47 protein-coding genes and 1 pseudogene (1 of these 48 running past the window's edge) are annotated in these 57,671 nt (G+C 40.5%); 18 read left to right on the forward strand and 30 right to left on the reverse strand.

From position 1 onward, the window contains the following. The 4 genes from MOMA_RS09940 to MOMA_RS00015 form a co-directional block, all read right to left on the reverse strand. Nucleotides 1-349: hypothetical protein (locus tag MOMA_RS09940; RefSeq protein WP_009501124.1), on the reverse strand; the 349-nt coding region annotated here is incomplete at its 3' end. After that, nucleotides 349-1,446: a KilA-N domain-containing protein gene (locus MOMA_RS09480; protein WP_227498072.1), complete on the reverse strand. Its 1,098-nt coding sequence runs from the start codon at nt 1,444-1,446 to the stop codon at nt 349-351. The genes MOMA_RS09940 and MOMA_RS09480, both read right to left, overlap by 1 nt. Then, nucleotides 1,446-2,573, reverse strand: coding sequence for a BRO-N domain-containing protein (locus MOMA_RS10085; protein ID WP_406564463.1), 1,128 nt, complete (start codon nt 2,571-2,573; stop codon nt 1,446-1,448). Before MOMA_RS10085 ends, MOMA_RS09480 begins: the two co-directional genes overlap by 1 nt. A 66-nt stretch (nt 2,574-2,639) precedes the next feature. After that, the gene (locus tag MOMA_RS00015; RefSeq protein WP_009501127.1) at nt 2,640-2,855 is read right to left on the reverse strand and encodes a transcriptional regulator; all 216 of its coding nucleotides are present in this window, start codon (nt 2,853-2,855) and stop codon (nt 2,640-2,642) included. A 175-nt stretch (nt 2,856-3,030) separates the two neighbouring features. On the opposite strand from MOMA_RS00015, the gene MOMA_RS09490 reads away from it, so the two are divergent. The 3 genes from MOMA_RS09490 (at nt 3,031) to MOMA_RS00030 (ending at nt 4,546) form a co-directional block, all read left to right on the forward strand. Further along, nucleotides 3,031-3,699, forward strand: coding sequence for an XRE family transcriptional regulator (locus MOMA_RS09490; protein WP_009501128.1), 669 nt, complete (start codon nt 3,031-3,033; stop codon nt 3,697-3,699). A 191-nt stretch (nt 3,700-3,890) separates the two neighbouring features. Then, entirely contained in the window at nt 3,891-4,265 is a 375-nt protein-coding gene (locus MOMA_RS00025) for a hypothetical protein (protein ID WP_009501129.1), read from the forward strand. Nucleotides 4,266-4,282: 17 nt separating this feature from the next. Then, nucleotides 4,283-4,546: a pyocin activator PrtN family protein gene (locus tag MOMA_RS00030; RefSeq protein WP_009501130.1), complete on the forward strand. Its 264-nt coding sequence runs from the start codon at nt 4,283-4,285 to the stop codon at nt 4,544-4,546. Here the strand turns inward: MOMA_RS00030 and MOMA_RS00035 are convergent. Further along, nucleotides 4,515-5,648, reverse strand: a complete 1,134-nt coding sequence (locus MOMA_RS00035; RefSeq protein WP_009501131.1) for a tyrosine-type recombinase/integrase — start codon at nt 5,646-5,648, stop codon at nt 4,515-4,517. The two genes, MOMA_RS00030 and MOMA_RS00035, sit on opposite strands and share 32 nt — an antisense overlap. Nucleotides 5,649-5,785: 137 nt before the next feature. Between MOMA_RS00035 and dusA the strand changes: the two genes are divergently transcribed. Further along, on the forward strand, nt 5,786-6,772 hold the full coding sequence (gene dusA, locus MOMA_RS00040; RefSeq protein WP_009501132.1) for a tRNA dihydrouridine(20/20a) synthase DusA: 987 nt from the start codon (nt 5,786-5,788) through the stop codon (nt 6,770-6,772). A gap of 38 nt (nt 6,773-6,810) precedes the next feature. Here dusA and MOMA_RS00045 read toward each other — a convergent pair whose 3' ends face one another. The 3 genes from MOMA_RS00045 to MOMA_RS00055 form a co-directional block, all read right to left on the reverse strand. Beyond that, complete coding sequence (locus tag MOMA_RS00045) at nt 6,811-7,542, reverse strand: CPBP family intramembrane glutamic endopeptidase (RefSeq protein WP_009501133.1); 732 nt, start codon at nt 7,540-7,542, stop codon at nt 6,811-6,813. Further along, nucleotides 7,542-8,597: a signal peptide peptidase SppA gene (gene sppA / locus MOMA_RS00050; RefSeq protein WP_009501134.1), complete on the reverse strand. Its 1,056-nt coding sequence runs from the start codon at nt 8,595-8,597 to the stop codon at nt 7,542-7,544. Before sppA ends, MOMA_RS00045 begins: the two co-directional genes overlap by 1 nt. A gap of 233 nt (nt 8,598-8,830) precedes the next feature. After that, complete coding sequence (locus MOMA_RS00055; RefSeq protein WP_009501135.1) at nt 8,831-11,656, reverse strand: ComEC/Rec2 family competence protein; 2,826 nt, start codon at nt 11,654-11,656, stop codon at nt 8,831-8,833. 495 nt (nt 11,657-12,151) lie between these two features. Between MOMA_RS00055 and ccoN the strand changes: the two genes are divergently transcribed. From ccoN to leuS, 5 genes are all read left to right on the forward strand, one after another. Then, nucleotides 12,152-13,624: a cytochrome-c oxidase, cbb3-type subunit I gene (ccoN, locus tag MOMA_RS00060; RefSeq protein ID WP_009501136.1), complete on the forward strand. Its 1,473-nt coding sequence runs from the start codon at nt 12,152-12,154 to the stop codon at nt 13,622-13,624. A gap of 11 nt (nt 13,625-13,635) precedes the next feature. Beyond that, nucleotides 13,636-14,253, forward strand: a complete 618-nt coding sequence (gene ccoO / locus MOMA_RS00065; RefSeq protein ID WP_009501137.1) for a cytochrome-c oxidase, cbb3-type subunit II — start codon at nt 13,636-13,638, stop codon at nt 14,251-14,253. Further along, on the forward strand, nt 14,253-14,429 hold the full coding sequence (locus MOMA_RS00070; RefSeq protein ID WP_009501138.1) for a cbb3-type cytochrome oxidase subunit 3: 177 nt from the start codon (nt 14,253-14,255) through the stop codon (nt 14,427-14,429). Before ccoO ends, MOMA_RS00070 begins: the two co-directional genes overlap by 1 nt. Then, on the forward strand, nt 14,426-15,538 hold the full coding sequence (gene ccoP / locus MOMA_RS00075; RefSeq protein ID WP_009501139.1) for a cytochrome-c oxidase, cbb3-type subunit III: 1,113 nt from the start codon (nt 14,426-14,428) through the stop codon (nt 15,536-15,538). The genes MOMA_RS00070 and ccoP overlap by 4 nt, the downstream gene beginning before the upstream one ends. A 165-nt stretch (nt 15,539-15,703) precedes the next feature. Then, entirely contained in the window at nt 15,704-18,337 is a 2,634-nt protein-coding gene (gene leuS / locus MOMA_RS00080; protein WP_009501140.1) for a leucine--tRNA ligase, read from the forward strand. Nucleotides 18,338-18,396: 59 nt separating this feature from the next. Here leuS and MOMA_RS00085 read toward each other — a convergent pair whose 3' ends face one another. The 21 genes and pseudogenes from MOMA_RS00085 to ahpC form a co-directional block, all read right to left on the reverse strand. Further along, a complete protein-coding gene (locus MOMA_RS00085) occupies nt 18,397-19,191 on the reverse strand; it encodes a ferredoxin--NADP reductase (protein ID WP_009501141.1) in 795 nt (264 codons plus the stop codon). A gap of 36 nt (nt 19,192-19,227) precedes the next feature. Then, entirely contained in the window at nt 19,228-20,715 is a 1,488-nt protein-coding gene (nuoN, locus tag MOMA_RS00090; RefSeq protein WP_009501142.1) for an NADH-quinone oxidoreductase subunit NuoN, read from the reverse strand. After that, nucleotides 20,715-22,322: an NADH-quinone oxidoreductase subunit M gene (gene nuoM / locus MOMA_RS00095; RefSeq protein WP_009501143.1), complete on the reverse strand. Its 1,608-nt coding sequence runs from the start codon at nt 22,320-22,322 to the stop codon at nt 20,715-20,717. The genes nuoN and nuoM overlap by 1 nt, the downstream gene beginning before the upstream one ends. A gap of 5 nt (nt 22,323-22,327) precedes the next feature. Beyond that, a complete protein-coding gene (gene nuoL, locus MOMA_RS00100; RefSeq protein ID WP_009501144.1) occupies nt 22,328-24,205 on the reverse strand; it encodes an NADH-quinone oxidoreductase subunit L in 1,878 nt (625 codons plus the stop codon). Nucleotides 24,206-24,210: 5 nt separating this feature from the next. Beyond that, the gene (gene nuoK / locus MOMA_RS00105; protein WP_009501145.1) at nt 24,211-24,519 is read right to left on the reverse strand and encodes an NADH-quinone oxidoreductase subunit NuoK; all 309 of its coding nucleotides are present in this window, start codon (nt 24,517-24,519) and stop codon (nt 24,211-24,213) included. Further along, entirely contained in the window at nt 24,519-25,115 is a 597-nt protein-coding gene (nuoJ, locus tag MOMA_RS00110; RefSeq protein WP_009501146.1) for an NADH-quinone oxidoreductase subunit J, read from the reverse strand. Before nuoJ ends, nuoK begins: the two co-directional genes overlap by 1 nt. Further along, a complete protein-coding gene (nuoI, locus tag MOMA_RS00115; protein ID WP_454786178.1) occupies nt 25,112-25,627 on the reverse strand; it encodes an NADH-quinone oxidoreductase subunit NuoI in 516 nt (171 codons plus the stop codon). Before nuoI ends, nuoJ begins: the two co-directional genes overlap by 4 nt. Before the next feature lie 48 nt (nt 25,628-25,675). Continuing rightward, complete coding sequence (gene nuoH, locus MOMA_RS00120; protein WP_406564467.1) at nt 25,676-26,710, reverse strand: NADH-quinone oxidoreductase subunit NuoH; 1,035 nt, start codon at nt 26,708-26,710, stop codon at nt 25,676-25,678. A gap of 21 nt (nt 26,711-26,731) precedes the next feature. After that, entirely contained in the window at nt 26,732-29,689 is a 2,958-nt protein-coding gene (gene nuoG / locus MOMA_RS00125) for an NADH-quinone oxidoreductase subunit NuoG (RefSeq protein ID WP_009501151.1), read from the reverse strand. A 9-nt stretch (nt 29,690-29,698) separates the two neighbouring features. Continuing rightward, entirely contained in the window at nt 29,699-31,162 is a 1,464-nt protein-coding gene (locus MOMA_RS00130; RefSeq protein ID WP_009501153.1) for a complex I 51 kDa subunit family protein, read from the reverse strand. Continuing rightward, nucleotides 31,159-31,668, reverse strand: coding sequence for an NADH-quinone oxidoreductase subunit NuoE (nuoE, locus tag MOMA_RS00135; RefSeq protein WP_009501155.1), 510 nt, complete (start codon nt 31,666-31,668; stop codon nt 31,159-31,161). The genes MOMA_RS00130 and nuoE overlap by 4 nt, the downstream gene beginning before the upstream one ends. 90 nt (nt 31,669-31,758) lie before the next feature. Beyond that, a pseudogene (locus MOMA_RS09660) lies at nt 31,759-32,089 on the reverse strand (hypothetical protein). Between the two features lie 64 nt (nt 32,090-32,153). Further along, the gene (gene nuoC / locus MOMA_RS00140; RefSeq protein WP_009501157.1) at nt 32,154-33,905 is read right to left on the reverse strand and encodes an NADH-quinone oxidoreductase subunit C/D; all 1,752 of its coding nucleotides are present in this window, start codon (nt 33,903-33,905) and stop codon (nt 32,154-32,156) included. Between the two features lie 8 nt (nt 33,906-33,913). Beyond that, the gene (locus MOMA_RS00145) at nt 33,914-34,837 is read right to left on the reverse strand and encodes a DMT family transporter (protein WP_040624736.1); all 924 of its coding nucleotides are present in this window, start codon (nt 34,835-34,837) and stop codon (nt 33,914-33,916) included. A gap of 29 nt (nt 34,838-34,866) precedes the next feature. Then, a complete protein-coding gene (locus MOMA_RS00150; RefSeq protein ID WP_009501159.1) occupies nt 34,867-35,529 on the reverse strand; it encodes a NuoB/complex I 20 kDa subunit family protein in 663 nt (220 codons plus the stop codon). 121 nt (nt 35,530-35,650) lie between these two features. Beyond that, nucleotides 35,651-36,169: an NADH-quinone oxidoreductase subunit A gene (gene ndhC / locus MOMA_RS00155; protein ID WP_009501160.1), complete on the reverse strand. Its 519-nt coding sequence runs from the start codon at nt 36,167-36,169 to the stop codon at nt 35,651-35,653. A 457-nt stretch (nt 36,170-36,626) separates the two neighbouring features. Further along, a complete protein-coding gene (gene lolA / locus MOMA_RS00160) occupies nt 36,627-37,280 on the reverse strand; it encodes an outer membrane lipoprotein chaperone LolA (protein WP_009501161.1) in 654 nt (217 codons plus the stop codon). Nucleotides 37,281-37,460: 180 nt separating this feature from the next. Then, complete coding sequence (locus tag MOMA_RS00165; RefSeq protein WP_009501162.1) at nt 37,461-38,888, reverse strand: TolC family protein; 1,428 nt, start codon at nt 38,886-38,888, stop codon at nt 37,461-37,463. 3 nt (nt 38,889-38,891) lie between these two features. Further along, nucleotides 38,892-40,883, reverse strand: coding sequence for a MacB family efflux pump subunit (locus tag MOMA_RS00170; protein WP_009501163.1), 1,992 nt, complete (start codon nt 40,881-40,883; stop codon nt 38,892-38,894). Between the two features lie 15 nt (nt 40,884-40,898). Then, entirely contained in the window at nt 40,899-42,068 is a 1,170-nt protein-coding gene (locus MOMA_RS00175) for an efflux RND transporter periplasmic adaptor subunit (RefSeq protein WP_009501164.1), read from the reverse strand. Between the two features lie 183 nt (nt 42,069-42,251). Beyond that, nucleotides 42,252-42,818, reverse strand: coding sequence for an alkyl hydroperoxide reductase subunit C (gene ahpC / locus MOMA_RS00180; protein ID WP_009501165.1), 567 nt, complete (start codon nt 42,816-42,818; stop codon nt 42,252-42,254). A gap of 351 nt (nt 42,819-43,169) precedes the next feature. Between ahpC and MOMA_RS00185 the strand changes: the two genes are divergently transcribed. From MOMA_RS00185 to MOMA_RS00205, 5 genes are all read left to right on the forward strand, one after another. Continuing rightward, nucleotides 43,170-44,072 (forward strand): hydrogen peroxide-inducible genes activator, encoded by a 903-nt coding sequence (locus MOMA_RS00185; protein ID WP_009501166.1) that lies wholly within the window; start codon nt 43,170-43,172, stop codon nt 44,070-44,072. 84 nt (nt 44,073-44,156) lie between these two features. Beyond that, nucleotides 44,157-45,611 carry an exonuclease SbcCD subunit D C-terminal domain-containing protein gene (locus MOMA_RS00190; protein ID WP_009501167.1) on the forward strand — a complete coding sequence of 485 codons (1,455 nt, stop codon included), beginning with the start codon at nt 44,157-44,159 and terminating at the stop codon, nt 45,609-45,611. Nucleotides 45,612-45,660: 49 nt separating this feature from the next. Further along, complete coding sequence (locus tag MOMA_RS00195) at nt 45,661-49,602, forward strand: SbcC/MukB-like Walker B domain-containing protein (protein ID WP_009501168.1); 3,942 nt, start codon at nt 45,661-45,663, stop codon at nt 49,600-49,602. 149 nt (nt 49,603-49,751) lie between these two features. Continuing rightward, nucleotides 49,752-50,693 carry a tetratricopeptide repeat protein gene (locus MOMA_RS00200; RefSeq protein WP_009501169.1) on the forward strand — a complete coding sequence of 314 codons (942 nt, stop codon included), beginning with the start codon at nt 49,752-49,754 and terminating at the stop codon, nt 50,691-50,693. Between the two features lie 55 nt (nt 50,694-50,748). Beyond that, entirely contained in the window at nt 50,749-53,079 is a 2,331-nt protein-coding gene (locus MOMA_RS00205) for an esterase/lipase family protein (RefSeq protein ID WP_009501170.1), read from the forward strand. A 42-nt stretch (nt 53,080-53,121) separates the two neighbouring features. Here the strand turns inward: MOMA_RS00205 and MOMA_RS00210 are convergent, their stop codons facing one another. After that, nucleotides 53,122-53,991 (reverse strand): MBL fold metallo-hydrolase, encoded by an 870-nt coding sequence (locus tag MOMA_RS00210; protein WP_009501171.1) that lies wholly within the window; start codon nt 53,989-53,991, stop codon nt 53,122-53,124. Between the two features lie 263 nt (nt 53,992-54,254). Between MOMA_RS00210 and MOMA_RS00215 the strand changes: the two genes are divergently transcribed. The 4 genes in view from MOMA_RS00215 to MOMA_RS00230 are tightly spaced (at most 46 nt apart) and all read left to right on the forward strand, a layout consistent with a single transcriptional unit that may run on beyond the window. After that, nucleotides 54,255-56,351, forward strand: a complete 2,097-nt coding sequence (locus MOMA_RS00215) for a TIGR01244 family sulfur transferase (RefSeq protein WP_009501172.1) — start codon at nt 54,255-54,257, stop codon at nt 56,349-56,351. Next, entirely contained in the window at nt 56,351-56,839 is a 489-nt protein-coding gene (locus MOMA_RS00220; protein ID WP_009501173.1) for a YaiI/YqxD family protein, read from the forward strand. The genes MOMA_RS00215 and MOMA_RS00220 overlap by 1 nt, the downstream gene beginning before the upstream one ends. 9 nt (nt 56,840-56,848) lie before the next feature. After that, nucleotides 56,849-57,544: a hypothetical protein gene (locus MOMA_RS00225; protein WP_009501174.1), complete on the forward strand. Its 696-nt coding sequence runs from the start codon at nt 56,849-56,851 to the stop codon at nt 57,542-57,544. Between the two features lie 46 nt (nt 57,545-57,590). Continuing rightward, nucleotides 57,591-57,671, forward strand: partial view of a restriction endonuclease subunit S gene (locus MOMA_RS00230; protein WP_009501175.1) — the beginning only. Its footprint extends 1,110 nt past the window's final position; the window shows 81 of its 1,191 coding nt (coding positions 1-81); the start codon lies at nt 57,591-57,593; its stop codon lies off the right edge, out of view.

A 57,671-nucleotide genomic window follows, 5' to 3' on the forward strand; every position in this document is an offset into this window, starting at 1 on the left:
CTAGGATGAGAGTATTAGACATTACTGTCTCCGAATGATTAGTTGATATAGAAGTCGCACAGTGCTTAGTAGGCATAGGGCGACGGGCTTCAACTACCGCATTCGGACGGCGGAGCTTATTTCCACGGCTGTGGTGTTGCATTAGGCTCTCTCGACCCGTCATAGACGTGTGTTTTATGCGTGTAGGCACGACAAAAGTCGTAGGCATAAAAATGCCGCAAGGTAACGGATGCGGATAACCGCCGAATGAAATAGTAGTACCGTTATCGTACACTGTTTGAGTGGTGGTGTCAAGAGAATGGTGATTTTGGATAAGCTCAAAGTTAAGCGGTGGGCGTTTATTATTCATTATGCACCCCCTAATACTTTACGCAATTCTTTGGCGTAACCAATGCTTTCTATGTTATATGCCAAATCATTGGCATAAGCGGTACTGGATTCTTCTATAGCCTGTATGGCTTGCCAAACACTGTCATCATCACCCATGCAGATACGGCGGATTAATTGCTTTTCTGTTTCACGGCGACAGGTTATATAAGTGCGCAATATTCTCTCAATGCGATACAGCTCGTTTTTGACAATATTTAGCTGATCATAGCGAATATCGGTAACACTGTTTACTTCACACAATGAACGCAAACGAGCATAAATGACATTGGTAGCCGTGATGTCGTAAAACGCATTCTTTGCAATCAGTAACACAGCACGGCGAAGATTGCCATAGTCAGATTGGGAGAGTTTGGGGGATTGGGGCTTGGATTGTGAGGCAACTTTGGTACAAGGGACAAACCTGCCTTGTGTCATAGCATCAAACGCACGAATGACTATTAGACTAAATTTTGGGCTAATCCACATGGCATAGCGATAGACCAGTTCTTTGCAGACATAGGTGCCACGATTTATACCGCCATTGACTGTCTTAACTGCCACTGTTGGAATTCCAACAGTGAAATTTTGGCTTTCAATTTCAGTAATTAAGGCTTGAGTTTCTTGATTTTGCAAAAAGAATGTTGGGCGATGGCGGTTTTCGCTACCACTTGCTTTATGTAGATCGTTTAAAGAGTACAAATCGCCAAGCATGCCGATGGTCATATCGGCTAGGATGAGAGTATTAGACATTACTGTCTCCGAATGATTAGTTGATATAGAAGTCGCACAGTGCTTAGTAGGCATAGGGCGACGGGCTTCAACTACCGCATTCGGACGGCGGAGCTTATTTCCACGGCTGTGGTGTTGCATTAGGCTCTCTCGACCCGTCATAGACGTGTGTTTTATGCGTGTAGGCACGACAAAAGTCGTAGGCATAAAAATGCCGCAAGGTAACGGATGCGGATAACCGCCGAATGAAATAGTAGTACCGTTATCGTACACTGTTTGAGTGGTGGTGTCAAGAGAATGGTGATTTTGGATAAGCTCAAAGTTAAGCGGTGGGCGTTTATTATTCATTATGCACCCCCTAATACTTTACGCAATTCTTTGGCGTAACCAATGCTTTCTATGTTATATGCCAAATCATTGGCATAAGCGGTACTGGATTCTTCTATAGCCTGTATGGCTTGCCAAACACTGTCATCATCACCCATGCAGATACGGCGGATTAATTGCTTTTCTGTTTCACGGCGACAGGTTATATAAGTGCGCAATATTCTCTCAATGCGATACAGCTCGTTTTTGACAATATTTAGCTGATCATAGCGAATATCGGTAACACTGTTTACTTCACACAATGAACGCAAACGAGCATAAATGACATTGGTAGCCGTGATGTCGTAAAACGCATTCTTTGCAATCAGTAACACAGCACGGCGAAGATTGCCATAGTCAGATTGGGAGAGTTTGGGGGATTGGGAGATTGGTGGCTGTATAGGTGTGATGACAGGCTCGCCCACTTCTTTGTCCAAAATATCCAGTACCCATTTGCGAAAATCTTTGGCAACGGCTGTGCGAGCAAACATGGCAATTAAGTGGCAGCCACGTAAGCTGAAAATCCGAGTGGATGTTTGTAAATTAGTAGAGTTTTTCGAGACGGTCAAATTGACCGTTTGGGGATTTGTAATGACTTGTGTCATGCCTGACGAGAATTCGTCAGCATTGCGATTGTAAATGCGAGTAACGCTGTCAGTGTGAGCGTAACCCAAAGCCCTAGCCAGTTCAACAGAAGTTAGATAAATTTGGGTATTGTGACAGACAGGCGTAAGGGTTACGCCGTTAAATGAGAGTGCTTTCATGGGTTGGTTCTCTTGATAATGGTTGTTGCCATCACCAAAAGACGCCAATCTAAATGGTGATGGATTGCACGGAATTGGCGTACCGCTCAAGAGAAACGGCGAGCATTTCTGCTCTCCCGTACAATCCACCATAAGGCACGCACAAGGCGTGGATAGGTTATATGTACAAAAACACACGCATTTTTTGTAGCAGTGCGTGTTCTTGCCACTCTTGAAAATCGGAACGCCAATTCCGACACCTGATTTGGCAGGTGCAGACATATCGTACACTGTTTGAGTGGTGGTGTCAATAGATACTACAGTGCTGTATTTACACTGCACTTGATTTTTGTTGTGTTTTGTCATACAATTTGTCTTGTTAAGTTATATCCACTAGCCTATCAGTTACCGCTGATGGGCTTTTTAGTGTGCTTAAAGCTGATGTTCGTAAAGATCAGGTCTTAATTCATAAGTTGGTATGCCTGTGGCTTTGCTGATTTTAAGAGCGTAAGTGGCACTGGCTTGTTTATCGCGATTAAGCATGACACCGATGTGAGTTTGGTTTTTACAGCCTATGGCTTTTGCAAGTTTTTTGCGACTGCCTGCAATTTCTACCGCCTTTTGGAGTGCTTCAAGGGGCGTTGTCATACAAAAATACCTTTGTAGTTAAAACAACCCAATTTTAAAACTTTTGTATTCTAAATTCAAGATATTTTTTATTTAGATAATAATACAATTGTATTATACAATATATCTACATTGTTAGACTTTACCCATTAACCCATTTTTAAGCGGTAACATACCGCAATAAGAGGACTGTAATATGTCAAGACAAACATTTGGAGAGCGCGTCAGATACGTCCGTGAGCTAAGAAATTTAACCCAACAACAGCTTGCAGACATGGCAAGTTGCCAACAAGGAACGATTAACGCCATTGAAAGTCGCAGAGCCAACCAAAGCCGTTACGCTCGCAATATCGCTCTTGCTCTAAATGTAAATCTTGATTGGCTTTTGTTTGGCAAGGGAGTCATGGAAGTGAGCGACCAAAACACAATTACGCAGATTGCGAGTTTTGATGAATATTCGCAAAAGAAAGACGTTGTGCCGATACATCACTACAATCCCCAACACAGGAAGAAACTTATGCTAGAAAAAACAACATTAGATGGCTTGGAAGTCGTACCGCAGGATGCACGGCTTGGTATAATTGTGGGCGACAGCATGTCGCCAATCATTAATCATGGGAGTGAAATCGCTTTTGATGTCAGTAAAAAACAAATTCGCAACGGCAAAATCTATGCTTTATCTGCCAACGATACGCTGTATTGTGCCTATCTACAAACCAAGCCTACACCGCACGGCGAGCAAGTACGCCTATTTTATGCCAATGCAGGGGTTTACCCAGATGAAACCATGTCAAGCGAGCAATTTTTTGCAACTTATGAAATTCTTGGTCATGTCTTTTGGTGGTCAAGTACGCAGAGTTGGTAATACGCATTAAAACTTTTTCTTGCTTAGTCTGCCTTTTTACCGCATGAATGCAAACCGTTCGTGCGGTTTTTATTTCCTTTTGTCTAAAAACAATAAGAATTTAGCAAATTTTTTCACAAATAAATACAAAATATCTTGCATTTTTAAATACGAATGTTTTAATATATTTGTATTTAAAAATGGAGACAATTATGCCACTACCAACATTACCCCTGCCTAAAATAAAAACCAATATAACTGAGGCAAACATAACTAAAGCAAATAATATCAAGAGGTTAACTACCGCCAAAGTTCGTAGTCAGCTTGCCAAAATCAATTTTACCACAGACCACGCTAAAATTTATAAGGCAAACGCCATTGCACATCTTTTGACATACGAGCGAAGTGTGGCAAATGGGAGTGAGATTGATTTGTCGGCGTTATTTGCAGTTTATTGCCACCTTGCTTGGTTGTCTGACCATGTGCATCTTATCCATGACAAACGAGTGCCACCACCGCAAAGGATATTTTTAGCCGATGCTTTGGCTTTTATCTTTAATACCTACGAAAAAATTCATACAGACTGATAATTTTAAGGATAATTATGCAAATTTCCACGCAAGATTATTTATTTTTACAATTTGGAAGATTGGTTATATCGCTTGATGATGTATGTGCTGTATATTTCCCACAACTAAAACGCACACAAATTACGCGTAAAGCTGGCGAACAGGGATTTCCATTTCCTTGCTTTCGCTTGGTAGATAGCCAAAAAGCACCTTACTTTGTTCATGTATCAGAGCTTGCTAAAGCCTTTGATAAAGCACGCACGACGGTCAATTCTGATCACGCAAAACTTCACGCATAACTTCATCAAACGATAGCGTATAAGGGCGTTTATGTATTGAAACATAACGCTCCAAACTCGTCCAACTGTCATGCAATGACACTTCTTGTATCTGTGGAATGGTTAGCCCACGCTCAGCAAGCCTTGTACAAGCTTCATGACGCAAATCATGAAAATGCAAATCATCAATTGCCAAAATATGGCACGCTTTGGTAAATTCCCCACAAATCGTCTTTTGATTGACAGGAATAAGCAGCGTTTCATCATAGCCCATGTTTAACACCTGTTTGTGCACCGATTTTAACTGTTCAATGATTTGACGCGTGTCATCATAAACCTTAAATTTTTTGTGGTTGCCCTTTGAGCCTTTGGGGTTTTTGACATCACGAACGACAAAACAATCCCCCATATCATCTGCTAAAGCAAGGCGAGCAATCTCACCTTGACGGCGAGCTGACACGATAGCAAACCACATAATCAAGTGCATGGGCGTATTACCATTTTTTTGCCAACGTTTATAAAAATAAGCTGTCAGACGAATTAATTCATCAGACGACACAAGACGATCTCTTCTGCCTGATCGTGAGATATTGCGAGTTTTTTTCAGTTGTTTTAAAGCACGTTTTAGTGCGTTCATGTCAATATCCACGCCCCACATGATATTTGCATGATCAAGCACACCAAACAAATAAGCCATTTCATGCCCTATTGTGGAAGGTTTGATAGGCTCTAAAGCAAGGTGGGCAATGCCTTGTTTACGAACAGCAGCATGATTGGATATGTCAAGAGGCGACAACTTTGTGAGTGGTATTCTTGCAATATCAAATTTCTTAAGCAAGTTTAGTGAATTGATTTTGGTTCTACCAAAGTCATCAATCTCATTCATATAGCGGTCTATGGCTTGCCCTACCGTCATATTTTTATCAATGCCTGTTGCCCCAAAAAACTGTTTTGGGTCATCTCTTAACTCAGCTTCTCGTGTGGCGATCCAACCTTGGGCGACTTTTTTATTTGCAAAAGTTTTGGCCTCTCGGTATGGTGGAAAGTCTTTTTTATTGATACGAATTTCAGCATGGTAATGTATCGTGCCGTCTTTTAATTTCTTTGTGCGTATACTACCCATATTTTTGACCTTTATTTTAGAAATTTACGCAAAATTGTACGCAATTTTTACGCAAAAATCTATAAAAATAATCAAAAATACGTTAAAATACACTAAAATAAACTTAAATCAAAAACACCCAAAAGGTAATAAAATCAATGCCTACACAACAAATCAATTTAAAATCAGGCAATAAGCGTATTAGCACCGCCCCGATGGTTGACTGGTCGACAAAAGACTTTTTGACTTTTGCACGTTGGTTTAATCCACACATACATTTATACACCGAAATGATTAGCACATCGGCAATTTTACACGGTGATAGCGATCACCATTTGCGTTTTTATGACAATCAGCATCCGCTTGTGTTACAGCTTGGTGGCTCTATGCCTGATGAACTTGCCAAATGCGCCAAACTTGGACAAGATTACGGCTATGATGAAATTAACCTAAATGTCGGCTGTCCTTCCGATCGGGTTCAACATTACAAAATCGGTGCTTGCCTGATGAAAACTCCAACCCTTGTTGCCGATTGCGTAAAAGCCATGCAGGATAGTGTACAAATTCCCATAACTGTCAAGCATCGCATTGGCATTGATGATTTTGACAGTTATGAATTTATGCGTGATTTTGTTGGTAAGGTTGCAGAATCAGGTTGCACACACTTTATCGTTCATGCTCGCATTGCGTGGTTAAATGGTTTATCACCGAAAGAAAACCGTGAAATTCCGCCCTTACGCTATGAAGATGTGTATCGCTTAAAACAAGAATTTAAGCATTTATACATTGAAATTAACGGCGGTATCAAAACCCTTGAGGCGGTAAAAACCCATTTAATGTATGTTGATGGTGTGATGATTGGACGTGAAAGTTATCACAATCCGATGTTTTTAGGGCAATTAAACGAGCTTTGGAATCAAAAAATACCAACGCACCGCGAGATTTTTGCACAATTGATTGAATTTTTAATCCAATGCGAAAAAAACAACACGCCCTTAACAACAATTATTCGTCATTATCTGGGTTTATTCCAAGGTTTAACAGGCAGTAGAAAATGGCGTCAAGCCTTAAGTGGCAAAAAATCACTCACCATTAGCCAAATTGAAAAAGCAGGTGAATCGGTTTTAACAACCAACCATTTATAAAACCATCACAACAGCTTTATAATATCTTTATAACAGATTTACAATAAATACAAAGCCATTGCCAAAGCGTTATTTATCATATGCAAGACGATTGGCAATAGCAGTGATTTTGCCACAAAACGCATATAACCAAACAGCAACGCCAAGACGAAAATTGCCAATAATTCCACCCACGCATACTGAAAATGTATCAAGGCAAACATCGCACCCGTTAACGCACTTGCCCCAATCACCCCAAGCCGACTACACGCAAGCCCCAACCACATAAAACCACGAAACATCACCTCTTCATAAATCGGAGCAACAATCACCATGCCAAACATCAAAAGCCCTAACGGCTTAGCACTCAAGGCCAATTGATCCATAAACGCCATTGGTTCACGCCCAAGGTATACGGTAAGCAGATGAATGACAAAATTTAACGCCAATAAAACCAACAACCCTTGGTAAAAAAAGCGTGCTTTAAATGGTTTTAATGCCAAATAATCAACGATTTTTGCTTGTTTTTGCCAAATAAGCAGGGCAATAAAACCGCACACCACCACACAAGTAAATACAATCGATAAACTGATCAAGGTGCCGTTTTGACTGCCTTGCAACATCGTATCAGCAACACTCATGTGCTGACCGCCAAACACCACAGGAGCAAACAACAGCACACCAACAAGCTGACTTGCCAAAAACAAAAACAACACGATCACCGATAAGGCGATCGTGCTACCCAAACCAAAAACAGGAAAAGACACAAACAAACGCGGATTGTTTAACATTATTGCAACTGTTTGCTGTCGTTTTGCAGTTTTAGATTCAGTTGATTGGCAAAACTTCCACCAATACCACTGCCTAATTGTAAACCAAATCTACCAAAAATCTCTTGCACGGGATCTTTTGGATTGTACAGTACTGCTTTATCCAGTTTTAACTCTTTTTCAAGTTTGCTTAAGCTGCCTGTTTTGTCTGCAAGTCCAAGTTGCACCGCCTGTTCGCCACTCCAAAACAGTCCGCTAAATAATTTATTGCCCTCAGGATCTTTTAAGCGATTGCCACGCCCTTGTTTGACCGCATCAATAAAATGCTTATGCGTGTTGTCAAGCACACTTTGAACATGGGCTTGTTCAAAGGCTGTGGTTGCACGAGTCATACTCAAAATATCTTTGTATTCACCTGAATGCATGGTGCGATCAGATACGCCAACTTTTTCCATCAGTTTTTGCAAATCATAATTTGGCATAATCACACCGATTGAACCAACCAAGCTTGATGGATTGACCCAAATTTCATCAGCACCAACCGCAATGTAATACGCACCCGATGCCCCAATATCCTCAATCACAGCATACAGTTTTTTGTCAGGGTTTTCTTTACGAAGTTCGTTCATCGCCTGAAAAATTTCGTCAGATTGAACCGGGGAACCCCCAGGAGAATTGATTCTTACCACAACCGCTTTGGCATTTTCATTTTCAAAAGCATCGCTCAATGCTTCATTAATATCACGACTGTTGGCTTCGTTGCCCGACGCAATTGCACCTTTAATATCCACAACAGCCAAATGCGGTTCGGCTTCTGCAATGCTCATTTTGCCTTTTGTACCTGCTGCCGGACTACAGCCACGCGTCATTATCACGCCGATCAAAATCACATAGCCAAAAGTAAGCAATTTAAAAAACACGCTCCAACGTCTTGCACGGCGCTGTTCTTCAATGCTTGCCATTAAGGTTTTTTCAAGCAATTGCCACTCTTTACCAACATATTGTGGTGGAATTTGACTTGGATTTTGTTGTGAATGAGTGGGCTTATCTGGGTTGGGCGGCCAATTATCGGACATGATGTTTTCCTAAAATATTTTTTAATCTAAAATAATGTTTTTTGCAAGAATAATGTTAACACGCGTTATTTTGCAACATAATAAGGGTTTTTTACTAAAATTACAATGTTAACAACGTAAGAATTTTCATCTGTTTTTACCAGCTGTTTTTACTATCCTTTTTTATCATCAAAAACAACTTACACAAACAACTTACACAAACAACTTGTACAAACAACTTGTACAAACACAAACTAATCCAAACGATATTCCACCTGTCCAACTTGATCCGCTTGGATAATTTGAATATTGACATTTTGGGGTTTTTGCTTGGCTTGCAAAAGAGCAAACTGATTGTTTTCATTGATTTTTTGGTGCGATGCTGATCCTGTAATAACGTGAATTAAACTTAAGTTTGCCTGCTGTAGCCACATTTTATCCCACAACAACCCATACGGTACAACCCACTGGCTGCTTGCAGGACAATTTGGATAGATTTGTTGCAACATTTGCCAAGGCAATGGACTGACACCTGATGCAATTAACCAGTTTTGATTCGCTGTATTTTTATCGGTTTGTTGAGGTTGTTTGACATTGACTTGTAAAAAACAATGGGATAATATTTTTCGATCTGTATCAGAAATTTGTTGATTGTTTAGTTTTACTTGCCAACCTGTTAATACGCCAAAATAAAACTTATCAGTATCCGACAATGTCATGCCTGCCTGACAAGCCTTTGGCGTAATGCTTTGAAACTGAGTTTTGGTAAATTTCTTTGCATCAAAACCTGCCAAATAATAGTGGCGTATCGGTATGTTTTTTGCCAAATTTTGCACCACATCATTGCCAAATGCACTTGGCGTTTGGCTAATAACTCCGGTTAAATGCGTTAATTGATATTTTGCCAACAGCGGATAAACATCGTTATTTAACACAAAAGCTGTACGTTGCTGATCGAGCGTTTCAATCTGTGCTGTCTCAATTTGCGTTGCTTCAATTTGTTTTTGGTTGGCAGTTTTGGATTTAGACTTGGTTTTGACCGTACCCAGATGATTGTCGGATAACAATAGCCAACTTTCACCATTTACCAATAACAATTGCACATTAAATGTTGGATTGTCCAGTACGATCAATTTAGCATGGTTAAGATTTTCTTGATTTTTTTGTAAATCTAATAATACAATTGCCAACAATAACGGCATCACCCAAAGTCTTGGAATAATTTTGCCAAACAACACGCACAAAACCGCCAATAACGCCAAAATCAACTGGCCTTTGTCTAAATACACAAACCACAATTGTCCAATTTCAAGCCTTGTAACCGTTTGCAATAAATGATGAAAAATGTTTAACAACCCAACAAGCAACGACCAAAGCCACCCTGCAATATCCGCTCCAACCCACGGCAATAACGACAAAACCCCCGCCAAAATATCCACAGGCACAATCACAAGCCCCAATAACGGCACAGCGATCACATTTAGCACAATCCCAATCAATGACACCTTGCCAAAAAACCACACCACAATCGGCATCATCAATACAAACAACCACAATTGCAGTTTTAGCAAAATCCAAGTTTCTTGAGCAAGCCTGTACAACATACGCTTTGGCAAAGACATTTCAAATTGCCAGTGTGCTGCTGAATTAACCACAGCTTGCATTTTTGGTTTGGCAACCTGTTCGCTAAATTTCATCAACAACCCAACCGCCACAAATGACAGCCAAAATCCCGCCTGCAATACCGCCGTGCTATCCGCCCACATCATCAACAAACCCACAAAAGCCAACAGCTGATAAGGACGATTAACCAACAGCCACTGTTGCGACAATGTCAACAAAAACAGCAGCCAAAACGTCCGTTGTGCAGGCAACTCAAACCCAACAAGCAAAGCATACACCCCTGCCACCACCACACTCACCCACAACACAAGCAGACGACCGGGCAAACGGATCAACAATTTTGGCAAACAGATTTGCACCAAAAACAAAAGCCACACTGATATCACACTGGCAAGCATCAAAACGTGTGGCCCTGAAATTGCCAACAAATGACTAATCCCTGCCAACTGATACAAATTTTTAATCTCGCTTGTGAGCATTGCCCTATCGCCTGTCAATAAGCTAAGCAAAATTGCATGACTGTTGTTAGAAACATTAATCTGATTATTAATATTAACTTGATTATTAATATTAACTTGACTGTTAACATCAACTTGACTGTTAAAATGAGCAAGCAGGTTTTGACGCAACTGCCAACGCAGGTTTTCTATGCCAAATCGCAACCGTTCATAGGCATTTAACGGCGGATTGGTGTTTGCAGTTTTTGAAACAATTGCAGTCAGTTGAGCTTTGGCTTGGATATTACGCTGACGCAACCACAACGCTTCATCAAACCCCAAATCAAAACGCTGGGCAAAATTTGGTAAAGCTTGTGAATTTTTGTCAAAATTGGTAGAAAGATGTTGGCTAATTGGCACAAGTTGCAATTTAACCACTAAGGTTTGACTGGGTTTTAAACCACTTAATAACAGCCTCCAATCAGGATTTTTTTGTATATTGGCGGTTACAAGTACATTCATACCCTCTAAATTGAGTTTGTTGCCGATCTTGTCCGCGTGTGAGTTGTCAATGCGTAAAATTTGCCAAACTTGACGACTGCTCGCCTGTCCAACAGATGATGTGTTTGCTTGGTAAATGCTGTCGCTAATTTGACGCGATTGAATGGTGGCTGTGAGATTAAGCGGTTGTTTAAGTAAGGATTGTTGATAAGTTTGATAATCGTATAGCCCTTGGTTAAGGTTTGTTAATAAAGCCAATACAAACAATAACACCATAAAGCCAAACTTTGCTAATAACCGAGCCGAGGTCATAGGTTTTGGCTGTGCTTTATGTTTTTTCCAAAAATATTGGTAACCATACAACAGCAATATAGCCCAAAAAATTACCCATAGCCCAATAGGAACATTTGGATAATCAGCATACAACAATTGGCTAACGCGACTAATTTCACTGTGCTGTGCAACTGGTAAGACTGCTAACAATCCAATAATGCTCGCAATCAGCACAATCCACAACATCAATGTAACCTTTGGCTATTTTTATTAGTTTAGCATTGTATTACAATGGTTTGTAAATTGCAAGTAAGTTTGTAAATTGCAATTTTTGTTGATTGTTTGGCCGATTTTTGGTAAAAATAACGGTTTTGTCAAAAAATCCTTACGTTTTTTATGGTTTTCGTATTATAATGTGATTATCTGTAATTTTTTTTGCATTATTCCATTACGTTAGGTGATATTTAGCAAAGATCGAGTTACAATACGATTATAAAATCGGGAGTTTAAGCACACTTAAACATTTAAGGTTTAAATTGAGATTTTAATGTGTCGCTTTTTAACTTTGCCAGCGTTTGCCAGCAATGTTTTGTTTGTTTCTATTTAATGATTTATTGTTTTAATGATTTGTTTTATTTTAATGATTTGTTATTGTAGGGCAAAACCAAGCGTAAATGAGTGGCAATTTGGCGGATATGGCTTAAACTTGTTGATAACATAGGCTGTAAAGGAAATCATTAAATGAATTTACAAAGCACAGCAATACCTGCAACCGATGATTATGAAGTAACGTTAGTTAAGTTATTTTCTATCATGGCGGTGGTGTACGGTATTATCGGTATGGGGGTTGGGGTTTTTATTGCTTCTCAGTTAGCATGGCCACAGCTTAATTTTGGAATTGAATGGCTAACGTTTAGCCGTTTGCGTCCGTTGCACACCAATGCGGTGATTTTCGCCTTTGGTGGGTGTGCGTTATTTGCTACGTCTTATTATATTGTGCAACGTACTTGTAAGACTCGGTTGTTTGCACCGTATTTGGCTTGGTTCACCTTTTGGGGTTGGAACTTGGTGATTGTGGCAGCGGTGATTACATTGCCGCTTGGTTTAACAACCACAAAAGAATACGCAGAACTTGAGTGGCCAATTGATATTTTAATTGCACTTGTTTGGATTGCGTATGCAATTGTCTTCTTTGGTACGTTATTTATTCGTAAAACATCACATATTTATGTGGCAAACTGGTTCTTTGCAGCGTTTATTTTGGCAATTGCATTGCTTCATATTGTGAACAGTTTTGCCATACCTTTGAGTTTTTGGAAGTCTTATTCACTGTTTGGCGGTGCAACCGATGCTATGGTGCAATGGTGGTATGGTCATAATGCGGTGGGTTTTTATTTGACGGCAGCGTTTTTGGGTATGATGTATTATTTTGTGCCCGTTCAGATTGGTCGTCCTGTTTATTCTTATCGTTTGTCTATCATTCACTTTTGGGCCTTGATTGCCTCTTATATGTGGGCAGGTGGGCATCATTTGCATTATTCAGCATTGCCTGACTGGGCTCAATCTTTGGGTATGGTGTTTTCCTTGATTTTATTTGCTCCGTCTTGGGGTGGTATGATTAACGGCGTTTTAACCTTGTCTGGTAGTTGGGATAAACTGCGCACTGATCCAATTATTCGTTTCTTGATTGTTGCATTGTCGTTCTATGCAATGTCAACTTTCGAAGGCCCTATGATGTCTATTAAAACCGTCAATGCATTATCACACAATACAGACTGGACAGTAGGCCACGTTCACTCAGGTGCGTTAGGTTGGGTGGGTATGGTAACCATCGGTTCGTTGTATGTGTTAATTCCACGCCTTTGGCATAAAGACAAAATGTATTCTATTAATTTGATTACTGTGCATTTTTGGTTGGCAACTGCAGGTACGATTTTTTATATCGTGTCATTGTGGATCTCAGGTATTGGTCAAGGTATGATGTGGCGTGCAACAAATCCTGACGGAACATTGGTTTATAGCTTCGTTGATACAGTATTGTTCTCCCATTATCCGTATATTGGTCGTGCTTTTGGTGGTTTACTGTATGTTAGCGGTATGTTTGTTATGGCATACAATGTTTATAAAACCATTACCATGCCTGAACCAAAAAAAGTTGCGATAGTTGATGAGCCAGTGGTTACAGAAACTGTAACGGCAAGCCAACAAGTATAAGGGGACACTTCATGAAATTAAACCATGAAATTATTGAAAAAAATACAGGTCTTCTGCTTATTCTTATCGTTGTGTCATTAAGTTTTGCAACGTTGGTTGAAATTGTTCCATTGATTTTTAGTAAAGATGTGAATCAACCTTTGCCAAATATGAAACCTTGGACAGCTTTACAGCTAGAAGGGCGTGATATTTATATCCGCGAGGGTTGTCATGTTTGTCATACGCAAATGATTCGCCCATTGCGTGCCGAGGTAGAACGTTACGGCCCATATAGCCGTGCTGCAGAGTCAGCGTGGGATCACCCTTTTCTTTGGGGTTCTAAGCGTACTGGCCCTGATTTGGCTCGTGTCGGAAAACGTTACTCTGATGATTGGCAACGTGAACATTTGATTAACCCACAATCACTTGTGCCAGAGTCGGTAATGCCACCGTTTCCTTGGCTTGAAAAACGTACGGTCAATGGTCAAAAAGTGCAAGAAAAAATGCGTCTATTCCGCGATCGTTTTGGTCTGCCTTATAGTGATGAACAAATCGAGGCTGCCCCTGACGAAGTACAAGGCAAAACCGAACTTGATGCCGTGGTTGCTTATTTGCAACAACTCGGTACTGCAATGGAAGGTCAGCGCTAATGTTAGGTACATTACATAGTATTGCGACGGTTGCTGCATTTATTGCATTTATTGGCATTATTTGGTGGGCTTACTCGCCAAATAATCGCAAACGATTTGAAGAAGATGCAAAACTTGCGTTAGATGATGAGATGATTAAAAACCTTGCATCAGAACGCAATAAGGATAAGAAATGAGCTTATTTTGGAGTTTATGGATTACCATTTTATCGCTCGGCTGTTGGTTGTGGATTTTATATTGGTTGGTTGGCACCTTGACCTACAAACCACATATGGAAGAAGACGGCACAACAGGGCATGAATATGATGGTGTCCGCGAGTATGACCGCCCATTGCCAAAATGGTGGTTGATCGTATTCTTTGGCACGATGGCATGGGCACTTTTGTACCTTGTACTTTACCCATCTATTGTACCGCATGCTTGGAAAGGCATTACCACCGTTGAAATTAACGGCAAACAAGAACCTTGGACCAGCGAAAATGAGTTGTTAAGCGACTTAGAAAAAAACAACAAAGTCTTTATCAGTACATTTAACGACAAAATTTTGCAAGATCCAACGGTTACCAAACAGCTTGCCAATTTAGAAAAATTACAAGCCGAGCAACGCAAAAACGCCGAACCAGATGCAGATTTAAAGGCTCAAATTGACCAACAACTGGTTGCTCTAGCCCCTGCAGTACAAAAACTCTCACAAGATCCACAAGCGGTAAAAATCGGACAACGTCTGTTTTTACAAAACTGTGCCTTGTGTCATGGTTCACAAGCTCGCGGAGCAACGGGTTATCCAAACTTAACCGACAATGACTGGTTGTATGGTGGCACGCCCGATAAGATTTTGCAAACCATTCAACACGGCCGAGTTGGGGCTATGGCATCATGGAAAAGCCAAATTGGCGAAGAAGGCGTACGTGCAGCTGCTGAATATGTACTATCACTATCGTCCGAACATGGTTCAAAAGCCAATGGTGAATTAAACCAAACCATGATTACTCAAGGCAAGGCAATTTTTGATAGCAATTGTACCGTTTGTCATGGTAAAGAAGGTAAGGGCAACTCTGACATCGGTGCACCAAACTTAACCGACAATATTTGGCTGTTTGGAGGCGATCGCGAAACCGTACGCACCACTATCCGTGATGGACGTGCAGGTGTTATGCCACATTGGGATACCAAATTGGGCAATGAGCGTATTATGTTGTTAGCAGGTTATGTGTATTCATTGGGCGGTGGGCAAGCCATCAGTGAAGCAACCACTCCAGCAACCACTCCAGCAACCACAAAATAATCACCTATCTGTTTACCAAAAAAGCGAGCGTCATACTCGCTTTTTTTATTTTTAATAAAAAGAATTTTTTAATAAAAAGATTGCTGAAACATATCGCAATTTTTATGATTTTAAGGTATTCTATAGCGTTTAAAAAATTATTTTCACCAACTCAAGCAGCAAATTATGATTAAAATTCACCCTCAATACGATCCAAAAACCATTGAAACCGCTCAACAACAAAAATGGGCAAGCGACAAACGTTACGAAACTTGCAATACAAAAAGCGATAAACCCAGTCGCTACATACTGTCTATGTTCCCCTATCCGAGCGGAAAATTGCATATGGGGCATGTGCGTAATTACACCATTGGTGATGTGTTAAGCCGTTATTATCGTTTAAAAGGTTATGAAGTCATGCAACCTATGGGTTGGGATGCTTTTGGTTTGCCAGCAGAAAATGCAGCCATTGCCAACGGTGTTGCCCCTGCCGATTGGACGTTTAGCAACATAAATCATATGCGCGAGCAGTTAAAATCCTTAGGTTTATCGATTGATTGGAGTCGTGAATTTGCCACTTGTACGCCAGCATATTACCGCTGGGAGCAATGGCTGTTTGTAAAGCTGTTTAACAAAGGCCTGGTTTACAAAAAATTAGCCACGGTAAACTGGGATCCGGTTGACAACACGGTTTTGGCAAATGAGCAAGTCGTAGATGGGCGTGGTTGGCGTTCAGGAGCCTTGGTAGAAAAACGCGAAATTCCGATGTATTATTACAAAATTACCGCCTATGCTGATGAATTGTTAAACGATTTGGATAAATTGGAGGGGCATTGGCCACAACAAGTCATTACCATGCAACGCAACTGGATTGGGCGTTCTGAAGGCATGACGTTAAATTTTTTGTACGAACTTGATGGCAAGCCGCTTACCTTAGAAGTTTTTACCACGCGCCCTGATACCTTTATGGGGGTAACTTATGTGTCAATCGCTTCTGAGCACCCACTGGCACAGCATATGGCAAAAAACAACCCACAATTACAAGATTTTATCGAAGAGTGTAAAAAAGGCTCGGTTGCCGAAGCCGATGTTGCCAAAGCACAAAAACTGGGCATGAACACAGGTTTTAGCGTCAAGCATCCAATTACCAAACAAGACATTCCAGTTTGGGTTGCCAATTATGTGTTAATGAGTTACGGATCAGGGGCGGTCATGGGCGTACCGGGCCATGATGAGCGTGATTTTGAATTTGCCAACAAATACAATTTGCCAATTATCCAAGTCATTACCAACGATCAAGCCTGTTGCCAATACGACACAAAAAATTGGCATGATTGGTATGCTATTAAAGGCATTTGTATGAATTCGGGTGAGTTTGACGGTTTGGATTACCAACAAATGTTTGATAAATTATTGGCAAAACTTGAACCAAAAGGGCTTGCCAACAAAACCATTAATTTTCGTTTGCGTGATTGGGGCGTGAGTCGTCAACGTTATTGGGGCTGTCCAATTCCGATCATTAACTGTGAACATTGTGGTGCCGTGCCTGTGCCAGAAAGTGATTTGCCTGTTGTATTGCCAACCGATGTTGTGCCTGATGGGCGTGGCAACCCGCTAAACAAAATGCCTAAATTTACCGATACCACCTGTCCAAAATGCAATCAACCCGCCAAGTGCGAAACTGATACGTTTGATACTTTTATGGAGTCAAGTTGGTATTACGCCCGTTTTGTATCACCAAATGACACACAAGGCATGTTGGATAAAGATCATGCCAATAAATGGCTGCCTGTGGATCAATATATCGGCGGTGTGGAACACGCGGTTATGCACTTATTATACGCACGCTTTTTTCACAAACTTATGCGCGATGAGGGTTTGGTAAACGGTGATGAACCCTTTGCCAACCTTTTGACTCAAGGCATGGTATTGGCAGGAACATTTTACCGCGAAAATTCAGATGGCAGCAAAACTTACTATTTTGCCGATGAGGTCGATACTGATGGCAAAATTGCAACCTTAAAAGCAGATGGCTTGCCTGTTACAATCGGCAAAATTGAAAAAATGTCAAAATCCAAAAACAATGGCATTGATCCACAAGCCACCATCAAGCAATATGGTGCAGATACTGTGCGTTTGTATACCATGTTTACCGCCCCTGCTGACCAAACCTTGGAATGGGTAGATGACGGCTTAAAAGGCCCTTACAATTTTTTGAAAAAAGTTTGGCGTTATGCAGCGGAACATCAAGCAACCTTGCAACATAAAGGCTTGTTGGCAACCAATTTAAGCACCAAAACCGATGACTTAAACCAAGCCAATTTAAGCAAAACAGGCAAAAATTTACGTCGCAAAACCCATGAAACCATTGCCAAACTGGATGCTGATTTAGGCAAGCGCCTGGCACTTAACACGCCTGTATCAAGCCTAATGGAGCTTGCCAATGAATTGACAAATTTTACCATAGCAAGTGATGACGATTTAATCATTGCCAATGAAGCCTTAATCACTTTATTGGTTTTGCTACAAATGTTTGCCCCTCATATGGCGGAAGTCTTGTTGGAAAATTTAGGCTTTAATCCGCTTGAATTAACTTATCCAAGCCTTGATGCATCTGCGTTGGTACAAGATACCATTACCATGGTGGTTCAGGTCAATGGCAAAATTCGCGGTGAGCTTGAGGTTGCACCAAACAGTGATATAGATTGGCTAAAAAACCAAGCCAAAACACTACAAAGCGTGCAAAAATATTTGACAGGCAATATCATAAAAGAGATTGTCGTACCAAATAAACTCATCAACATCGTGGTAAAAGGCTAACTCAATACCGTTTTGACATGGAATTAACCACATTGGTTAATTTCATAGCGGTTTTAGGCTTACCAATAATTTTCCACAGCTATGTTACCTTCACTACGCCGATTCATGGTTAAACCCTTTTGTTTTAACGCTTCTTTGGTATCGTCAACCATTTGCGGATTGCCACACAACATGACATGACTGCTCTTTGGATTTAAGTTGGTCTTGACACAATTTTCAAGCTCACCCGATAAAATCAAAGTAGGCAGTCGCTGTTTTAATCCATCAAAATCCGCCTCACGCGTAACAATGGGTATAAACTGAAAATCTGCACCGTTTTCACCATAAGTCGCTTGTAATTGGGCAATTTCCTCCAAATAAGCCAACTCTTGTTGGGTTCTGGCACTATAAATCAGATAAATTTTTTGATAAGTTTGCCAAACATCTAAAGTTTTTAAAATGGATAAAAAAGGTGCAACCCCCGTACCTGTTGCCAACAGCCACAAATCTTTTGGTGCAGGAGCTTGATAACGCGACAAAGTTAAAAACCCATACGGCGTGGTATCCAATTGTAAAGTATCACCCACTTGCAAATACTGCAATTTTGAGGTAAACACCCCATCAGGAATAACCACTGAAAAAAACTCAATAAATTCATCATACGGTGATGACACCACCGAGTACGCACGAAAAATGGTTTCCGTATCGTCATGTTGTGCGTTTAACCGTTTGATTTGATTTACATTTAAACCCAATCTAACAAACTGCCCTGCGGTAAACTTAAACTCTAAAGGACGCACAACTTTAAAACTAAATAACGTTTTTGTCCATTGTTTGACATCGGTAACGGTAACATTTTTGATGGTTTGAGTCATTTTTGCTCCATATTTGAGTGTAAAACTGTTATCAAATTACTGTATCGGTGCAATATAAGCAAATTGTGTAATTTTATACAAACTGCTTGGAAAAATTCCTAAAAATAATATTAACGCCGTTACCAACAGCACCATGATACCGCCTGCTTGCACGCCCCAGTGATTGACCGCATCAAAATCTTTTTGTTCTTGTGGACGCTTAAACATTATCAACATAAAATGCAAATAATAATACAAACTGATCGCACTACCAACAATGATCGCACCTGCCAACCACCATTGTTGCACCTGCACAGTAGCAAACACGGCAAAGAATTTACTAATAAACCCTGCAGTAAGTGGCACGCCAGCCAATGAAAGCAACATCACAGTCATCACCGCAGTTAAAATCGGACGTTGCCAAAACATACCGCGATAATTTTCAATCTGCTCTGCTTCGCCGTGGTTTTTATACGGACTTGACATAATGGTAATTACACCAAACACTCCCACTGTTGTCAATGCATATACCGCCATGTATAAACTTGCAAGTCCAGCGGATTGCTCTTTCATACTGGCAATAATTGCCAACACATAACCCAAATGAGCAATGGAAGAATACGACAACATACGTTTAATATTGGTTTGACGCAATGCCAACAGGTTACCGATAATCATGGATAAAATTGCAATCACAAACAACACAGTTACAATTGCAGGGGTTAATGCAGCCGCCGTGGTTGCCAAAAAACGTACTGCCAATGCAAGCATTGCCACTTTTGCCACACTGCCTAAAAAAGTTGCAACCGGTGCAGGCGCACCTTGGTATACATCGGGCGTCCAAGTATGAAACGGTACAGCAGACAGTTTAAAAGCAATGCCAAACAGCACCATGCTTGATCCAATCAACAACAACCCAGAGTTTTCAGTTGCTTGCAACATACCATACAAACCCACCCCAATCTGACGAAATGACAATGTGCCTGTATAAGCATAAATCAATGCCATTCCCATAAGCATGGTTGCCGATGCAGTTGCCGATAACACCAAATACTTAAGTCCAGCTTCCAACGATTTATTACGGTTAAAGGTATACGCAAGCATACCGTACATTGGAATCGATAACAGCTCAAGACTGATAAAAAACGACGCCAAATGATCGCTTGCCACCATAAACAACCCACCCAACGTGGCAATTAACATCAACAAATACAGCTCTTCTTTGTTGTCTTTATAACCATCAATATAGCCATACGCTAAAGTAAAACACGCCAACGCACTTAATAACACCATCAGCATATTAAATTTGGCAAAACCATCTAACATAAATAAGGTTGAAACCGCTTCAGCACTTGGCAAATAACCAAATAACTGGGCAATTACTATCAACATCGCTGCATTTAAACCAATCACACTTAGCGTACCTGCAACCACATTGGAACGCTTCATTGCAATGGCAATCATTACCACCACCACAGTAAAACCCAAAATCAACATGGGAGCTAATGCCATCAGTGTTTGATTGTCAAAAATAACTGAATTCATTATTTTGCCTCCAAGTGTGCAAATGGTTCATCTGATATGGGTGCTTGCAAGGCTTCTGGCTCTATCAGCTTTGGTGTAACTTGTTGATATGCATCAGAAATCCAACGCATACTGTGATCTGACGTATCCAAAAACGACTGCGGATATAAACCAAGCCACAACAATCCAAACACCAAAGTTAACAAAATCATTGCTTCTCGAGCGGTCATGTTTTTCATCGGTGCAACTTTGCTAATCGTTTCACTGGTTTCGCCAAACAGCGTTTGGTAAATCATAATGAGTGCATACAGCCCCGCCCAAACAAGGCTAAAAGTTGCCAATATCACTGCTACAGGGTTGGTTTGAAACGCCCCCATCAAAATCAAAAACTCACCAACAAAATTACCCGTCCCAGGAATACCCATTAACGCTGCACTAAAGAACATTAACAGCGGCGGATAATAACGCATTTGTCCCCACATGCCACCCATCAAACTCATATCACGCGTGTGCAAACGTTCATACAATTGACCACTCATAATAAACAAAGCCGCCGAACTTAAACCATGGGCAAGCATTTGTATCATCAAACCTTGCAAACTCATTAACATACCTGAATACAAGGCCAATACCACAAAACCCATGTGTGAAATACTGGTATAAGCCAACAAGCGTTTAATGTCCGTTTGCATAAAGGCAAGCCAAGCCCCATAAAAAATTCCGATACCACCAAGCATAATGGCTATTGGTGCAAATTCATGACTGGCTGCAGGAAAGATTGGCAACACAAAACGCAACAAACCATAAGCAGCGGTTTTAATCAAAATTCCCGCCAAATCCACAGAACCTGCGGTGGGGGCTTGAGCGTGGGCATCAGGCAACCAACCGTGCAAGGGAAAAATTGGCAATTTTACCGCAAAACCAATAAAAAACATCAGCATGACAGGGTATTGCCATTTACCCAAATCCGTACCTAACAAATCCATATAATTAAAGCTAATTTGTCCTGTTTGTACTTGATGCACAATCACCAAAATCAAAATACCAATTAACATCACAAGCCCTGAGGCTTGAGTGTAAATAAAAAACTTGGTCGCTGCGTATTCTTTGGTTTTACCACCACTGTTATGTCCCCAAATCGCAATGAGAAAATAAATCGGAATTAACATCATTTCCCAAAAGAAAAAGAACAAAAACATATCAATTGCTAGGAATACGCCAATAACGCCGCCCAAACTCCAAAGCAAGTTTAAATGAAAAAAACCAACCCTATGCCCTATTTCATTCCACGAACACGCAACCGCCATCATACCCAAAAAGGCAGTCAAACTCACCATTAATAACGACAAGCCATCTAACGCCAAATGAAAGCTAATCCCTAAGGTCTCAACCCAAGGCAACTGAAACTCGCTAAGCCAAGTCGGTGTTTTTCCAAAAGCAGGTATATTAGCCGCCGAACCGATAAAATCACCCGTATGCCACAAGCCAACGGTTACCAAAAATGTCGCCAACATGCCAAAAAACGCAACCCAACGCGGAAAACGCTCATCAACCTTTTCCATCAGCCAACACAAAAAACCTGTAACTATTGGTAAAAAAATCAAAGCAGGTAACAAAATATTATTCATAACAATTAATTCCCTATCTTCATCATTACCAACACCAATAAAACCGCCATGCCTAAACCAAAACTAATCGCATAGCCACGAAGCGATCCTGACTGGCATAAACTTGCCACACGATTGCCCATAATTGCTAATGCAGGCAATACATTCCACGCTTTGTCTACAGGGTCAGATTTTAACAAACGTCCAATGAACAAGAACGGCTTAACAAACACCAAATCATACAAGGCATCAAAACCCAAACCATTGTAGCACCAATAATACATCGCACTACCAACCCCAGACTGTTTAAATTTTGTCAACATTTGCCCTTTGTTTGCCACATATAAAAACCAAGCCACAAAAAAACCAAATGCCATCGCACCCATCGCAATAAATTCTGCACTGTGTTTGCCATGAGCATGCCCTGCTTGCTCTTGCAACACCCCTTGACTTAAAGGCAATACCCCATCAAGCGGCGGCGTTATCCAAGCACCGACAAAAGTTGATAAAATTAACAAAACCACGAGCGGAATTTGGTAAGACAACCCTGATAACGCATGAGCATGAGTTTTTTCTTCACCAAAAAAGGTAAACCAAATCATGCGAAATGTATAAATTGAGGTCAAAAACGCCCCAAACACCGCCATGTAAAACAGGTGCATATTGTCTGTGGCAAAAGTTTCCCAAATAATCGCATCTTTTGAATAAAAACCCACGGTTACAAAAGGAATAGCCGCCAACGCACCGCCACCCACAACAAAACTCCAAAACACCAATGGAATTTTTTTGGCAAGGCCGCCCATTTTAAAAATGTTCTGTTCGTGATGCACACTTAAAATCACAGCGCCCGATGCCAAGAACAACAAGGCCTTAAAAAATGCGTGAGTCATCAGATGAAACACCGCCACTTGCCAAGCTCCAACGCCCAATGCCAAAAACATATAGCCAATTTGACTCATAGTAGAATAAGCCAAAATGCGTTTAATATCTGTCTGTGCCAACGCACAAAACCCTGCAACCAACAAGGTTATTGCACCAACAAAACCAACCCAATTTAACAAAACATCAGGGGTTAAGATAAAAATTGGATGCAAACGTGCAATCAAATACACACCTGCGGTTACCATAGTCGCAGCGTGAATGAGTGCTGAAACAGGCGTAGGGCCTGCCATCGCATCGGCAAGCCAAGAATGTAGTGGAATCTGTGCTGATTTACCCATCGCCCCAAGTACCAACATGATCGCGGTTATTTGTAAGGCTTGACTGTTTTGTGCAAAAATCTCTGGCACACGCGTGATAATTTCGTGTATGTTTAGCGTTCCAACTTTATAAAACAACAAAAACAAGCCAAATGCCAAAAACACATCACCAACACGCGTTACTGTAAAGGCTTTCATCGCAGCACGCCCATTGGCACGATTGGTATAATAAAAACCAATCAGCAAATAAGAACAAATGCCAACGCCCTCCCAGCCCAAATACAAAAGCAACAAATTATCCGCAAGCACCAACAACAACATACTTGCAACAAATAAATTCATATAGCTAAAAAAGCGTGCAAAACCAACTTCACCACGCATATACCAAGACGCAAACAGATGAATCAAAAAACCCACGCCTGTAATCACACCAAGCATGGTAACACCCAAACCGTCCAAAGTAAGGCCAAAATTTGGTGCAAAATCACCCACTTGTATCCATGTCCACAGCGGTATATGCACAACAGGATTATCGGCTTGATTGACAACAAAATTAACGCCCACAATCAAAGCACACAGAGCAGACAAGCCCATACTGCCAACGCCGATTAAGGTTGCTAGCTTTTCGCTTAAACGATCGCGCATCACTGCAAGTATCATAAAACCAAGCAAGGGCAAGATAAAGGTTAAAGGTAAGAGACTCATATTTTTCACCCCTTCATCTCATTTGCCATATCCACATTCAAATGACGTTGTTTGTGATAAAATTGTAATAAAATTGCCAAACCAATCGCCACTTCTGCTGCTGCTAAAGTTAAAATCAAAATAAACATAATTTGGCCATCGGCACTCACCCAACGACTGCCTGCCACAACAAACGCCAAAGCCGCTGCATTCATCATAAGTTCAAGACTCATTAACATAAACAAAAAATTTCGTCGCACCATTACCCCACAAAAGCCAATGGCAAACAAAATCACTGACAAAATCAGCCCATGCTCCATAGGTATCTGTCCCATTACGCTTTCTCCTGATTGGTCGCTTGTTCAAGGTTTTGTAAACTGCTATGACTTATGTTTTCATCGTCTAACGCACGTTTTGCCAAATGATACGCCGCCACAAGCCCTGCCAATAATAAAAATCCTGCAATTTCAACCAACAACAAATATTCGGTAAATAATTTTGCCCCAATGTCTTTTGCCATCACGGCTGTACCGCCCATCATCGCAGGCGTTGCTGTACTTTGAGCATTTAACCAAACCATGTTAAACAAAACCAATCCGATCACAAATGCCAAACCCGTTGGCACTGCCCAAGCCGATGAGGTAAGCCAACTGCTTTCTTCTTGTAAATTGTGCGAGCCTAAATTTAACATCATCACCACAAATACAAACAAAACCATAATTGCCCCAGCGTACACGATAATTTCAAGTGCTCCTGCAAACGGTGCACCGATCGCAAAAAACACCCCCGCCAAAGCCAGTAAAGTTACTATCATATTTAACAAAGCATGTACAGGGTTTGGCTGACTTATCACGCGTAAACTGGCAATTACAGCAATTACAGACAACACATAAAACCCAAAAACCGATCCCGAAAAAACAACGTCATTCATGGTAATAAACTCCGTAAATCAATCGGATCGGCTTCATTTTGTGCCGCCCCTTTTGGTTTGTCTTTAATTGCCATACCTGTTACGCGGTAATAATTATAATCGGGGAATTTGCCAGGCCCTGAAATTAATAAATGCTGTTTTTCATACACCAAATCTTGGCGGTTATACTCACCAAGTTCAAAATCAGGGGTCATTTGAATCGCCGTGGTTGGACAAGCCTCCTCGCACATACCACAAAAAATACAGCGGCTAAAATTAATGCGAAAAAACTCAGGATACCAACGCCCATCTTCGCGTTCTGCTTTTTGTAAAGAAATACAACCAACAGGGCATGCAACTGCACATAGATTACAAGCCACGCAACGTTCATCACCATCTGGATCACGCGTAAGCACAATGCGTCCACGAAAACGCGGCGGAACTGGCACAGGCTGTTCAGGGTATAAAATCGTATCGCGCTTACGCGTGGCATGACTTGCGACCATAACCAAGGTACGCAAAACCGTTCCCATACCTGTAACACTATTTTTTAGCATATTTAAATACATTTTTTAACCCTCCTACCCTAAGCCGTTGGTTTTAACCAACACAAAGGCAGATGTTGCCAACAAATTAACCAAGGTAATTGGCAAACAAATTTTCCAACCAAAGTTCATCACCTGATCATAACGCGGACGCATTAACGCCCCACGAGCCAAAACAAACAAAGTCATAAAAAACAAGGTTTTTATCATAAACCAAAACAACGGCGGAATAAAACCAAGCCCATCAAACAATGGCAACCAACCACCAAAAAATAAAGTGGTGATCAAAGATGACACCAACACAATATTGACATACTCACCAACAAAAAACATGCCAAATTTCATGCCAGAATATTCCACATGATAACCCTCGGCCAATTCTTGTTCAGCTTCTGGCTGATCAAATGGAAACCTATGCGTTACTGCCACGCCAGCTACCATAAAGGTCAAAAAACCAAAAATTTGTCCAAATACATTCCAATGCCAAAAACCACCCGCTTGCGACAAAACAATATCACGCAAATTAAACGATCCTGCCAACGCCACCACGCCCATGAGTGATAAACCCAAAAATACCTCGTAACTAATAGTTTGAGCGGCAGAACGCAAACCTCCCAACAGTGAATATTTGTTGGCCGATGCCCAACCACCAAACATCACCGCATACACAGCAAGCCCTGCCATTGCAAAGAAAAATAAAATGCCAATATTCCAATCTGCACCCCCCAAAGATGGTGTAATTGGTATAATCACAAATCCTGCCAAGGCGGTAAACATTGCAATCGCAGGTGCAAGCACAAAAATAAACTTATCAGCAAATTTTGGTGTCCAATCTTCTTTAAAAAAGATTTTTAACATATCGGCTGCCACTTGCAATGAACCTTGCCAACCCACGCGGTTAGGGCCATAACGATCCTGCCATAAGGCAAGCATACGGCGTTCATAAGGTATCATTAAGGCTGCAAAAATCACCACAGCCAAAAAGATGATGACCGATTGCCCGACCAAAAAAATCACCTCCCACCAAGCGGGATCCAACCAACCTGACAGCCAGCCTGGCAAATTTGGCATTTGTCTTAATGTATGTTCCATTTATAGTGCCTCCATTGTTACAGTTTGGCTAAGGTTTACTTTCGCAAAACTTACCGTAACGTCATCTTTTGCCAATTCCGCCGTCAACTCTGGCACTTGCCCCACAGGATAACCAATACAACCTTCTGCCAAATAATCCACCAATTTTACAGGCAAGGTTTGTACAACATGATTGGCTTTGACAGTCAAAATATCACCTGCTTGTAGTTGCCAAATTTTGGCATCATCGCGACACACACTAAATACAGGCTCAATCAGTTGCGATGCCACCACTTCGCTGCGACTGGCCAAATTATCACTGGCAAAAATGTTATAAATTGGCACAAGCTGCGTGGTTGCATTTTGGGTAGCTGGAATAACCTCATCAAAATTGGGTGCAACGTATTCGCGTTTTGGCAAACGACTGATCCTGTCAAACAAACGCACACCGGGATCGCCGTTTTTTAAATTTGTGCCAACTTTGCCTTGATATTTATTCCATGCTTGTGGTGAATTCCACCCTGCCGCCCAAGCGAACGGTATCATAGCTGACGGCGTGTCTGTGCCAACATAGCCTTCTTGAGAAAAAGTCAAGGCCGTATCAATGTCTTTTGGTTGTTCAGGTTCGTGAACAGAAATTGGAGCACGCATGGCGGTGCGTCCTGAATAACGGCGTGGCTCGCGAGCAATTTTTAAGCCAGAAATGCGAAAATTGGCCGTAGGCGAGGCATCTTTAATGCCTTGCAATGCAGGGTTGACATCGGCTACTACATTCACCACATCGTCAAGTTGTGTCCAATCAATTGATCGCCCTTGCACATCGCATTCAATCGCATGCAACCAACGCCAACTTTCTTTCACCATATTGTGTGGGTTGTAATAAACAGGATCATACACTTGAAAGAAACGCTGGGCACGCCCTTCAGCAGACACCAGTGTGCCATCGGCTTCAGCAAACGTCGCCACAGGCAAAATCACATCGGCTTTACGATGCCACGGATAATTTTCATGATCAAGCACGATGACGGCTTTGTTGCCAATCAGTTGATTAAACTGTTCATTGCTTAACCGACTTTTAAGGTCATTTTCCAAAATAATAACCGCTTCAGCATCACTATCAAGCACCGCCTCTAACGATAAACCGCCCAGCAGATTCACACCAATGCTGTTGGATTTTGGTACGGTCAAATAAATATCGGCTTTGTCTTTATAACCTATGGTTGCTTGCATGTGTTTTGGCAATGCCACTTCAGCTTTTTGTTCAATGTCATCTTGTTGTTTTTGCTTGGCTTTTTGTTCATTAATTTTGGCAATTTCTACATCTACAGCCGTGTTGTGAGCATCAATAATGGTTTTTTCATGTGCCACCACCTCGCTGCGTTTTTGCTCGGCCAAATAGGCTATTTGAGCGGCCGCTTCAATAATTGCCGTGCTGTTCAGCGACGTTCCTGAAATAATCAAGGGGCGATTGGCTTTTAACAAAGTTTGAGCAATGTGTTTGGCAAACGTCTTCATATCACTGTTATCTGCCACGTCGATGGTTAAATCTTTTGGCAATTGTTTGGTATCAAGTATTGCCATTTGATTGGCAATCTCAAAACCCAATTTTGCAATATCCCTTGGCGTTGCCACACAACTCACCGCTGCTATGTCATCTAATTTGGTATCTTTGACATCTACAATAAAAATCGGACTGCACGCATTTTGTCCAATGCGTTTTACCGGTTCAGCAAGCCACTCTGGTGTACGCAACGCATTTGCCATTTCTTTGGCTTTGTTTTTGGCCGCTTGACGCACTGCCAATGCCACGCGCGGACTGGTTTGAGTTAAATCCTCGCCCAAAATCAAAATCGCATCGTAACATTCAATCTCGCGCAACGTTGGATTATAAGTATCTTCGGTTGTCAAAATTTCAATACATTTTTGTACCAAATCTTGCTCTTTTTTGCCAACCCCTGTGCTAAAATTAGCATCGCCCACCAAATGTTTTAACGCAAAATTAGACTCAAGGCTGGCAACCGGTGAACCGATACCCAACACTTTTTTACCCATAATGCGTTTTTTTACCGCTTCAATGGCAAAATCAATGCTTACTTTTTCTTGATCATTGCCAATTTTTTCAACAGCCTGCACATGACGATCGGAACGATTGACATAACCATAACCAAAACGTCCGCGATCGCATAAAAAATACGCGTTCACATCGCCGTTAAAACGGTTTTCAATGCGCCGTAATTCACCATAACGCTCGCCTGCTGAAATATTGCACCCAGTTGAACAGCCATGACAAATGCTCGGTGCGTACTGCATATCCCACTTACGGTTATAACGCTGTGAATGAGTTTTGTCGGTAAACACGCCTGTTGGACAAACTTCGGTTAAATTGCCCGAAAACTCGCTTTCAAATTGGCCGTCTTTATCACGCCCAAAATACACACGGTTGTTGGAAGCATAAACGCCCATATCCCCACCCCCTGCATAATCTTTATAAAAACGCACACAGCGGTAACAGGCAATACAGCGGTTCATTTCGTGGTTGATAAACGCACCCAAATCTTGATTGTGGTGTACGCGCTTGGTAAAACGGTAGCGGCGTTTGTTATGTCCTGACATATAAGTCATGTCTTGTAAATGACAATGTCCGCCCTCTTCGCATGTTGGACAATCGTGCGGATGGTTGGTCATGATATATTCCACCAAACTTTTGCGAAATTTTTTGACTTCATCATCACTCACCGAAATGTACATATCTTCGGTAGGATTAACCATACAGCTCATCACCAAGCGTCCACGCCCTGCCTCGTAGTCATCTTTATTGTTATACTGTTTTACTGCACATTGACGACACGAGCCCACTGATCCCAACGCAGGGTGATAACAAAAATACGGCACATCTATGCCAAGCGACAAACAGGCCTGCAATAAGTTATCCGCCCCATCAACTTCAACGGATTTACCATCTATATGAATAATTGCCATACAAACTCCTTATGACTGTCCGTGCGTAGATTTTGGTTGATACATGCCAACCTTAGTCGGTACGCCTGTTGGCGATAATATTGGTTGCTCGTTTGATGACGTAATTTTAGCTTCAAACTCATGTTTAAAATATTTTAAAGCACTCATTAACGGTTCAACCGCCCCTGGGGCATGGGCGCAAAAGGTTTTGCCGAGCCACAAATCGCGCGTTAATTCGCCCAGTTTTTCTACATCTTGCGCCTGCCCTTGCCCTGCTTCTAGCGCAGTGAGCATTTTCACCCCCCACGGCAAGCCATCGCGGCAAGGCGTACAAAAACCACAGCTTTCGCGCTGAAAAAACTTTTGCAAATTTAAAAGCAAACTTACCATATCCTGTGTTTCGTCCACCACCATCATCAAACAAGTACCTAAACGGCTGCCCGCTTTCATAATTGGGTCAAAATCCATGACCAAATCAAGGTGTTCGTCGCTAGCGGTTAAAAAGTCAGTACTTGCGCCGCCCGGTAGCCACGCTTTTAAAGTTAAGCCGTCTTGCATGCCGCCTGCCAGTTCAATCAGCTCGCGCGCGGTATAACCAAAGGGCAATTCCCACAAGCCTGCATCTTTGACACGCCCAGAACAGCCCATAATCTTCGTGCCGGGGGTTTCGGATTTGCCCTTGGCTTTGGGTAAATTTAAATACCAATCCACGCCGTTTAGCATAATTGCGGACATATTGTTAAGCGTTTCTACATTATTAACCACCGTTGGTCGCCCCCAAGCGCCCGACACTTGCGGAAACGGCGGCTTGGTGCGCGGATTGGCGCGGCGACCTTCTAGGCAATTAATGAGCGCGGTTTCTTCGCCACAAATATAGCGCCCTGCCCCCGTATGCACATGCAAATCAAAACTAAACTCGCTGCCCAAAATGCCCTCGCCCAATAAATTGTTGGCAAGGCATTCGTTGATGGCGTTTTGTAAGCGTTCGGCCGCCAAAATATACTCGCCGCGGATAAAAATGTAGCCAGCACTTGCGCCAATGGCATACGCAGTAATCAGCATGCCCTCAATCAATTGAAACGGCAAACGCTCCATAAGCAGGCGGTCTTTAAACGTACCGGGTTCCATTTCATCGGCATTACAAATCAAATAGCGCACGCCCCCATCTGGCGGACTCATAAACGTCCATTTTAGCCCTGCGTTAAAGCCTGCGCCGCCACGACCGCGCACATTGGCGGTTTTTACCATCTCGCCGACTTCTTTGGGCGTTTTAGACAGGGCAATTCTTAAGCCATCAAACCCTTGCAAGGCTTGATAATCCGCCAATTTTAGCACGGCGCTGTGATGAAACAGCCGCCATGTCAATGGATGCGTCTGACTGGTGGGCGCTTGCCCATCTGCCAAGCCCACGCCCCAAATGGGTATTCTTTGTTGATTTAATTGACTTGGAGCAAGTCCGCTCTTTCTTGCAACAATTTGTTCTTGTGTGTTCATGCATACTGCTCCAATAAAAAGGCAACTTCATCAGGACGAACAGGCCCATAAGTATCTTCATCAATCAATACGCTTGCTCCTTTGTCGCAATTACCCAAACAGCAAATTGGCAACAAGGTAAAACGTCCGTCTTTGGTGGTTTGCCCAAAACCAATGCCAAGTTCACGCTTAAAACTCTCCGCCAAAGCCTCATAACCATTTAAATAGCAAGCAATACTATCACAAATCAAAATCACATGCCGCCCCACAGGCGAGCGATAAATACGGTTAAAAAACGTCGCCACGCCCTCTACATCAGTAACATCTATGTGTAATATATTGGCAATGGCATTTACCTGAGCATCATTCACCCAACCATTGCGTTTTTGCACCAATTTCAAGGCATCTAAAACCGCCGCCCGTGCCTGCGGATAATGGTGCATATATTCATGAATACCTGCAATTTCATCAGAAGTCAAAATTGCTTTAATATCCACTTTAGGAGTTTTGTCGGTTACAATTTTCATGTTTCTACCATATTCATTTGCGGTAAGTTTTTTAGTTTTTAACAGATTTTTAACAATGCTTAAACAAATAATTAGACAATTGTTAAAAGCCTAGAGTTTTATAAACCCAGAATACCCAATTTTTACAGCCAATATCAACAATATCAAAAAAATCAAGGTCTTAAAAAAATGCGTGCTGATTTTATTTCTTAGCCAAATCCCAAAATACAAACTTGCAATGGACAATAAAGTTAATAAGGCAATCAAGCTGTACTCGCTTTTGCTAAGCAACAGATCTAGACAACGCAACCAAAGCAACCACTTTAGACAAAGGCATGATAAAGACTAAAGCCGTTGTGCCAAGCATGGGAAAACCCATACCTGTTACGCCGTGCAAAATTGAGGCAAAAATAAACATCATAAACAATAAAAATGTTTGCATGTCTTAGCTTTTTTTAACCAATTTCTTTCACCTGGCGTTATCCTGCATTGCTTGCATTTTTAAACTATCTATCCACGTCCGCCATGACCACATCAATACTGGCTAAATAAATAATCAAATCCGACACCAAACTGCCATTAATCACGCTTGGCATTTGTTGCAAATGGGCAAATGTTGGCGTGCGAATCCGCGTGCGATAACTCATGGTGGATTTATCAGATGTAATGTAATAATTGGTAATTCCTTTCACCGCCTCAACCATAAATGAGCTTTCCCCAGCAGGCATCACCGGCCCCCACGATACCGAAATAAAGTGATTAATCAAGGTTTCAATATCGTTTAATGTGCGATCTTTGGGCGGTGGTACGGCGAGCGGATGGTCGGCTTTATAAGCCCCTGCTGGCATATTATCCAAGCATTGTTTAATAATGCGTAAAGATTGGCGAATTTCTTCAATTTTTACCAAACAGCGGTCGTAGGCATCGCCGTTATACGCAATTGGCACTTCAAACTCAAAATTTTCATAGCCCAAATACGGCCGCGCCTTACGCAAATCATAATCAATACCCGTCGCACGCAAACCCGCCCCTGTTACCCCCCATGCCAAGGCTTGTTTGGCATCGTATTGGGCTACCTGTTGAGTACGCAGTTGCAAAACTTTGTTTTTCATTGCTGCTTTAAAATACTCATCAATGCGTTTTGGCATCCAGTCTAAAAATTCACGCACCAAGCGTTGCCAACCATTTGGCAAATCCATTGCCGTACCACCGATTCTAAACCACGCAGGGTGCATGCGATAACCTGTTACCGCCTCGATAACATCATACGCCTTTTGACGATCGGCAAACATATAAAACACAGGAGTCATACCGCCTGCATCTTGAATAAACGTTCCCCAATACAGCAAATTATTGGTAATGCGAAAAAACTCGCTCATCATAATCCGTATGGTATTGGCACGATCAGGCACGGTAATGCCCGCCAATTTTTCCACCGCCATAATATAGGGCAATTCATTCATCACGCCGCCCAAATAATCAATGCGATCGGTATACGGAATAAAGGAATGCCACGTTTGGCGCTCGGCAATTTTTTCAGCCCCACGATGGTGATAACCAATATCAGGAATACAATCCACCACTTCTTCGCCATCAAGCTGTAGCACAACCCGAAACGCACCGTGTGCCGATGGGTGATTTGGTCCTAGGTTTAAAAACATAAAATCTTCATCACGCCCAGAACGCTTCATTCCCCAATCTTCAGGAATAAAACGCAGATTCTCCTGTTCAAACATTTGCTTGCCTTTGTCCAAATAATACGGAGGCACTTCAGTAGCACGGCTGGCATATTCTTTGCGCAGTGGATGCCCCTCCCAGTATTTTGGCAACAAAATGCGCGTTAAATGTGGGTGATTGTCAAACACAATGCCAAACATATCCCAAACTTCACGCTCATACCAATTGGCATTTGGCCAAATACAAGTCGCGGTTGGTATGTTTAGATCACCCTCTTGTAACGCAACTTTCACGCGAATATCACTATTGCGCTCAAGGCTCATTAAATGATAAAACACGGTAAAATCACTGTTTGGCAAACCGTGGCGGTATTTGCGCAACCGTTCATCTATTGCTGACAAATCAAGCAACATAACGTACGGCTTTGTCGCTTTACGCAAATACATCAACACATCAAGCAACTGTGCTTTATCCACCCACACGGTTGGAAGTTTATCTGCCGTTTCTTGAATGATAAGATTGGAAAACTTGGCGTTTAATTCATTTAAAATTTCAAAATCGTGAATGTGGTCAATGCTCATAAAAAAATTCACTTAGCTAATAACTTGTTAAATAAGGTTTTATGTATTTGATTAATTAACACAATGCCTAAAATAATAAAAATTGCACCAATAAAAAAATTAATATTTGGCAATTCGCTTAAAAAAACCCAAGCCATTGTGGTGGCAAAAATTGGTTCGGATAATTCGGTTACTTGCACTTTAGCGGCGGTTAAATAATTGAGTGCTTTGGTGGTGCAATAAAAACCCAATATGGTTGGCAATATCGCCAATGCCAATATGTTAGCAATAATTATTAAATTCCAATCAATTGCGTGGTTATTTAATATAAATGGAACAAATAAATAAACACTGCCAAACAGCATCAAAATTCTGGTTAAATAAATACCGCCATTTAAATAAAACTTTTTTACTAAAACCGAAAATATACCATAACCACTGCCCGCCAAAATCGCATTAATCAGCATTTTAACTGTATTGCCACTGGCATTAAAATTAGCGCCAGAAATAACAAATATACCAGCAATTGCCGATAAAGTGCCTAAAATCGCTGCAATATTAATATTTTCATTTAATAAAATTTTGCCAAATAATAGCGCCGCAACCGAAGCAGAAGCCATTAATACTACCACTACATTAGAAGCAAATCCATATTGATAAGCAGTGGTTTCAAAGAAAAACAATACAAAAATACCCAGCAAGGCACAAAGGGCAATTTTTAACAAAATAGTTTGCCAATTACTCTCTACCTTAATCATTGCACTTTTTTGTTTGGCAAACGGTTTATTAATCAACATTAAACTTAAAATTAAAAACGCCGCTAAAGTTTTAAAAAACGCAATATCCTGCGGATTTAATCCATATTGCAATAAAACTTTGCTAAAAACACCAATAGAAGCATTTAATGCCGCTGCCATTAACGCTAATATCATCCCTAATATTATTTTAGGCATTTTTTAACTCATGTTAATACGCTAGTAAGCTATTTTACATTATCAGGACTGCGCAAATTCTTCACCGCAATGCGCTCGGCTTGTTTTCTGTCGCGCTCGGCTTGCATAATCGGCTGATAAATGCCATCATCTTTTACATGAATGCCAAGCGGACGACGTTCTTTGTCAATCTGCTGTTGCAACAACAAAATCGCTTGAATCAAAGCCTCAGGGCGCGGCGGGCAACCCGGAATATACACATCTACAGGAATAATTTTATCCACACCCTGCACCACCGAATACACATCGTACATACCGCCAGAATTGGCGCACGCACCCATAGAAATCACCCATTTTGGCTCAAGCATTTGCTCATAAAGGCGCAAAATTACAGGGGCCATTTTCATAAAACACGTACCCGCAACAATCATCACATCGGCTTGGCGCGGACTTGCGCGAATCACCTCAGCACCAAAACGCGACAAATCGTGTACACCTGTCAGTGTTGTTGCATATTCCACATAACAGCACGATGTACCAAAATTAAACGGCCACAGCGAATGCTTGCGTCCCCAATTTGTCAAACTATGCACCAAATCCTCAAGACGCGTCATCACCACATTTTTGTTCACTTCTTCTTCGTCAAGAATCTGAATGTGTTCGGCAGGGAATTTATCCGCATCAAGATTGGCTTTAGTCAAGGTGTATTTCATAACGATATCCAATGTGTTACAAATTCAATATTTAAAAAATCCAATGTTTACAAATCTTGTGAATTAAAATCTTATGAATTAAAACAACAAAACCCTGTTACATTAATAACAAGGGCTTAGATTATTCTGGTAATTGATTAACCTTGCCTGATGACTGGGCAGGTACTTTGCCTGTTGGATCGGTGGTTAATTCTTCAATACCGTTAAATTTGGTAATATTTGCCAAATTAAAATTCGCAGGAGCGGTTAGTAACCGTGGGGTTTTTGGGTGTTTATCAATGGGCGACCAATTTAGCGCACCCAATTTTAACAAATAAAACAGCCCAACCAACAACTCAACCACAAATACCAATACCGTAAAAAACCCTACCCACCCTGCTTGTTTTACCGACACAGCATAAGTATACAAATACAAAGCCTCAAGATCAAAAATCACAAAGAAAATCGCCACAACATAAAATTTTGCTGACAAACGAATGCGAGCCGTGCCCGCACCAACAACACCCGACTCAAAATTTTCTTCTTTTTGAAAACCTTTTGACCGCCCTCCAAGCAAACGAGGCACTGCCAACATAAAGACACACAGCCCAACTGCCGCCAATAAAAATACAATTGCCGACCAATCAAACGCTGGAAACATGAAACACTCCTTGCCAAAAGGATTTTGAACTTGTTATTTTTAATTGAAATCGCTAGCCGATTATGACAAACAAGTTAACAATGAATAAGCTAACAATGACAAAACTGTCAATTCAAAAAACTGTCAATTTAGATAAAATAACAAATCATTAAAAACCGATTTATCCATCATCGTTTTGTTTTAACATTCTATCGGCTGGTTAATTGCTAAAAACACCCAGTTTTGATATTGATCTTTTTTATACAAATTTTTATAAAAAACAACAAAATATAAAAAAATATTGCAAAATTTAGCAACACACAACATAAGCTGGGTAATATTTAATTTTAAACGCTATCAACTGGCGAAGCGTGATAATTATACTCCTTTTAAATAAAAAATGCTAGTAATCCCCAAGGTTTGGAGAAATACCAGCACAGCACACGCACAAAAAATTGTAACAAATTACGACAAATAATTACTGGTCAATCACATCTACACCTTTTGGTGGTGAAAAGGTAAATTGGCTTGCCTCTACATTCATATTGCGTTTTACATTGCTAAATTTTATGTTTGTGGTTTGCCCCAAATTGTCATTTAGCACCATCATCACAGGATTGCCATGACTAAAAGACAAACTTAGGCTTTTAAAATTGGCATTGCTGGATTTTGGTTGTAACACATAGTAGTTTTTATTGACATCAGGCTGAGTTACTTTAAAATTGGCAGCAATTTTGGCAGGATCACCAGATAGCAACAAGGCCGGAGTATCGCCCATTTGGCTGTTTACGCTTTGGCGCGTGGCTTGTTGCAAATCTTTGTCATAAATCCACAGCGTATGGCCGTCTGCTATCACCAGTTGTTCAGCATTGCCTGTGGTATGCCAACGAAAATTATTAGGGCGTTGCATTACCATCGTTCCGCTAAAACTGCGATTGGTGGATTTTGCAGTTTTGGTGCTTTGGCTAAAATCAGCACTCATACTTTTAACATTAATTAATAAATTATTTAAGTTTTTTGAAGCAGTGGCCTCACTGGCAGGTTTGGCTTGGGCAGTTGCAATGCTTGTTATCAGCGGTGCAGACATGAGCAAAACAGCAATTGATACAGAGGTGGTAACTTGTTTTAACATAATCGTTTCTACAATCTTATAAGTTGGGTTTTTAGTTAAATAAAAAAATTAAATTAAAAAAGATAAAATAAATACGTACTATTATCACCAAATTTTTCTTGCAATTCTAGATCGGCTGTGCAATATTTTTTGGCTAACTTGTAACTTTTGTAACAGTAACTTTTGTAACAAATGCTAAATTTACTGATTTGTGTTTTTGTCATGTAACATTGCGTTTTGTTGTTTGTCAATCCGTCCGCCAATTGCTTGATAAATTCCAACAACAGTTTGGGCTTGATTAGCCAAGCTGTCAATCAGTGCAACTTGGCTTTGGCGATAAGTCTCTCTACTTTCTTCTAATGCTTTGGCAGAAATAAACCCGAGTTCAAAACGTTTTTGTTGGTAATCCAGTTGCTTTTTGGCAAGTTGTGCAGATTTTAGCATAATTGCATGATTTTGCTGTTGGTTTTCCCAGTGTGTTAATTTATTTTGTACATCGACCAGTGCTTTATGCACCGCTTCACGGTAATTGGAGGCGGCAATTTTTTCATCGATTTTAGCAAGTTGCACCTGATGCTGATAATCCTTGGCATTAAAATTTGGCAAATTCAGTGCAATGCCCCAGTTTAACACCGGCACTTTTAACAAATCAATTAAATTGGCAGTATGCGAGCTTATCCCAGTGGTTAAAACCAAGGTTGGGTATTGGTTTTTTTTGAGTATCGTTGCTTGTTCAAGGCTTACGGATAAGCGCCAAAGCAATGCTTGGATATCAGGACGGTTTTGAATGCTATTTATGGGCAATTGTTCAAAATCATTTTGCAATTGTGGCAAATTTTGTTGATCGGTAAAGGCTTGTGCAAGTTTATCAACCCTGCTATGACTAAGTATTGCCAACGTATTCAGGCTGTCATTTTTTTGATTTACCAGGTTAATCGCCGTTTGCTTCAGATTGTAAATGGTTTGTTCAGTTGGCAATAAATCCGCCTGTGCAATAAAACCAAATTGCAACTGTTTTTGTAAATACTGATGCTGCTGTTGTTGAAATTGTAGTGCTTGTTGATTGTCGGTTAATTTTTTATTAATCGCAATTAGGTTAAAATACTCGCGTAATGCATTGGCTGTTAGGGTTAAAAACACCGCCTGACGATCAGATTCCAGTGCATTTTTTTCCCAAGTGCTGATGTTTTGTTGTAATTGTAATTTGCCCCATAAATCAAGCTCCCAACTGGCATTCAGATCCACATTAAATTGAGTGTTGTGGCTGGTTTTTCCAGTTTTTAGAGATGTTTGCTGTTGTTGATTGATATCCGCTTTGTGATTTAGTGCAATTTTTTTGTTGTCTTTGGTTTTTTGTTGGTGCAATATAGACTTTTGTAATGTTAAAGTAGCAATTAACAAATCATGATTATTGTTAACCAAATCTTGCATATAGTCATTTAACACATCATCGTGAAACACATGCCACCAATTTTCTTGACAAAATGTTTGATGATCTGTTGCACAATACGGTTTTAAAGAGCTATTTGGCATAACTTTATCAGCAATGACTGGCTGTGAGTGCATGGTTTGGCAAGCTGTCAACAAGCCAAAACCGAATACCACGATAAAACATTTTACCTTAAGCATGATTTATCCTTTGTTTAGTGCGTCAATAGGGTTCATTTTTGCCCCACGGTGTGCTGGCATAAAACCAAAAATCAGTCCAATGACACTAGAACATGCCACAGCAATGACAATGGATTGAACAGAAAAAATAACTTGTATGTTAAAAAAACCCAAGGCCAGTCCAAATCCAAATGCCAACAATACTCCAATCATGCCACCAATAGCACAGACCACCATTGCCTCTATCAAAAACTGTTGCACGATGTCTTGATAAGTTGCTCCAACCGCCATACGCACGCCGATCTCGCCTGTGCGTTCGGTAACCGAAACAAGCATAATATTCATCACGCCAATACCGCCAACAAGCAAGGAAATTACCGCAATAGCACTGATTAACAATGTCAACGATTCCGCTGTTTTTTCCACAGCTTTGGTAAGGCTATCACTATTAAACAGAGTAAAGTCTTTTTTACCGTGGCGTTTGGTTAAAATTTGGGTAATGCTTTCACTGGCAAGGGCAGAAGAATAGCCTTTTTTGAGTAAAACCGTCATACTGCTTAAATCCGGTGATTGCCCTGCAAAACGAGCTTGATAGGTGCGATACGGCAACCAAATTTTTAAATTCCGATCATAATTGCCCTCAATGCCATTATAAGCAAAAACACCCACCACACGATTTGGCACGCCATTTAAAATCACGATTTGCCCCAGTGCATCGGTTGTTGGAAATAAGGCTTTTTTGGTTTTATCACTAATCACAATGTGCTGGCTAAAACTATCCAAATCACTTTGGTTAAACATACCACCTGCAATGAAACGCACATTTTGTAAACGGTGATGATTGACACCCACGCCGTCTACTTGCACCGTCTTACTGTTACTGCCAACTTGGGCAAGCATAGACATAACCAAATCCGGAGCGGTGCTTTCAACAAATTTTTGTTTTTCCAATGCATACATATCATCAAGGGTAAGTTTGGGCGTGGCGGTTTGCACCTCTTCTTGATCATTGCCTGCACTAATGGTAATTGTGGCCGCCCCGATGCTGTTAATTTGCTTTAAAATTTGTTGTTTTGAGCCATTGCCAAGTGCCACAACCAAAACCACCGATGCAATGCCAATAATAATTCCGAGCATGGTTAACAGCGTGCGCATTTTGTTGGCCGTCATGGTACGAGCCGCCATGTAAAAGGCTTCTTTTAAACGGTTAACCGCTTGTAGCAAGTAGTTTTTGTTGCTTGCTTGGTTGGTTGTTTTGTCGAGTTGATTTGGCAAGTGGTTTTGATGCTCGGTTGATTTTATAGTATCGCTGATAGTTTTTGTGCTATCGCTGATAATATTGCCATCGGCGATCTTGATTATCCGATTGGCAGATTCAGCAATTGTCGGATCATGGGTTACCAAAATAATGGTATGCCCCTCACGGTTTAATTGGGTTAAAATCTGCATGACATCGCGACTGCTTTGACTGTCCAACGCCCCTGTTGGTTCATCTGCAAAAATAATCTGTCCGCCGTTCATTAACGCACGCGCAATGGAAACACGCTGTTGTTGTCCGCCTGATAATTGATTGGGATAATGATCAAGGCGTTGCTGTAACCCTAATTTGGTTAACAATTGTTTGGCTTTTTGCTGACGCACACTTGGATTCATGCCTGCATAAATTGCGGGCATGGCAACATTTTCAAGCGCATTTAGACTGCTTAACAACTGATAACGCTGAAAAATAAAGCCAAACTTATCCCTGCGTAAACTGGCTAAACGATCGCTGTCCATTTGCACAGTAAGGTTGCCATCAATCAAGTAGTCGCCAGAGGTTGGTTTATCCAAACACGCCATAATGTTCATCAGTGTGGATTTGCCAGATCCTGATTGGCCGACAATTGCAACCATTTCACCGGCATAAATCTCCAAACTGATGCCTTGTAAAATCTGCAAAGATTGTTCACCAAATTCAAAACTCTTTTTAATATTTCTTAACGATAAAATTGGCAACGTGTCGTTTTGCTGCGTCATATGATAATCCCGATATTACAATCCCACTTCCACGCTTTCTACACTGCCATCTGAAGCAGAGATAACCACTTTTTCACCTTGTTTTAAACCCGATATCACCTCAGCGTGAATTTTGTTATTTAGTCCAACGGTGATTTGGCGTGTTTGCAACACTGGATTTGGACTGTTTTCATCATCAATTACTTGCACCTCAAATGTATTGTCAGACAATTGTTTGCCAAGAGCGGTTGTTGGAATGGTCAACACTTGTTGTTTTTTGTCAATTGCCACCGTTACATTGGCACTCATACCAATAAACAGTTCGTGATTTGGGTTAGGCACAGTCAATAGCCCATAATAATACACAGCCCCTGCTTGAGAATGCGTATCCGAGCTAATCGGAGCAAGCTCTAAATCTTCAAGCACCGCCTCAAATTTTTTATTTGGCAACCCTAAAATATAAAAATAAGCCTTCATGCCAGTTTTGAGTTTTGGAATATCCGCTTCAGAAAATTTTGCCTTAATCTGTACTGTGTCAATTTGGGCAAGTTTAATAATGGTTGGAGATGACTGCATGGCATTGATGGTTTGCCCTTGTTTGGTAACGATAGACACCACAATACCATCAATGGGTGCTCTGATGCGAGTATAATTTAAGTTGTTTTTGGCGGTTGCAATTTTTAATTGGGCTTGTTCCAACTGTGCTAAACTTGCACTTAATTCTTTTTGAGCAGTGGTAAAAGCGGTTTTTGCCTTGATAAAATCCATTTTGGCAACAATGCCTGCTTCAAAACCTTGCTTTTGTTGCTCTAATTCGTCTTTCATGCGCGACAATTGCAATTTTTTAATGTCGTGTTGAGCCAACAAGGCTTTGTAATTTGCCTCATCGTCTTTTAAGGCATTACGCTGTAACGTTGCATCAATATCTGCAATCAAATCGCCTTTTTTAACCCTTTGCCCCAAACTGACGTGTAATTTATCCACACGCCCAGTTGCTTGTGCACCAACATCAATCAACTCTTTGGCATACACTTGTCCACCTGCAACCACTGTACTTTCAATATCAGCAACACCAACCGTTTCAGTCAGATACTGTAGTTTTGGCGGTTGTTGTTTTTGCCAAAAAAACCACGCAAGCAAAGACAGCCCCAACAAAATAACAACAACGTAAATTAAACGCTTTTTTGATTTTTTATTCGCCAACATAAAAACACCACGACAATACAAGCATGTTATAATATAACGATTATACAGAAAACCCATCTTTAATACAACAACACACAAAATACCACAACACACAAACCGTTATTAGCCCAATTAAAAAAGCACAACCTTAAAAAAGATTGTGCTTTATTTGACCTAGATTTTAACCGCTTAGATTTTAATCACTTAGATTTTACCAACAAGATCCAAACTTGGTTTTAAAGTTTCCTGACCTTGATCCCATGCTGCCGGACAAACTTCACCGTCATTTTCACGAACGTATTGAGCTGCTTTTACTTTACGAACCATGTCTTTGGCAGAACGGCCGATACCCAAATCATGAATTTCAGCCACTTTAATCAAGCCATCTGGATCAACCAAGAAAGTACCACGAAGTGCTGCGTGTTGACCTTCGATCATAACGTTAAAACCACGCGTAATTGCACCTGTGCCATCACCAAGCATTGGATATTTTACTTTACCAATTGCAGGTGAGGCATCATGCCACGCTTTATGAACAAAATGTGTGTCAGTAGATACCGCGTAAACTTCCACACCAAGCTCTTTTAAGGTTTCGTAATGTTCGGCCATATCTTCAAGTTCTGTTGGACATACGAACGTAAAGTCATGTGGGTAAAACATAAAAATTGCCCATTTGCCTTTAACATCACTGGTTGAGATGGTTTTAAATTCACCGTTTACGAATGCTTCGGTTGAAAATTCTGGAATGTGTTGGTTGATAATTGCAGTCATGTTAGACTCCTTTTTTTGTGAAATTTTTAAAACGCTTGGTAAAACAATCAATGTTTTTCGTCATAATAACAACAATCAAATAAGAGTTAAACCCTTAAGCAACAAATTTAACAATTTTTAACAATTGCCAATGACAAAAACAATTTACAAAACGCTTGTTTTGCTTTTATTATCTTAACGCAAAATGATAATTAATCTAGTTAAAAGTTTTTATAAAACTGTTTTATTTTTTTAATAGATAGCGGTATAATACAAACTATAACATGAATTTAATTTTTATCAAACCTTTGTAAAGACGGTTTAACATTTAACACACATTTAACATACATTTAACACACAGGATATGCCAACATGATTACACTACGCCAATTAGAATTCGCCTTAGCAATTGCAAAATACAAGCATTTTAAACGCGCAGCAGAAGAGTGTAATATCTCACAATCTGCACTAAGTTTAGGCATCGCTGAATTAGAAAAACAGCTTGATACCCAGATTTTTGAAAGAAATAACAAACAAGTGTTGATTACGCCAATCGGTGAAGAGATTTTGGAGCGAGCCAAACGCATTTTTTCTGAGGTCAATGATCTGATTACCAAAGCTCAACTGCACCAAACCCCACTTGTTTATCCAATGACGATTGGCATTATTCCAACGATTGCCCCATTTTTGTTGCCAAAAGTATTGCCAAAACTGCGCGAAGATTATCCAAATGTACAACTGTCTATTGTAGAAGAACAAACAGAACGCTTGATCGAAAAAGTGCGTCATGGCATGATCGATACTGCGATTATTGCCTTGCCATACCCAACCGATGGCTTGCTTACGTTTGAGTTTTGGCAAGAGGATTTTTTGGCAATTTTTGCCAAACAAAATGCCGAAAATCAACCAAAAACCATGGACGCCAATACCTTGATTAACAGCAATTTGATGCTGCTTGGCGAGGGGCATTGTATGACTGATCACGCATTGTCAGTGTGTCATTTAGATACAAATAGAATTAAAAATAGCTTTAGCAATGCCAGTTTAACCACGTTAATCCAAATGGCATTAAGTGGCATGGGAACAACCTTAATCCCAGAAATGGCGGTAACCCAAATCAAACAACAAAACCCCGATGTTGCTACCATTCCGCTATCAGAACCTGGGCCTCACCGTAAATTAGCCTTTATCACGCGCCTTAATTATGCACGCGTAGATGATGTTAACTTGCTTGGCAATGTGTTTGCAAAAGGTTTAAGCCAGCATTCGTTATAACTTAAGTTGGTTATAATTTAAGTTGGTTATAATTTAAGTTGCTTGTAGTCTAGGCTGATTATAATATAAGGTTGGTTAAAAGTTATGTTAACTTTACTACACACTTCTGACTGGCATTTGGGAAGGCGTTTGTATGGAAAACCGCGCTATGATGAGTTTCATGCGTTTTTACAATGGCAAATCAGGGCAATTGTTGACAATCGGGTAGATGTTTTGCTAATTGCAGGTGATATTTTTGACAGCAGCAGTCCAAGCAACAAAGCACAACAATTGTACTATCAGTTTTTGCACGCTGTAAAAAACACACCTTGCCGTCATGTGGTGATTGTTGCAGGCAATCACGACTCGCCAAGTTTTTTGGACGCACCAAATTTATTGCTTAAAAATTTTGACATTCATGTGATAGGTTGCGTGCGTGAAAATTTGGACGATGAAATTTTGGTGTTGTACGATAACCAAGACAGGCCAGAATGTATCGTGTGTGCTGTGCCCTATTTGCGCGATCGCGATGTGCGTATGGTTGGATATGCAGAAAACTTAAGCGATAAAGAAAATCAACTCATAGCAGGTATTTACGCCCATTACCAAGCAATTAGCGAACAAGCATTTGCCAAAAAACAAACCTTGGAAGCACGTTTTCAAATCCCCATTCCGATCGTAGCCACAGGGCATTTGTTTACCGTGGGTGGCCAAACATTAGACGGAGATGGGGTGCGTGATTTGTATGTCGGTTCGTTAGGTTCGGTAACAGCGGATTTGTTTGATACGCGTTATGATTATGTGGCATTGGGGCATTTACACGTTGCACAAACGGTTGGAGGCAATGCGTTTATCCGTTATAGTGGCTCACCAATTGCTATGGGCTTTGGCGAGGCAAAACAACAAAAACAGGTAAATCTTGTCAAATTTTTTGCCAATAACTTTGATCCAAATGATCCAGCCGATGAACGCAATTTACCACTTTTGCCTTTACAAAAAAATCTATCATCGGATCGGATTTTTAATCATGATTTGTTTGACAATGATCTGCTTGACAATGACTTGTTTGGTTTTGACCGGGCGGATTTTGATAAGCAAAACAACCAACAAAATCTTAATAAACCCTATTCATTGGCATTAATCAATGACTCAAAAAAACCGATTCAAACCTTGATCCAATCGCTTGCGATACCAACGTTTCAAACTTTAATCCGAATACAAGGCGACTTAAAGTACATTGAAACCACGATCAAAACACTTAAAAAATCCGCCCGCACGGCATGGCTTGAGGTGGTTTATACTGGTGATGACTGGGTGGCAAATTTGCACGAAAATATGGTGAATTTAACAAAAGACAGCCACCTTGAAGTGTTGCGCACCAAAAATTTGCAAAACCGCCAACAAACCTTACAAGCCAATCATGCCAATGAAGCACTTGATGATTTAGATGAACTGGCGGTATTTGAGCGTTGTTTAAGTGCTTATGATGTGGCTGATAGCCAAAAAGATGGGCTAAGACTGCGATATAGAGATATACTACAAAGCCTCCAAACTGAATAAACTTTTTATACTTTATTTATACTTTATTTATACTGTTTAAAAAACCCACATGAAAATTTTAAGATTACGCTTTAAAAACCTAAACTCATTACAAGGCGAGTGGCAAATTGATTTTCGTCATTCTGCCTATGTCAACGAAGGTATTTTTGTCATTACAGGCGCAACAGGGGCTGGCAAAAGCACGATATTAGATGCAATTTGTTTGGCCTTGTATGGTGCAACACCGAGACTTGGTGATATCACGCAGGGCAAAAACGACATCATGTCAAGAGGAACAAGCGAGTGTTTTGCCGAAGTGGTTTTTGCCACGCAAGAGGGCAATTTTCTTAGTTTTTGGGGGCAACGACGTGCCAAAAAACACCCCAATGGCAAATTACAAGCTCCAAAACACGAAATTTCCAACTTTATTAGCGATGATGTATCAGGCAACGTCCTTGAAAGCAAAGCCAGAAAAACCAAAAGCAAAATTGAGTGTATCACAGGCATGGATTTTGGACGTTTTACGCGTGCTATGCTTTTAGCCCAGGGCAGTTTTGCTGCTTTTTTACAAGCCAGCAGTGATGAACGCTCACCAATTTTAGAGCAAATCACAGGCACAACAATTTATAGCGACATCTCCAAAAAAGTGCATGAAACTTTTACCCAAAGCAAAAAACAACTGGAAATTTTACAAGAAAAATTAGCAGGCGTACAACCACTAAGCGATGAACAACAGCAACATTTAACCGATAGGTTAACCCAAACCAACCAAGACATTGACACACTTGGCAAAAAAATCCGCAGCTTACAATCTGACAAAGCCTTGTACATAGAATTAAACAAAACCCAACAGCAACAACAATTATACCAACAAAAACAACACGCCCTAAACGCACAAATACAAGCGTTTTTACCACAAAAACAACTCCTGGAACAAGGCAAACATGCCTATCAATTAACCCACGATTATCACGAATACCATCACATTAGCCAACAATTGTCTGCCAATATTACCAAACAACAACATTGGCAACAACAACTTCCAACCCTAAAACAGCAGTTGGATCAACAACAACAAACCGAACAGCAGTGTCGTATTTTACTGCATGATGCCGAACAACATTGGCAAGACAGTCAGCCAATATTACAAAAAGTGCGTGAATGCGATTATCAACAACACAATTTAACACAGCAGCAACACGCCCTAAAGCAGCAGCAACAAGCATTAAGCACCAAATTGCAACACAATCAACACGCTTACGCCCAAACACAACAAGCCTTAAACGCCTGCCAACAACAACGCCAACACTTAACCCAACAGCAACAATTGGCAGTATTTAACGAACATTCCAATCCCTTGCCACGCCTGTGTGATCTTGCCGATCAGGCAAACCGTAGCCATCAGCACGCACAAAACCTAGCCAAGCAAATACAAAACGCACAAGAACAACAAAACACACTTGCCAAAACGCTTGATGATATTAGCAACGAGCAGCAACAAAACGCAAATAACCAACAAATCTTTCAGCAGCAACAGCAAAATTTTGCACACACCATTTGCACATTTATCCAATCATTTGTCAACACATTAGATCCTGCCCCACCAAACTCTCACACACCAAACGATTTTATTTGGCCGGTGCATCAGGCATTAAACCAACTACAACACGCCCAATTTTTGCTACAAACCTTACAAGAACAGCACAAACATTGGCAAGCATGGACAGATGACAATCATCAGTTGCAACAAGAAATCGATCAAATCACCCAAGCAATTAACGCTGTGCACCATGAATTACATCAACTATCACAAAACGAACAAGCACAACAACAAACCGTAGATTTACTGTGGCAAAACCAACAATTGCACAACAAAATTACAAACCTACAACAAGAACGCCAAGCCCTAATCAGTGGCAAACCCTGCCCACTGTGTGGTGCAACAGCACACCCATATGCCAAACAACCACCAAATACCGAGCATGAACCAAACAACACCGAACAACAGCTACTCATTGCCAAACAAAATTTGACCAACACCCAAACCAAACGCCAACACAGCGAACAACAACTTGCCAAACTTAGCCAAACCAAACAACACCTAACCCAAAACCAACAAAAAATTCAGCAAAATTTAACCGAAACGCAAGCTGCCATCTTTAGCCAAGCAACTGATTTTTATCAAAGTTATCATCGCTTACTCAAATTAGATCCACTTATAGATTTTCTTAACGCTTGGCAAAACCCAAAAACAAAAGTCCAATCTGATACCCTGCAATTTGACAACTCACAATTTGACAACTCGCAGCCCAGCCAAATCCAGTTGTGCGAACCATTATCCAAGCTATCCATACATTTTGCGGATTTTACAGAACAAATTAACCAAAATATGGTGCAAAAACAACAAATTATCGCACAATTGTCAGATTATCAGCACCAATTGGACGCACAAAACCTGCACGCCCAAACGCTTATTCAGCAAGCAAATGAATTGAAACATCAGCACCACATTGCCAAGCAACAGCACCATCAACTAACCATAAACACACAGCAAATTTTGGCACAATACCAACAAAACCAATCACAACTTATTGAAATCAATGATAAAATTCAGCAGATTTTGCAACCATTTTCCCACTTATTGCCAAATCATGCCATCGATATCACACAAACACTTGCCCAAATTGAACAAAAATTTACACAATGGCAAAATAAAGAGCAACAATTACAAAAACTTAATGAACACGAACGCCAACTAGAAAACACCTTGACCATCATTCAAAGCGAAAACCAACAGTTAAGTGCGCAAAACCAACAGCTAAGCCAACAGCTAAGCACCCTTGAACAACAAAAACTTACGCAACAAAAAAACCGTTTTGCCCTGCTTTTGGATAACCAGTTTGTAGATAACCAATTTGTAGATAAAGATGTAGCAGACATAGAACAGACATTATTAACCCAAAAAACCCAAGCTTTTGCAGCATGGCAACACGCCAACGAATCTATGCAACAGCTTAACCAAGACTGGCGATTGTTAAGCGAAAATTTACAACAAATCAACACCGTCATTGCTGAACAACAGCAAGCGTTCAACCAAATAGAATATCATTTTTTACAAAAACTACATCATGCCAATTTTGCCAACATTGAAGCGTATTTACAAGCCTGCTTAAGCGACACCGAACGTGAAAATTTACAAAAAACAGACGATGATTTACAGCAACAACACCAATTTATCGAACACAAACTCCAAGAAATTAACGATTATTATCAACAACTTACTCAAAAAAACATCAGTGATTTAACCTTAGACATGCTTGACAATGAGTTAAATAAATTACAAAGTATATTTAACGAAAAACAACAGTTGTTAGGCAATTTATCACTACAACTTACCAATAACGAAAATATCAAACAAAAGCAAGCCTATGAGTTTCATCAACTACAAGCACACAAACAACAGTTGGATCAATGGCAACAGTTGCACAGTCTGATTGGTTCAAGTGATGGTAAAAAATTCCGTAACTTTGCCCAAGGCTTGACTTTTACGCTGATGATTAATCACGCCAATGAACAATTAAGCAAAATGAACGATCGTTATTTATTGGTTGCTGATAACGAACAACCGCTAAGTTTGAATGTGATTGACAAATATCAAGGCGACATCGTGCGAACCAGTAAAAATCTATCAGGAGGTGAAAGCTTTATTATCAGTTTGGCATTGGCATTGGGTCTGTCTAATATGGCAGGGCATCGCATGCAAGTAGATTCGTTGTTTTTAGATGAAGGTTTTGGTACATTAGATGATGAAGCATTGGATACCGCCCTAACGACTTTATCAACTTTGCAACAATCAGGAAAACTGATCGGCGTCATTTCACACATTCAAGCCCTAAAAGAACGCATCAGCAGCAAAATCACGGTTATCCCCACAACAGGCGGCGTAAGTAAAATTATCGGCCAAGGCATAACAACCTCGGTTGATAAAACAACCTCGGTTGATAAAAATTAACAATATCATTACTGATTTTTTGCCAAAAATTTTGCATGATATTGCAATTTACCCATGTTTATGGTTAGTGTATAATTATGGTTAGTGTATATGGTTAGTATATAATTTTGTATATAAGTTTATTTAAAGTTAAAATAAAAGGATCGGTTATGTTAAAACAATCTTTTGCTGTTGCATTGTTATCATTGAGTGCATTTGCCTTATCGTTGCCTGCCAATGCAGCCACCATCAAAAAAAAACCCAAAACCACACAAAAAGCAACCAAACAAAAAGCAACAAATTTTGGTAAAAGCAGCCAGCCGGCTCAATCTTTGCAAAACAATCCAACATCTGATTTGACAACTTTGGATACAGCCGATCAGGATTTGTCCTTAAGCACCATTACTTATCCAAAATTTAATGCAGTGCAATTTGTTGGAACGGATTTACAAAACCAAACCATTAACCTACCACGCCCAACCCTAAAACTAAGCAATATTAGCACCGTACCAACGGTTGTTATTCCAACAACCAAACAAGCAACAAGCCAAATTGACGTAAGCGTGATTGATGATTTTATCACCGAAATCTCGCCTAAGGCACGTCATTATCCGCCTGTATTTCGTAACCGCACCGAAAGCTACCATGCAATCCAAAAAATCAAACAATTAAGCGCATGGATTGACCGCTATGCCAAAAACCCACACGCATCGTATGAGGTGTTGTTGCGTGCCACAAAAATCAACGCTATGGCACGTAACCTGGATTTAGGATCTGAATACGCGGTAAAAGCCAGCGAATACGTTACGCGTGCCTTAAAAATCAATGACACAGCCGAGGCAAATTTTTTATATGGTGCAATGTTGTCTGAAGGAGGCGGTTTTGAAACAGGCTCAAAATATTTAGAAAAGGCGGAAAAAATGGGTTTTGCTGAAGCAACTCAAAGCCTTGCCCAAGCCGATCTGTTAAACGATAAAAAAGAGCGTGCGATTCAACGTTTAAACGCATTTAAAGCCAAATATCCAAACGATCCCTACATCGACGAACAACTGCGCCTTGTCAATAGCGGTGAGTATTACATTTGGAAAATTCCGGTAAAAACCGTGCGTTAATTTTTACGTGTTAAAAAACATCAACTTTTTTTACAACACTTTTATGCGGTTTTGTATGCACAATTTACGCTTTATTTCGCCTGAACCAACATGCTGTTACTCACATTTAGCCAAGTTTATAAAACTGGCTTGTTTTGGATTTGTGTTGCTTAACCTTACCGCCTGCAGCACCACGGCCACACAAAGCAGCACCACGGCTATCATTAAAGAGCGTACCAATGTACTAACAGGATCGCAGCTAAGTAGCGACACACAAAGCTGGCTGATACAAGCAGGGCTTGAAGAAAGCGAATGCCTTGACAATATGCCAAGTTGTATTGTCAAACTTAAACAATCCGAGCTTAGCAATCAACCTGACAAAGGATTATACGGAGCAATCGCAGAATTATTTTTTGCATCAGCAAAAAAACGCAAGCAAGCAAAAACTTGCCAACCTCCCAAGCGAGAACTTGCCACTGACATTGCCAAAACCTATCAGCCACAAACCACACAAGATAAAAACAACTCAACCAACAGCCACACAACCAACAAAAACACCATTGACTGCGATACCGCAAAACAAGACGATTTGTTACAAACTGTACGTTTTTCTTATTTATATTTGATGTATGACACGCTAAATAAAACCGATGCGATACCAAACAAAAACACGCCAGTTTATTTGCCAAAAGAGCGTGATACCCAAATTCAAGACTTGTATTATGTTGCCATTGATGAGTTGGGTGATAATCTGTATGAAAAAAATCTACAAGATGACTACCAAATCACACGCAATCATATTCGCGTTAATTTTCACGGTTTTGACAATGAACAAAGCAAAAACCACACCGAAAAACTCATATCTAGCTACCAAATTAATTTAGACAATCTAAACAGTATCAGTCGTCGCGATGGTTTTGGAATGAATTATGTCATAGCCCTTGACGATCGTTATACCACTTCCATTCGCAATCAGATTTTGAACAAAAACCACAACAACCTACCTGCAAGTGCACGCATTCACCCTACGGGACATTTGCCTGTTACCGCCCTACTCTTGCCACAGGGCGACAGCATGAATGAGATTTTAACCACCACCGATTTTCGTTTTGATTTGTACAATCCTTATCAGATCAATCGGGTTAATATTTTAGGCAAAACGTTTGCATTGTCAGCAAATTTTTCGGCACCGTATGGTTTATGGATTAAAGAAAATGCCCTTGAACCGTTAAGTATTTTTAACATGCTCGGATCGGCATACCAAAACGGTCAAGCACAATTGTTTATGCTTGAACCGTATGATCCAAACAAACGGGTTATTCTTATGCTGCATGGGCTTGCGTCCAGTCCTGAAACGTGGATTAGACTTACCAATGACATTTTTAACGATCCGATTTTACGCAATAATTATCAAGTTTGGCAATTGTTTTATCCAACCACCATTCCGATTTTGGAAAACCGTTATCAACTACACACCTTGATTAACACCGCTTTTGCTCAAGTTGATCCAAAACAGCACGATCTTGCCAGTCAAAACGCTGTGCTGATTGGACATAGTATGGGTGGCGTGATTGGGAGATTGTTGGTATCTGATGACGATTTAACGGTTAATCTAACTCAAATGATCGAAAATCGCATTCAAAAACAACAATTGCCTGCCGTTTATCGTGATTTTTGGCGTTTAAACAACAATGAACAATTGGAATTAGGCAAGCGTTTAGAATTACATGCTTTGCCACAGTTAAGTCGAGCGGTATTTATTTCCGCCCCATTTGCTGGAACGGATTATGCCGATCGTTGGTTTACCCGTGGATTACGGCGGATTGTCTCCATTCCTGCAGGCTTTGTCAAAACAGTAACCACAAGCCTAAACGCGTTATTTAGCGATGCCCAATTGGCAAACAACCCATTGGCAGATTTATTTTTGGAAAATGGAGCCAGCCAATTAAGCGATCGTTCTTTTTTTGTCAAACTCACCAAATCAGTAACCACATCAGACCATGTAGCAATTAATACTTTAATTGCCACCGATGACAATGATTTATTTGATAAGCTAAAAAATGACTTAAACAATGATAAACAACCTAACCAAAATTTAACCACAAATCTCAATCCACAAAATTTGTATTTGTACAACCATATCAATCTAGCCAAAGCCGAAGATTTACAAGCCAAGCACCAACAACTGCTTCAGCAAGTGCGTCAAGGAGCAACCGATCGACTGTCTGATGGCATTGTACCCTACCACAGTGCCAGTTTAAAAGGCGTTGAAAGCGAAAAAATCTTATCAGGCAAACACAATGTACACACAAGCCCACAAGCGGTATTGGAATTACGGCGGATTTTGCACAAACATTTAGCCACGCTTAACAAAACCAACCCACAACACAGCGATCAACGCCCTTAATTTCTTAAGCCCGTTAATTATTTCTTAAAACTACAGTTGGTTTTACAGTTGGTTTAGTGGTAATTTTAGATAGCACACGCCGTTGGCCTCTGATTTTGGCAATTCACCTGCGTTAATATTAACCTGTACCGCAGGCAAAATCAGGCGTGGCACTGCAAGTTGTTTATCGCGTTCGTTACGCATACGCACAAATTCATCTTTGCTTATGCCAGTTTTGACATGAATGTTGTGTGATTTTTGTTCGCCAACACAAACGCTTGGCATGTATTTACGCATGCCTTTTGGTGGATAATCGTGGCATAGATATAACAATGTGTCATCAGGCAAAGCAAGCAGCCTTTGGATAGAATCATACAATTCTTCAGCACTGCCATTAGGAAAATCGCAACGAGCCGTACCAACATCAGGAGCAAAAATGGTATCCCCCACAAACACCACCAAATTTTTACCATCACTGACTTGATATGCCATATCTGCAGGGGTATGCCCTGGCAAATGCATCGCCGTAATGGTTAAATTACCAAGCAAAAGTTCAGATCCTTCATCGGTTAAAATGTCAAATTGACTGGCATCGGTCGCAAAATCACTCAAATTATAAATATTGGTAAAGGCTTTTTGCACCTTGTCAATATGCTTGCCAATCACGATATCTCCACCCAATTGTGCTTTAAGATAGGCTGCAGCAGAAAGGTGATCGGCATGGGCGTGAGTTTCAATGATGTATTTTAACGTGAGCCCTTGTGATTTAACAAAATCAATCACAATATTGGCATTGTTATGGCTAATTTTGCCTGCTTTTGGATCAAAATCCAACACGGGATCAATAATTGCACACAATTGTTGGTTATTATCAATCAAAACATGGGTAAATGTCTCAGTATCGTTGTCCAAAAAAGAATGGATATTTATCATATTATTGCCCCTTAGCGGTATCAATTTAACATCTATCTTAACATCAGTTTAGTAGCGTAAACGTCATGTCAAAATTATTCAAAGCAAAATTATTCAAAGTTATGATTAAAAATATTTATCGTAAAAATAAACAAAACAATTGCCCATTTTATTATATTATTTTATAATATATTTTTCAATATACTTATTTAATACCAAACATCACAAAGCCCAACTAAAAACACACAGAAACAAAAATAAGTAAAATCAAAAATAGGTAAAAAATGTCAGTGTTTTTTAAGCATATGATACAATCCATACAAAACTTGTGGCAAGCTCCCTACTGGATAACGCATTATCAAAAAAACCACCTGTCGCAGGATTTGTTGGCAGGATTGATCGTAGGAATTGTGGTTATTCCACAAAGCTTAGGTTATGCTGTGTTGGCAGGCTTACCGCCCATATATGGTTTATATGCGTCCATTGTGCCTGTGTTGGTTTATGCGTGGGTTGGATCCAGTGCAGTCAATGCAGTCGGTGCGGTTTCACTCACAGCGGTAATGACAGCCCAATCCTTATCTGATTACAAACATTTACCAGTTGATGAATACGCCCATTTGGCCGCAGGACTTGCGTTGTTGGTGGGTGTGTTGTTAACATTGGCAAACATGTTTCGGCTCGGTTGGGTTACTCAATTTATCAGTCGTGGCGTAACGGCAGGTTTTGTGAGCGGTGCTTCGCTTTTGATTTTTATCAGTCAAATAAAAGTCATCACCCACATTCCCATTACAGGCAATACCGTGCTTGAAAACGCCGTGTCATTATGGCAACATTTTGACGATTTTCATTTACCAACTTTTGTGGTAGGTTCAGTGTCATTGGCGGTATTTTGGTTAAACCGCTCGCATTTTCCAAAATGGTTTGCTCATTTGCCAATACCTCGTTCGATGATTGCCCTACTATGTCGTATGTTACCGCTGTTTTGGGTGATTTTGGTGATTATATTTAGTCAAATTTTTGGTTTTGATCGGTTAAATATTGCCTTGGTTAATCCCATTGCACAAGACTTGCCCGTGCCTGTTTTGCCCATGATGGATCTTAAAACCTTAATTCAGTTACTGCCCTCGGCCACTCTTATTGCACTGATATCGTTCGTATCCAGTCATGCCGTAGCAAGCAGTTTTGCCAAACAATACAAACAGCCCTTTAGTGCCAATCAAGAACTAAAAGGCTTAGGGCTTGCCAATGTCATCGGATCATTTTTTCAAAGTTTTGCTGTAACTGGAGGTTTATCTCGCACAGCAATTAATGTTGCAACAGGAGCAAAAACTCCCCTAGCAAGCGTGATTAGTGCATGCGTCATGGTATTGACACTGTTATTTTTTGGTAAAGCACTTGCACCATTGCCGTATGCTGTGCTTGGTGCTATGATTATGGCAAGCATTGTTAGCATGATTGATTTACAAACACTGCGTTATGCGTTAAAATTTGACAAATTGGACGCGTTGGCATTTTTAGCAACCGCGAGCAGCGTACTGATTTTTGGATTAAATACTGGGCTAATCGTTGGAATTTTGGTGTCATTTGCAGGGTTAATTTGGCAATCCAGCCACCCACATATTGCTGTGGTTGGTCAAATTGGGGATACAGGGCATTTTCGCAATGTACGCAGACATCAAGTTACCAAACACGATAAACTGCTGATTATTCGCATTGACGAAAGTTTGTTTTATGGCAATGCCACATCGGTACGCACGTTTATTGAACAACAACTAACCAATGCACATTATGAACATTTGATTTTGATGCTATCTGCAGTCAATCATGTGGATTTAACCGCCCAAGAAATGCTAAGCGAACTTAATACTGCCCTACAAACCCATAACATCACCTTGCATTTTTCCGAAATTAAAGGTCCGGTGATGGATATTTTAGAACAAACGCCCGTTATTCAAAAATTAAACGGTCAAGTATTTTTAAGCACACAACAAGCGGTCAAAACATTAACCGAAAATCTAATTTCAAAAACTCAATCATCAAAAGGAGCAACCATGTCAAACAACACCACATTTTCACCACAAATCACCCCAAATGACATTGCCAACATCAAAGCCCAAGGCTACAAAACCATCATCAACAACCGCCCAGACGGTGAAGAACCAAATCAGCCCTTAAACGCCGATATCGAAAAAATGGCTCATGAACTTGGTATCGCCTACTATTTTCAACCTGTCATACCCAGCCAAATTAACCAACAAGATTGTAAAGATTTTGCCAATATTTTTAACAAGGCAGAAAAACCGGTATTTATGTTCTGTCGCACAGGCAACCGCTGTAATATCTTATTTCAAGCCACCGAGCAGTTGGATCTGTTAACCTGATGACTCATATTTGGGTAGATGCCGATTCCATTGCCAACATTGCCAAGCAGCTGATTATCAAAAATGCAGAACGCACTCAAACGCGGGCAATTTTTGTTGCCAACCGATCAATTATTTTGCCACGTTTAAGCGTTTTGCAACTGGTTGTTGTTGATGCAGGTTTTGACAAAGCTGATGACTACATTGCCAAACATGTCAATGCTGATGATATCGTAATAACTGGTGATATTGCACTTGCCAATGATTGCATTCACAAAAACGCACGCGTTGTTACCGCTCGTGGTTTTATTTATGATAAAAATAATATCAAGCAAAAGTTAAATATGCGTGATTTTATGGACACCATGCGCAGTACGGGTGTGTTAGATTCCAAACAAATGGGCGGTCAATTGCCTTACAACGAAAAAGACAAACAAAATTTTGCCAAAGTGTTAAATCATTGGCTTCAATCTTCCAACAAAACCTCAATCAGCAATTTTGAACAATGAGCGTATTGCATGATAAATCCGATTGTTTTAATCAAAAAATTGTATCAATTAGACGATAAAAATCCAAAAACCTTGGGTTTTGACATTGACGAAATGAACGATTTAGAACAGCTAAGTCAAGTAACCCTACCTCCTTTGTTGTTTCATTATTGCCTAGAATTGGGAAAAGTACAGGCACTTAACCACAGCCATCATACGCTATTGCCACTGCCTTTTAACAAAACCGCCGATCACCTGATCATTGCCAAAGACAACAGCGGCGAAGCAATTTGGGGCATTCACCAAGACGATCTGAATACCGCCAATCCGCCTGTGTTCGTAAGTCGCAACCATGATACGTATGACAAAGAGCATATTCATTGGCTAAAGGAGTTGCCCTTAGCAAGTTTTTTATTGGCACAAGCGATTTTTAATGGCGTCAATGGTGGGCTTAAGCATTACGCCCAAGTCTTTGATTTTATTGGTGATACCATTCCTGTTGATATTGTAGAAAAATTACAAAATCCTGTTATCGGTGCGATAGAAATTGACACCTTGCACCAAAAACACGAGCGTTTTTTTCAAATTGACGATTACAAAACCGTGCTCATGCTGTCATTTAATGAGCTAAACCTACCCAATGCGTTTTATATGGGTGGGCAAGATACAGCAGCGTTTAGCCGTGTCGCAAATCAATTGGCGGTGGCGTGGGATACTTTGGTTTAATCAAGATACATGGTCTAATCAAGATAAAATAACGATGGAGATTGTGATGATTGGCTTTATTGAAAGACTTTTAAATGGGCGAGAAGTTGCGTGGAAAAGTTTGGGTGATATTATCCATTCAATTAAA

Origin of the sequence: Moraxella macacae 0408225, assembly GCF_000320365.1 — a bacterium.
In the GTDB taxonomy this organism is placed as follows: domain Bacteria; phylum Pseudomonadota; class Gammaproteobacteria; order Pseudomonadales; family Moraxellaceae; genus Faucicola; species Faucicola macacae.

Coding starts and splice junctions, on each gene's coding strand:
- sppA (WP_009501134.1), bottom strand. CDS start 8,597: ATGTCCGATAATTGGCCGCCCAACCCAGATAAGCCCACTCATTCACAA.
- MOMA_RS00175 (WP_009501164.1), bottom strand. CDS start 42,068: ATGTTGGCGAATAAAAAATCAAAAAAGCGTTTAATTTACGTTGTTGTT.
- nuoE (WP_009501155.1), bottom strand. CDS start 31,668: ATGAAAATTGTAACCGACAAAACTCCTAAAGTGGATATTAAAGCAATT.
- MOMA_RS00165 (WP_009501162.1), bottom strand. CDS start 38,888: ATGCTTAAGGTAAAATGTTTTATCGTGGTATTCGGTTTTGGCTTGTTG.
- ahpC (WP_009501165.1), bottom strand. CDS start 42,818: ATGACTGCAATTATCAACCAACACATTCCAGAATTTTCAACCGAAGCA.
- nuoH (WP_406564467.1), bottom strand. CDS start 26,710: ATGCCAAATTTGCCAGGCTGGCTGTCAGGTTGGTTGGATCCCGCTTGG.
- MOMA_RS00195 (WP_009501168.1), top strand. CDS start 45,661: ATGAAAATTTTAAGATTACGCTTTAAAAACCTAAACTCATTACAAGGC.
- MOMA_RS00145 (WP_040624736.1), bottom strand. CDS start 34,837: ATGCCTAAAATAATATTAGGGATGATATTAGCGTTAATGGCAGCGGCA.
- MOMA_RS00035 (WP_009501131.1), bottom strand. CDS start 5,648: ATGGGTAGTATACGCACAAAGAAATTAAAAGACGGCACGATACATTAC.
- nuoJ (WP_009501146.1), bottom strand. CDS start 25,115: ATGAATGACGTTGTTTTTTCGGGATCGGTTTTTGGGTTTTATGTGTTG.
- nuoL (WP_009501144.1), bottom strand. CDS start 24,205: ATGAGTCTCTTACCTTTAACCTTTATCTTGCCCTTGCTTGGTTTTATG.
- ccoP (WP_009501139.1), top strand. CDS start 14,426: ATGAGCTTATTTTGGAGTTTATGGATTACCATTTTATCGCTCGGCTGT.
- MOMA_RS00220 (WP_009501173.1), top strand. CDS start 56,351: ATGACTCATATTTGGGTAGATGCCGATTCCATTGCCAACATTGCCAAG.
- MOMA_RS00170 (WP_009501163.1), bottom strand. CDS start 40,883: ATGACGCAGCAAAACGACACGTTGCCAATTTTATCGTTAAGAAATATT.
- MOMA_RS00030 (WP_009501130.1), top strand. CDS start 4,283: ATGCAAATTTCCACGCAAGATTATTTATTTTTACAATTTGGAAGATTG.
- MOMA_RS00015 (WP_009501127.1), bottom strand. CDS start 2,855: ATGACAACGCCCCTTGAAGCACTCCAAAAGGCGGTAGAAATTGCAGGC.
- MOMA_RS00055 (WP_009501135.1), bottom strand. CDS start 11,656: ATGTTGTGGATTGTGCTGATTGCGAGCATTATTGGATTGTTAGCAGTC.
- nuoK (WP_009501145.1), bottom strand. CDS start 24,519: ATGGGACAGATACCTATGGAGCATGGGCTGATTTTGTCAGTGATTTTG.
- MOMA_RS00225 (WP_009501174.1), top strand. CDS start 56,849: ATGATAAATCCGATTGTTTTAATCAAAAAATTGTATCAATTAGACGAT.
- nuoG (WP_009501151.1), bottom strand. CDS start 29,689: ATGGCAATTATTCATATAGATGGTAAATCCGTTGAAGTTGATGGGGCG.
- dusA (WP_009501132.1), top strand. CDS start 5,786: ATGCCTACACAACAAATCAATTTAAAATCAGGCAATAAGCGTATTAGC.
- MOMA_RS00215 (WP_009501172.1), top strand. CDS start 54,255: ATGTCAGTGTTTTTTAAGCATATGATACAATCCATACAAAACTTGTGG.
- nuoN (WP_009501142.1), bottom strand. CDS start 20,715: ATGAATTCAGTTATTTTTGACAATCAAACACTGATGGCATTAGCTCCC.
- MOMA_RS00205 (WP_009501170.1), top strand. CDS start 50,749: ATGCACAATTTACGCTTTATTTCGCCTGAACCAACATGCTGTTACTCA.
- MOMA_RS00085 (WP_009501141.1), bottom strand. CDS start 19,191: ATGACTCAAACCATCAAAAATGTTACCGTTACCGATGTCAAACAATGG.
- nuoM (WP_009501143.1), bottom strand. CDS start 22,322: ATGAATAATATTTTGTTACCTGCTTTGATTTTTTTACCAATAGTTACA.
- nuoC (WP_009501157.1), bottom strand. CDS start 33,905: ATGAGCATTGACCACATTCACGATTTTGAAATTTTAAATGAATTAAAC.
- MOMA_RS10085 (WP_406564463.1), bottom strand. CDS start 2,573: ATGACAAAACACAACAAAAATCAAGTGCAGTGTAAATACAGCACTGTA.
- MOMA_RS00150 (WP_009501159.1), bottom strand. CDS start 35,529: ATGAAATACACCTTGACTAAAGCCAATCTTGATGCGGATAAATTCCCT.
- ccoO (WP_009501137.1), top strand. CDS start 13,636: ATGAAATTAAACCATGAAATTATTGAAAAAAATACAGGTCTTCTGCTT.
- ccoN (WP_009501136.1), top strand. CDS start 12,152: ATGAATTTACAAAGCACAGCAATACCTGCAACCGATGATTATGAAGTA.
- nuoI (WP_454786178.1), bottom strand. CDS start 25,627: ATGGGAACGGTTTTGCGTACCTTGGTTATGGTCGCAAGTCATGCCACG.
- MOMA_RS00070 (WP_009501138.1), top strand. CDS start 14,253: ATGTTAGGTACATTACATAGTATTGCGACGGTTGCTGCATTTATTGCA.
- MOMA_RS00190 (WP_009501167.1), top strand. CDS start 44,157: ATGTTAACTTTACTACACACTTCTGACTGGCATTTGGGAAGGCGTTTG.
- MOMA_RS00185 (WP_009501166.1), top strand. CDS start 43,170: ATGATTACACTACGCCAATTAGAATTCGCCTTAGCAATTGCAAAATAC.
- MOMA_RS00045 (WP_009501133.1), bottom strand. CDS start 7,542: ATGTTAAACAATCCGCGTTTGTTTGTGTCTTTTCCTGTTTTTGGTTTG.
- MOMA_RS00130 (WP_009501153.1), bottom strand. CDS start 31,162: ATGAACACACAAGAACAAATTGTTGCAAGAAAGAGCGGACTTGCTCCA.
- lolA (WP_009501161.1), bottom strand. CDS start 37,280: ATGTTAAAACAAGTTACCACCTCTGTATCAATTGCTGTTTTGCTCATG.
- MOMA_RS09480 (WP_227498072.1), bottom strand. CDS start 1,446: ATGAATAATAAACGCCCACCGCTTAACTTTGAGCTTATCCAAAATCAC.
- MOMA_RS00200 (WP_009501169.1), top strand. CDS start 49,752: ATGTTAAAACAATCTTTTGCTGTTGCATTGTTATCATTGAGTGCATTT.
- leuS (WP_009501140.1), top strand. CDS start 15,704: ATGATTAAAATTCACCCTCAATACGATCCAAAAACCATTGAAACCGCT.
- MOMA_RS09490 (WP_009501128.1), top strand. CDS start 3,031: ATGTCAAGACAAACATTTGGAGAGCGCGTCAGATACGTCCGTGAGCTA.
- MOMA_RS00025 (WP_009501129.1), top strand. CDS start 3,891: ATGCCACTACCAACATTACCCCTGCCTAAAATAAAAACCAATATAACT.
- ndhC (WP_009501160.1), bottom strand. CDS start 36,169: ATGTTTCCAGCGTTTGATTGGTCGGCAATTGTATTTTTATTGGCGGCA.
- MOMA_RS00210 (WP_009501171.1), bottom strand. CDS start 53,991: ATGATAAATATCCATTCTTTTTTGGACAACGATACTGAGACATTTACC.